Raw genomic sequence first — 57401 nt, forward strand, 5'->3', positions numbered from 1 at the left:
CCGCCCGGTGAGCCGCTGCTCGAGCTTCTCCCCGGCCGTCATCGCCGCGGCGCCCACCGCGCCGGCCACCAGGCCCTGCCACACCACCCGTCGGATCATGCCCAGCCGTACCCGGGTGGGCGGGGGTCATGCCGGTGGGGGGCGCTCCTCTGTGCGGCCGGTGCCGTGGTCTTCCACGTGCTGCTGCTTGGCATGCTCACCCCGGGCGGCTCGTGCCCGCGGCCGCGCGTGTCTGCTGCTGCACGGAGCGGGGCTCGCGACAGGCGAGCTCAGGCGACCTGAGCGGTACGGCGTCCAACGCCGATACGCGCCTGTGACCCCGCCGTGGTCAGGTCGGCGGGGTGTGGGGCGGGGTCATGGTCGGCCGGGTGAAGCCGGCTCGCTGCCGGCGTTGGTGGAGGTGGTGTCGATGCGGATGGTTCCGATGCGGTCGCGTCGGTAGCGGTGGCCGTGCGGGCTGGTCCACTTGTAGACACCCGGCGCGGTCACCTCGTAGCGCCAGGCGGTGTGGGTCTTGAGGCGGTGGTGCCAGCGACACTCCGGTGCGAGGTTCGAGGACACGGTCGGCCCCGGCTGGGGGCGGCCCTCGGTGTCGGCGTCGTGATCGAAAGGGACGACGTGGTCGATGTCGCAGCCCCGCGCTGGCCGCGTGCACCACGGGAACACACACGTGCGGTCGCGCAGGATCACCTGCTCGCGGATCCGGTCGGGGATGTCGTAGCCGGGTGAGGTGAGCTCGGCGGTGAGGTCGATGACCGGCTTGACGGTCACCTTGGTGCGGGAGTCGCCGCACCAGTGCTTCACCTGATCGAGGAGGACGAGCCGCTGGCCCTCTTCCATGCGCCCGGTGGAACCGAAGACGGTCTCCAGCCCGTCGAGGCTGGCGTCGAAGTGGGCGTGCACCACTACCTCCCGGGCGATGGGCAGGCCGTACTCGCTCCTGGCGGCGGTCGAGCCTTGCGCGTGGAGGTCGAGGGCGGTCTGGGTGCGGGCGAGGTCGCCGAGTGCTGCGGACCGTCGGGCGTCCAAGGGTGCTGCTGAGCCGAGTGCTTTCAGCGTTTCTGCGCCGTGGGCGAGTGCTCGGTCGAGGTCGAGGGCGTCGGCGATGTCGAGCTCGGCCTCGAACCGCATCGTCCCGGCGTAGTGCACATCCTGGTCGTGCAGGGTCGCGTGGCGCGGGTCGACCGACAGGTAGCCGTCCTCCGGATCTGCGGTCGCGTCGGAGGTGTCGAGGTGGTGCCGCTTGATGGTTTCCGCGACGAGCCGGTCGAGCTGGGCGGGTCCGATACGTCCGGCGACGGCGGCGACCTGGGTGTCGACCCACCGCGCTGCCTCGACGGTGAGGGAGGGGGTGGCGTGGATGGTGGCTTCGGCGACTGTCCGGGCGCGCCAGGCCGGGACCTGTCCGGCGTGGACCTGTGCCCAAAGGCGTGGGAGGCGGTGACGGAGCTCGAGGGCGTGACCGATGAGCCGCTTGGCTGTGGTGGAGGAGATGCCGAGGACGGTGCCGAGCTCGGCGATGCAGAACTCCGCCACCGCCGGACAGCCCTCGCCGGCGATCGGCTCCTCGTGCTCGAGGCCGTAACGGCCGCTGCCACTGAACGATGCAGCGGTGTGGATCGACTCCGGCGGGTGCAGGTCCGCCCACCGGGCGGCCACCTCCAGCACATCCGCTGCCGCGCGGTCCTCAGCGGCCTTCCGGTCGCGGGCGAGTGCCAGCAGCGCGGAGGCCGAGAGGTCCTCGACGTCTGCCTTCGGCCCTGCCAGCGTCTCGATCATGTGTTCGATTCTACGGCGGACCACCGACAACGGCGCGAGGTCGGACAACGCTGTGGAAGGGGTCTCGATACGCCTCGTTCCCCGGCCACTCGACCACCGAGGCGGGGGTCTCGACATGCCTTGCTCGTGCCTCGCTCGGCCACTCGACCACCGAGAGCAGTGAGGTCTCGATACGCCTCGCTCGTGCCTCGCTCGGCCACTCGACCACCGAGAGCAGCGAGGTCTCGATACGCCTCGCTCGTGCCTCGCTCGGCCACTCGACCACCGAGAGCAGTGAGGTCTCGATACGCCTCGTTCCTCGGCACTCGACCAGCGACGTGGGGGGTCTCGATACGCCTCGCTCCTCGGCTACTCGACCACCGAGGAGACCGCCGAGCCCCCGGGCACCCACCCCCACCCCTGCGGTCGTGAACGCGTGTGCCGCGCCCGCTGGTGGGTACCGCATCGGTCCGAGACCACGAGGTCGAGACGACGAGAGGGAGGGCCCCGTCATGGCGACGAACCGGCTCAGGAACGACAAGCGCGCCGAGGGAGGCGTCCGGATGACCGACGACAGCCTCCGGGTGCGGCAGCTCAGCCACTACCAGTTCTCCTGGACCGCCGGGGAGGGCGGCCAGAGCGGCACCTGGACGCTCCAGCTGGTGCTGGACGAGGGAGCGTGGGAGGAGGTCCTCACCGTCACGGCGGAGGACGCCGACAACCTGCAGGACACCCTGCGCAACACGAAGAGCGTCTTTTACGACATCGACCGTCGCGTGTTGATGTTCGGGGTGACGAAGAGCGGCGAGTGACCACGAGCGGCGAGTGAGAACGGGGCCGTGTCGTGCAACGGTGGTCGTCCTGGCTGAACGGCACCCTCGCGCTGGGCAGCGTGGGGGTGTGCGCCGCGCTGGTCGAGTGGGGGCCGTCGCGGCTGCTGGCGGTCACGATCCCGGTCACCTGCATCGTGACGCTCGCGCACATCATGGTGCGGGTCGAGCACCGGACCACCGGGGGCGTGCTCGGGGCGTGCGTGTCCGTCGTCCGGTCGTCCGCCTCCGCCACGTCGCTGCTCCTGCTGGCCTACGTCCTCGCGTCGCTTCACCTCGGGCTCGGCCTGCTGCTCGTGGCTGGGCTGGTGGTCACGGCGCCGCCGGTGCGTGACGCCGTACGACGACGCAGCCGGCTGCAGCGGGTCGGGTGGAACCCGGCCGCACCCGACCCGGCGGCGGTCACGCCGAGCGGCGTCGCGCACCTGACCGACTCCGAGCTGACCCACGCCTGGTGCCACACGTCGCGGGCGCTGGACGGTGTCACGCACCCCGGCCGGCGGCTGGCGCTGGTGATCACCCGCCAGCACCTGCTCGACGAGATGTGGGCCCGCGACCGCGAGGCGCTCGAGGCGTGGGTCGCCTGCGGTGCCCGACCCGCCGACCGGCCGCCGCGCTACTTCCGCCAGCCGTGACGACACGGGGTCGTCAGGCCGGTCCCGGCTCGAGGACGACGACCGACCACGACACGGGCGGCAGGGTCAGCGTGATCGCGTCGCCGTCGACGCGGAGGGTGCTGTTGTCGCGCACCCCGACCCGGGTCGGGTCCGCAAGCGTGTTCACCGCGTGGTGGTCGTCGTCGTGCAGGGTCCGGGCGTGGCCCCTTGCGAACGTCCGCCCGCCGGGGACGACGACGTCGAGCTCCACGGACCCGGACTGCGAGCGGTTCACGACGAAGAGGCTGACCGTGCCGTCCTCGTCCCGCGTGGCGGCGGCGTCCACGAGCGGGACCACGCCATGGCGCGCGGTCTCCTGCTCGTCGCACTCGATCCGCACGGGCAGGCTCGACCCGCGGGCGTGGCGGGACGTGAGCGCGAATGGGAAGAACGTGGTCTGCCGCCAGGCCGGACCGCCCGGCTCGGTCATGACGGGGGCGATGGCGTTGACGAGCTGGGCCAGCGAGGCGCTCCTGACCCGGTCCGCGTGGCGCAGCAGCGAGATGAGCAGGCTCCCCACCACGACGGCGTCCGCCACCGTGTAGACGTCCTCGAGCAGGCGCGGCGCCCGCGGCCAGTGGTCGAGCGAGGTCATCCGCTCCTCCGCCTGGAAGCGGGAGAGGTACCAGACGTTCCACTCGTCGAAGGAGATGTCGACGCGGTGCTCGCTGCCCTTCACGGCGCGGACGTGGTCGATCGTCGCGACGACCGAGTCGATGAAGGCGTCCATGTCGACGGCCGAGGCGAGGAAGCTCGCGAGGTCGCCGTCGCGCTCCTCGTAGTAGGCGTGGCAGGAGATGAGGTCGACCTCGTCGTAGGCGTGGGTCAGCACGGTGCGCTCCCACTCGCCGAAGGTCGGCATGTCGCGGCTCGAGGACCCGCACAGCACCAGCTCGAGATCCGGGTCGAGGAGCCGCATGGCGCGCGCGGTCTGCGCGGCGAGCTTGCCGTAGTCGTCGGCGGAGCGGTGCCCCAGCTGCCAGGGCCCGTCCAGCTCGTTGCCCAGGCACCACGTGCGTACGCCGAACGGGTGCGGGCGGCCGTTGCGCGCCCGCTCGTCCGTGCGGGTCGTGCCGCCGGCGACGTTGGCGTACTCGAGCAGGTCGAGTGCCTCGAGCGTGCCGCGGGTGCCGAGGTTGAGCGCCAGCACCAGGTCGCTCCCGACCTCCTCGAGCCACTCGGCGAACTCGTGGAGGCCGACCTCGTTGGTCTCGGTGGAGTGCCAGGCCAGGTCCAGCCGCGTGGGGCGCGTCTCCCGCGGGCCCACCCCGTCCTCCCACCGGTAGCCGGACACGAAGTTGCCACCGGGGTAGCGAACGGCGCTCACGCCCAGCTCGCGCACCAGCTCGACGACGTCGGTGCGGAAGCCGCGCGCGTCGGCGCTCGGGTGGCCGGGCTCGTGGACGCCGGTGTGGATCGCGCGGCCCACGTGCTCGACGAAGGCACCGAACAGGCGCCGGTCGACGGGGACGCCGGGGTGCTCGAGGTCGACGACCAGCCGGGCCTGCCCGCTGCTCACCGGTCCACCACCACCTCGAGGTCCGGCCGGTCGGCCGAGAGCTCGACCGTCGCTGTGCCGTCAGGGGTGGTCACCGAGTAGGTGCCCGCCCAGCCGTGCAGGACGACGCTGCCGCGCTCGTCGGTGCGCGCGTAGGTCGGGGCCAGCCACCACTCCTCCTTCACCAGCCTGCGCAGGGCGTCGTACGCCGGCTTCAGGGTGCCGTCGGCGCGGACGAGGCCCGACGGCGCTCCGAGCCACGCCCCCGCGTCGGTGATGCCCCAGTAGGTCACCGCGGCGACGGAGGGGTGGGACAGCAGCGTGCGGTAGTGCCGGACGATCTCGTGGGCCTGCCGCTCCTCGCCCTCGGCGGTGGAGGGCCAATGCTCCGGCTGGAAGTCGTTGAGGTCCTCGATGTGGGCCGGCATCGTGTCGCCGGACACCAGGGTGGTCTCGCTGAGGTGGAGCGGCAGGCCGTAGCGCGCGAACCGGTCGAGGACGGCGAGCGTGCGGTCCTCGCCCCAGTAGCCCTGGTGCATGTGGCTCTGGAGGCCGATCGCGTCGATCGCGATCCCGGCCTCGAGCACGCCCTCGATCAGGCACTCGTAGGCGGTCGACATGTCGAAGTCGTTGAGGACGAGGGTGGCCCGCTGGTCGGCCCTCCGGGCCTCGTCGAACGCCAGCCGGATCGTCGCCAGGCGGCCTCGGCTGCGGCACAGCCGCGTGACGGCGTTGGTCGTCTCCTCGTTGTCGAAGACCGGCATGATCACGACCTCGTTGATCACGTCCCACGTCGGCACGAGCCCCTCGAAGGCCGACACCTCCCGGCGGACCCGCGCGCGGACCGCCTCCTCGACCTCGGCGTCCGGGAGCTCGTCGAGCCAGGTCGGCGCCAGCGTGTGCCACACCAGCGGGTGGCCCTTCGTCGCGACGCCGCGCTCCTGCAGCCAGCGGGCGGTAGCGAGGAGCCGCTCGGTCTGCGGCTCGCCCCGCACGGGCTCGAACCCCTGCCAGTAGAAGGGCAGCGTGGCGGTGTTGAACACGTCCAGCCACAGGTCCACGAGCCGCGCGGCGGCGTCCGGCTCCGCGCCACCGAAGACGTTGCCCGCCGCCGTCGTCTCGCCATTGGCGAGGCCGACGAAGTCGAAGCCGATGTTGCCGAACGCGAACGCGTGCCGCTGCTGCTCGACGACCACGTCGGTGCCGGCGAGCGGCGTGCCGTCGCTGCGTCGTACGGTCACGTCGGCGCGCAGCACGCGGTGGTCCAGGGGACTGTGCGAGTCGACGTCGCGCGGGCTCTGAACCGGGTCGAGCGAGGGCATGGGACCTCCAGCGAGGGGCGGGACGTGTGAAGGACATCACGGGTGAAGCCCGATGTAAAACGTTATCGATAACGATTGACAAGGGGTAGAACCGTCGTTCAGGGTCATCCAGTGTGGTCCACGTCACTCCGGCGTGGCGCGGATGAAGGAGGATCTCGATGCCTAGGAGCACCCGAGTGGCGGGACTCGCCGCTCTCTGCGCCGTCACGTTGATGACAGCGGCCTGCGGTGGCGACGACAGCGCCTCGGGCGACGGCGACGCCAACACGATCACCTGGTGGCACAACTCCAACAACGAGCCGGGCAAGGGCTACTACGAGCAGGTCGCCAAGGACTTCGAGGCCGAGAACCCCGGCATCGACGTCAAGGTCAGCGCCATGGCGCACGAGGACATGGTCAGCAAGCTCGAGGCGGCGTTCCAGAGCGGCGATGTGCCGGACGTCTACATGGAGCGCGGCGGCGGCGAGCTCGCCGACCACGTCGAGGCGGGGTTGACGAAGGACCTCTCGGAGGCGGCGTCCGAGGAGATCTCCAAGCTCGGCGGCAACGTCGCCGGCTGGCAGGTGGACGGCAAGACCTACGCCCTGCCGTTCTCGGTGGGCGTCGTCGGCTTCTGGTACAACAAGGCGCTCTTCGAGGAGGCCGGCATCGAGGCGCCGCCGACCACCATGGACGAGTTCTACGACGTGGTCGACCAGCTCAAGGCCGCCGACATCACGCCCGTCTCGGTCGGTGCCGGTGACAAGTGGCCCGCTGCCCACTACTGGTACTACACCGCCCTGCGCACCTGCCCCCAGGACGTCCTGGAGGGTGCCGTGACCAGCCTCGACTTCTCGGACCCGTGCTTCGTCGAGGCGGGTGCGGCGCTCGAGGACGTCATCGCGGCGGAGCCGTTCAACCCCGGCTTCCTCACCACGCCCGCGCAGGAGGGAGCGACCTCCGCCTCCGGCCTGCTCGCGACCGACAAGGTCGCCATGGAGCTGGCGGGTCACTGGGAGCCGGGCGTCATGCAGGGACTCACCGACGACGGCAAGGGCCTGGGGGAGGACACGGGCTGGTTCCCGTTCCCCGAGGTCGAGGGCGGCGCGGGTGACCCGACGGCACAGCTCGGCGGTGGTGACGCGTGGGCCGTCGCAGAGGGCGCGCCCGACGAGGCCGTCGACCTGGTGAGGACGCTGCTCTCGGACGAGGTGCAGACCGGCTTCGCCGAGAACGACATGGGCCTGCCGACCAATCCGGCCGCGGGCGGTGCCGTGAGCGACCCGGCGCTCGCCGAGCTGCTCAGCGTGCGCGACGAGTCGCCCTACATCCAGCTCTACTTCGACACCGCCTTCGGCACGTCCGTCGGTGGCGCGATGAACGACGAGATCGCGCTCCTCTTCGCCGGTCAGGCGAGCCCGGAGGACGTCGTCGAGGCCACGCAGCAGGCTGCCGACCAGGAGATGTGATCACGAGCATGACCGATCAGGGCGCCACGATGGTGGCAACTCGACCGGAGGAGGGGGCCGCCCGCCGCGCGACGTCGCGCCGGGCGGCCGCCCGGCCGCCGCGCCTCGGGTGGGGCCAGCGCCTCGAGGTGCTGCTCTTCGTGGCCCCGGCGCTCGTCCTGATGTCGATCTTCATCGTCTGGCCGGTGGTCTCCGCCGTGCGGATGTCGTTGTACCGCTGGAAGGGCTTCGGCCCGATGGACGACTTCGTCGGCTGGCAGAACTACAGCCTGGTGCTCGGCGACGACGTCTTCACCGGTGCCGTCGGGCACAACTTCACGATCGTGGTGGCCTCGATCGCGGTCCAGCTCCCGATCGGCCTGGGCCTGGCCCTCCTGCTCAACCGCAACATCCGGTTCCGCGGCGTGCTGCGGACCGTGGTCTTCGTGCCGTACGTGGTGGCCGAGGTCATCGCCGGCGTCATCTGGTTCCAGCTGCTGCAGCCCGGCTACGGCCTCGTGGACACCCTCGTCGGAGCCGTCGGCCTGACCCCGCCGGAGCAGGGTTTCCTCGGCAGCCCCGACATCACGTTGTGGACGGTGTTCGTGGTGCTGACGTGGAAGTACGTCGGGCTGGCCGTGCTGCTCTTCCTCGCCGGTCTGCAGAACATCCCGCAGGAGCTCTACGAGTCCGCGCAGATCGACGGCGCCTCGTGGTGGCAGACCCAGTGGCAGATCGCCGTCCCGCTGCTGGGGCCCACGATCCGGACCTGGGCGTTCCTCTCGATGATCGGCTCCATCCAGCTCTTCGACATCGTGTGGGTGCTGACCGGTGGCGGCCCCGCCAACGCGACGACCACGATGGCGACGTACCTCATCAACCAGGGCACCTCCCGGGGCAACTACGGCATCGCCGGCGCCGCGTCGGTCGTGTTGTTCGTCATCGCGCTCGTGATGGCCGTGCTCTACCAGGCTCTCGTCCTGCGCCGCGACAGCCAGGAGGCACGATGACGACCGGGACGGGGACGCAGAGGTTCGGCGGCGGGGGACCGCTGGTCTACGGGCTGGCTGCGATCGTGGCCGCGCTCACCCTCGGGCCGGTGGTGTACGGCGCGCTGGGCGGCTTCCGCAGCAACGAGCAGCTGGCGCGGGACCCGGCCGGCCTGCCCGACCCGTGGGTCGTCACCAACTACGAGAACGTCTTCAGCAACAGCGGCTTCTGGACCTATGCCCTCAACTCGACGGCGATCGCGATGATCACCACCGTGGTCACCGTCCTGTGCGGCGTGATGGCGGCCTATCCCCTCGCCCGCTACCGGTTCCGCTTCCGTGAGCCCCTCTTCATGGTCTTCGTGCTCGGGCTGCTCTTCCCGCTCGCGGTGGCGATCATCCCGCTCTTCATCCTCATCACGCGCAACCTCCAGCTCGGCAACACCTGGTGGGGCGTCGCGCTGCCGCAGGCTGCGTTCGCGCTGCCGATGACGGTCGTGATCCTGCGGCCGTTCCTGATGGCGCTGCCCAAGGAGCTCGAGGAGGCGGCGCTCATCGACGGCGCCTCGCGGGTGAGCGTGTTCTGGCGCATCGTGCTGCCACTGTCGGTGCCCGGGATGATCACCGTGGGGGTCCTGGCCTTCGTCGCCTCGTGGAACTCCTACCTGCTTCCCCTGCTGCTGCTGCGCGACGAGATGCGTACCCTGCCCCTCGGGGTCGCCGACTACTCCACCGAGTTCTCGGCCGACACCGCGGGCGTCCTGGCGTTCACCACCATCGCCATGATCCCCGCACTGATCCTGTTCCTCGCGCTGCAGGGCCGGATCGTCAACGGCCTCCAGGGCGCGGTCAAGGGCTGAGGGCACGCTGATGGCGGATGCTGACGGGAGAGGCCGGTCACGGGTGAAGGAGCGCATCGTGGAACCGACGGACACGGCGGTGCCGGTGCACGGCGACGCGCGCCGCGGCATGGGGCGGGTGACCATGCAGCAGGTGGCGGCGGAGGCCGGGGTGTCGGTCTCGACCGTCTCCAAGGTCATCAACGACCGCTACGGCGTGGCGAGCGAGACCTCGCGGGTCGTCACGGAGGTCATCGAGCGGCTCGGCTACGAGGCCAGCCTGGTGGCGCGCAGCCTGCGCAACCGGCGTACGAACGTGATCGGCGTGCTGGTCGCGGACTTCGAGCCGTTCAGCACCGAGGTGCTCAAGGGCGCCGCCGACGCGATCCGCGGCACGGGCTACGAGCTCGTCGCCTACTCCGCGGGCGGCCGGGTCGACGCCCACGTCGGGTGGGAGCGCCGCTACCTGTCCCGCGTCATGGGCACCCTCGTCGACGGGGCCGTCCTGGTCACGCCGACCATCACCGAGGTGCAGTACGAAGGACCGATCGTCGCGGTCGACCCGCACACCGGACCGTCCGACCTGCCCACCGTCACCGCCGACAACCTCGGCGGCGCGCGGCTGGGCGTCGACCACCTGATCGCCCTCGGGCACCGCCGCATCGGGATGGTCACCGGCCGCCCCGACCTGGTCTCGGCGCAGCTGCGCGAGCAGGGCTACCGCGACTCGCACGCCGCCGCGGGGATCCCGGTCGACGAGCAGCTCCTCGCGGCCGGTGCCTTCGAGCCCGAGCCCGCCCGCGCCGCAGCCCGCTCCCTGCTGGAGCTGGCCGATCCGCCCACCGCGATCTTCGCGGCCAACGACCTCTCCGCCCTGGCCACGCTGGAGGCTGCCGCGGAGCTGGACATCGACGTGCCCGGCCGCCTGTCGGTGGTGGGCTTCGACAACATCCCGGAGTCCGCGCTCGCGCACCCGCCTCTCACGACGGTGCAGCAGCCGATCCGGCAGATGGGAAGGGAAGCGATATCGATGCTCGTCACGCTGATCACCGGCGACCACGTGGTGGAGGAGGTGCACGTCAGCCTGGACACCACGCTGGTGGTGCGCCGATCCACGGCAGCTCCGGGGGGCGCCTCATGAGCGAGGTGTGGCAGGACCCGACGGCCGAGGTGGCCGAGCGGGTCTCGGACCTGGTGTCCCGGATGACGCTGGAGGAGAAGGTCGCCCAGCTGTCCGGGGTCTGGGGCGTCGACCCGACCGTGGGCGACATGGCGCCGATGCTCCGCGACGCGATGGGACCCGTGCTCCCGTGGGAGGAGGTCATCGCCGACGGCCTCGGCCAGCTGACCCGCCCCTTCGGCACCGAGCCCGTCGAGCCCGCGGAGGGCGTGCGCGCGCTGGCCGAGCGGCAGCGCCAGGTCGTCGCGGCCAACCGCTTCGGCATCCCGGCCCAGGTCCACGAGGAGTGCCTCACGGGCCTCGCCGCCTGGCGGGCCACCGTCTACCCCTCGCCGCTGTGCTGGGCCTCGTCCTTCGACCCCGCGCTCGTGGAGCGGATGGGTGCGCGGATCGGGGCGACGATGCGCAGCCTCGGCGTGCACCAGGGCCTCGCGCCGGTGCTCGACGTGGTGCGCGACCTGCGCTGGGGACGCGTCGAGGAGACGATGGGTGAGGACCCGTTCTGGGTCGGCACGACCGGCGCGGCCTACGTCCGCGGCCTGGAGAGCGCCGGCGTGGTCTCCACGCTCAAGCACTTCGCCGGCTACTCTGCCTCCCGCGCGGCCCGCAACCACGCCCCCGTCGGGATGGGGCCCCGCGAGCTCGCCGACGTCATCCTGCCGCCGTTCGAGATGGCGCTGCGCGCCGGAGCGCGCTCGGTGATGAACTCCTACACCGACACCGACGGGGTGCCGGCGGCGTCCGACCGGGCCCTGCTCACCACGCTGCTGCGCGACACCCTCGGCTTCGACGGGACGGTCGTGGCCGACTACTTCTCCATCGCGTTCCTGCGCACCCTGCACCACGTCGCCGAGACCGACCAGGACGCCGCCGGCCTCGCGCTGGAGGCGGGCATCGACGTGGAGCTGCCCTCGCCCAACGCGTACGCCGACCCGCTGCTCGCCGCGGTGGTCGCCGGCAAGGTCGACGAGAAGCTCGTCGACCGGGCGCTCTTCCGGGTGCTGCGCCAGAAGTGCGAGCTCGGGCTGCTCGATCCCGGGTGGCGACCCGTCGAGTCGTCGGAGTCGCTCGACCTCGACGACCCCGAGTCGCGGCAGGTGGCGCTCGAGCTCGCGCGTCGCTCGGTCGTCCTGCTCAGCAACGACGGCACGCTCCCGCTGCGGCCCGACGCCAGGCTCGCCGTCGTCGGCCCCCGCGCCGACACGTTCGAGGCGATGCTGGGGTGCTACTCCTTCCCGATGCACGTGCTGGTGCACTACGACGGCATCGAGCGCGGTGTCGACATCGCGACGGTGCGCGAGGCGCTGGCCGCCTCGCACGACGTCACCCACGCGCTCGGCTGCCCCGTGCTGGGCGGCGACGACAGCCAGATCGAGGAGGCGGTCGCGGTGGCCGCGGAGGCCGACGTGTGCGTGGTCGTCCTCGGCGACCAGGCGGGCCTCTTCGGCAACGGCACCTCGGGGGAGGGCTGCGACGTGGCCGACCTCCGCCTGCCCGGACGCCAGGAGGAGCTGCTCGAGGCGTTGCTTGCGACCGGCACCCCCGTCGTGGCCGTGCTGCTCGTCGGGCGGCCCTACGACCTCAGCCGGCAGGCCGACCGGCTTGCTGGCCTGGTCTGCGGGTTCTTCCCGGGCGAGGAGGGCGCCTGCGCCGTCGCGGACGTCCTCACCGGCCGGGTGGACCCGTCGGGACGCCTGCCGGTGAGCTTCCCGGGCGCCGGCTCGACCCAGCCGTCGACCTACCTCGCGCCCACCCTCGGGCAGCGCAGCGAGGTGAGCGTGGTCGACCCGACCCCGCTGTTCCCGTTCGGCCACGGGCTCTCCTACGCGAGCCCGACCTGGGGGCCGGTCACCTCGGCCGGCGGCGCCACCTGGGACGTCGAGGGCACCACCGAGGTCTCCGTGGAGCTGCGCAACGACACCGACCGCCCGGTGAGCGACGTGGTGCAGGTCTACCTCCACGACGTCGCCGCCTCGGTCGTCCGGCCCGTCCAGCAGCTCGTCGCGGCCGCCCGCGTCGACCTGCCCCCGGGCGCCGCCCGGCGCGTCACCATCGGGCTGCACGCCGACCTCACCTCGTTCACCGGGCGCGACCTGGTGCGCATCGTGGAGCCCGGCGCGGTCGAGCTGTGGGTCGGTGCCTCGAGCGCCGACATCCGCGGCACGGTCGCCCTGGACCTCACGGGGTCCGCGCGGCAGGTGGGCGCCGAGCGCGTGCTCGAGCCGACGGTGGCGATCGAGACGCCCTGATGCAGGTCGACTGGCCGCTGGAGCAGGCCCGGGCGCACCACCCCGACCTGCCGGCACCGGACGACCTCGCCCGGTTCTGGGCCGACACCCTCGACGAGGAGCCGGTGGAGGTCCGCACCGAGCCGGTCGACAACGGCCTGGTCGGCGTGGACTCGCACGACGTGACCTTCACCGGCCACGGCGGCGCGCCGGTGCGGGCGTGGCTGCACCTGCCCGCCGCGCCCCTCGTGTCCGGCCGGCTGCCCGGTGTCGTCCAGCTCCAGGGCTACAACGGCGGACGCGGCCTCGCGCACGAGCACGTCTTCTGGGCGACGGCCGGTTTCGCCCACCTCGTCGTCGACACGCGCGGGCAGGGGAGCGGCTGGACGACGGGCGCGACGGCCGACTCCGGCCCCAGCGGGCCGTCCCAGCCGGGGTTCCTCACCCGCGGCATCGAGGCGCCCGAGACCTACTACTACCGACGCGCGTACGCCGACGCGTGCCGGGCCGTGGAGGTGCTTCGCGGGCACCCGGCCGTCGATGCGCGGCGGGTGGTCGCCGCGGGCGCCAGCCAGGGCGGCGCGCTGGCGCTGGCCGTCGCCGCCCTCGTCCCCGACGCGGTGGCCGCCGTCCTGTGCGACGTCCCGTTCCTGTGCGACGTGCGGCGCGCCGCAGCGATCGCGCAGTCCGACCCCTACCTCGAGCTGGTCCGCTACCTCGCCGCGCACCGCGACCGGGTCGAGCAGGCCTTCGCCACGCTGGCCTACTTCGACGGTGCGGTGCTGGCCCGGCTCGCGACCGCCCCGGCCCTGTTCTCCGTGGCGATGATGGACCAGGTCTGCCCGCCCACCACCGTGTTCGCCGCCTACAACGCCTACGCCGGTCCCAAGGACATCGAGGTCTACGAGTTCAACGGGCACGAGGGCGGCGAGGCGTTCCAGCGCTCGCGCCAGCTCGAGTGGCTGGCCACGACCCTGGCCCCAGCCCTCTGAGCGACGACAGGGCGCCGACCGTCTGCGAGCATCGGGCCATGGACGTCGAGCTGCTCAGCGCCGACCGGCTTCGCTTCGACGACGGGACCCCCGTGCGGGCCGCGTCGGCCGTCGCGGCCCTCGGCGACGGCCACCTGGTGGTCTCCGACGACGCCACCCACGCGGCATGGTTCCGCCGCGGGACGGCGACGAGCGTACGGCTCCTGCCGCCCGTCGCCGGGCACGAGCTGTTCGACGAGGCCTCCGGCACCAAGCAGCTGAAGCCCGACCTGGAGACCGCCTGCCGGGTCGAGGTCGACGGCTCGCCGGCGCTCCTCGTGATGGGCTCGGGGTCCTCGCCGGCGCGGATGCGGTGGTGCCTGGTGCGGCTCGAGGACGACCGACCGGCGAGCGTGGTCGCCGACATGGCCGACACCTACGCCTCGGTCGCGGCCGCGCTGGACGTCCACGCCGACGTGCTCAACCTCGAGGGCGCCTGCCTCGTCGACGGCACGCTGCGCTGGTTCCACCGCGGGCTGCCGTCGGCCGGCCTGCCCTCGGGCAGCGTCGACCTCGACCTGGCCGCCGCCCTCTCCGTCCTGCTCGGTCGGTCGGGCGCGGCGGACCTGACGCCCACCCGTCCCGTGCCCTACGACCTCGGCACCGCGGAGGGCGTCGGCCTGGCCGTCACCGACGTCGTCGCCCTGCCCGGCGGCGACCTCCTCGCCAGCGCGGCGGCCGAGGACAGCCCCAACGTGCGGGACGACGGACCGGTGGTCGCCTCGGCCCTGGCGCGGATCCGCGGCGACCGGGTCGTCGACGTCGTGCCGCTGCCCGAGCTCGACGGCAGCGTCATCAAGGTCGAGGGACTGATGGTCCTCGAGGCCGACGAGGAGCAGGCCACCCTGCTCGCGGTGACGGATGTCGACGACCCGGACGCCGCGTCCTGGGAGGCCCGGCTCAGGGTCCGGCTGTGAGCGTCGACGGTGACCGGCCGGCCGTCGACTGGCTCGCGCTGCTCCGCGCCCACACGCATCGCTTCGCCGACGTCGTGGACGGCGCCGACCTCGGGATGCGTCTGAGGTGGTGCCCGGACTGGTCGCTGCGCGACTTCGTCGTCCACCTGGGGGACGTCCACCGGTGGGCAGCCCATGCCGTGGTCGCGGGCGACCCGGACCTCCGGCCGGAGCGCGTCGACCTGCACGGCGCGGACCTGGTTGCGTGGTACCGCGACCGGGCCGCGGCACTGGTCGACGTCCTGACGGCGACGCCGGTGGGTGCGCCGGCGTGGACGCTCGACGAGCGGGACCGCACCGCCGGCTCCTGGCGGCGGCGCCAGGTGCACGAGACCGCCATGCACACCTGGGACGCCGCCGACGCGCTCGGCACCCCGCACGCCATGGACCCGGAGCTGGCGTGGGACGGCGTGCTGGAGGTCGCGCACGTCCTCCACCCGCGGCAGGTGCGCCTCGGGCGGACGGGTCCGCTCGCCCGCCCGCTGCGCCTGGCGGCCACCGACGTACGCGCGGAGGTCCTGCTGGGTGCAGGCGATGGCCGGGGCGAGCCCGTGCTGGTCGAGGACCGGGCCGAGGTGCTGCTGCGCCTGCTGTGGCACCGCGCCGACGTACGGAGCAGGGACCCCCGCGCGGCGGCGGTGCTGGCGGGCGCCCTCACGCCGTGACGGGGCTGCGCTGCGGGCAGGGGTCTCGTCAGCCCTCGATCGAGCCGTCGTGCCGGCCGAGCCGCACGGAGTGACCCCCGCGGATGCTGGTGGCGATCTCGCCGATCGTCGCCTCCGACACCGCCCTGATGCCGCGGCCCTGCAGCTGCTCGCGCAGGGTCTGGTCGACGTCGATGTCGGGGGTGCGGGTGTACCTCGTCGCGGTCGCGTCGACCGCCTCCTGCGCCACGTCCTGCACGGGCGCTCCCAGGTCTCCGTCACGGGCCATCTCGAACTCCATCCGGTAGGAGTACCCCGAGCCGTCGGATCGATGAACCCGGGCACGCGTGTCCGAGTTGCTGCCCCCGCGCGGGGCGTAGGGGGTCCGCGACCGGGACACGTGTCCGAGTTGCTGCCCCCGCGCGGGGCGTACGAGGTCCGCGACCGGGACACGTGTCCGGGATACCGCCGCCTGCCCCCACCGGCAGCGCGCCGGCGCCTGCCGCATGCCCGCACGCCCGACGGGGTAGCGGAAGGCGTACGGCACCTACCGAGACGAGGACGGCGAGCATGGCGGACGACTTCAAGAAGGGCGACCACGTGACGTGGAAGAGCCACGGCGGCACGGCCGAGGGCGAGGTCGTCCGCAAGATCACCGAGGACACCGAGGCGGCCGGGCGGCAGGTGCGAGCCAGCAAGGACGAGCCGCAGTACCTCGTCAAGAGCGAGAAGAGCGGCGGGGAGGCCGTGCACAAGGGCTCGGCCCTCACGAAGAAGTGAGCACCGAGGAGCAGGTCGACGTGGTCCTGCGCGGCGGGGCCGGTGACGGCATGCTGGCCGTGGCCGACGCTGCCGGCGCGGCGGTGTCCTTCGAGGACGTCGGGGGCGGGTCGATCACCTACGTCCCCACCGACCGGTCGGAGGAGCACGACGGCCGGCAGATGGCGGTGTACGAGCCGGCTACTTGATGCCGGTGCGCGCGAGGCCCTGCACGAAGTAGCGCTGGAGCAGGACGAAGAGCAGCACCAGCGGCAGGCAGGTGATGAGGGCGGCCGCCATCAGCCCGCCGTAGTCGGCGTCGTACTGGCCCTGGAGGAAGCGCAGCGAGACCGGGAGCGTGTAGAGCGCCGGGTCCTTGAGCGCGATCAGCGGCCAGAGGAAGTCGTTCCACTGCGCCATGAAGGCCAGCAGGACCAGGACCGCGATGAGCGGCTTGCAGAGGGGCAGCACGATGCGGAGGAAGATCCGCACCTGCCCGGCGCCGTCCATGGTGGCTGCCTCGATGAGCTCGTCGGGGATCGCCAGCAGGAACTGGCGGGCGAGGAAGATCCCGAATGCGGTCGCGGCGGACGGCAGGATCACCGCCCAGAAGGTGCCGAACAGGCCGAGGTCGATCACCGTGCGGAACTGCGGGAACATGATCGCCTGGGCCGGGATCATCATCGTGGAGATGATCAGGACGAACACGGCGTCCCGGCCGAGGAAGCGCAGCTTGGCCAAGGCGTAGCCGGCCAGCAGGTTGACCGTCACCGAGAGCGCGGTGGTGATGCCGGCGACCATCACCGAGTTGAGGAACCAGGTGCCGACCGGGAACCGGTCGAAGAGCCGGGTGAAGTTCTCCGTGGTGAACGCGTCGGGCCACAGCTGCGCGCCCGAGTCGAAGAGGGCGTCGCGCGGGGTGAAGGCGACCACGAGCATGCAGTAGAGCGGGAACAGCATCACCGCGCACACGACGGCGACCACGAGGAAGCGCACCCAGCGGCTCACCGGACACCTCCGCTGCGGGCCTCGCGCCGCTCCCGATGGAGCCGGAGGACCACGACCACGAGGGTGAGCAGGAAGATCACCACGCCGATCGTCGAGCCGTAGCCGAAGTCGCGGGTCGGCCCGAAGCCCTGGTCGTACGCGTACGTCACCAGCATCTCGGTGTCGTTGCCCGGGCCGCCGCCCGTCATCACGTAGACGATGTCGAACACCTGGAAGGACCAGATGATGTTCATGACGACGAGGAAGAAGGTCGGCGCCGACAGCATCGGCACGGTGACCCACCAGAAGCGCTGCACGGCGCCCGCGCCGTCGACCTGGGCCGCCTCGTGGATCTCGCGCGGCACGTCCTGCAGCGCGGCGAGGTAGATGACCATGGCGAACCCGACGCGCGTCCAGACGGTCATCACGACCACCGACACCATGGCGAGGGTGCCGTCGGTCTGCCACCGCGCGTCGTCGATGCCGACCGCGGCGAGCATGCCGTTGAGCATGCCGACCCCCTCGTCGAACATCAGCAGCCCGATCAGCGCGACGACGAGGCCGCTGATGACGATCGGCACGAAGATGATCGTCCGCAGGACGGTGCGGGCCGGCACGGCGGTGTCGAGCAGCACCGCCAGCACCAGGCCGATCGCGATGCTGGTCGGCACGGTGGCGAGCGTGAACACCAGCGTGTTGGTCAGCGTGCGCCAGAAGACGTCCTCCGACAGCAGCCGCCGGTAGTTGTCGATCCCGACCCAGCTGCTCGGTCCGAACGACGAGACGTCCTGGAACGACATCAGGATCGCGGAGACGAGCGGGACGAACAGGAAGAGGACCAGCAGCACGAGGTTGGGCGAGACGAAGGCGTAGCCGACGAGCGACTCACGCCACGAGCGGCCGGCCGGTCCCGTCCGCCCCGGACTGCTGGGGAGAGGCGCCCCAGCGGTCGGGGGCGTGGCGGCCGGGGCCGCCTGCGTGGACGTGCTCATGCCCGGTGCGTCCTCAGCCCGCCGCGGACTCGAGCGCGTCCGCGATGTTGGTCAGGGTGTCGTCCACCGACTGGCCGTCGACGAAGCACAGCTCGAGCTCGTTCTGCAGGACGGTGTTGATCTCGGCGAAGAACGGCACCGTCACCTGCGCGACGTCGTCGGGCGTGAGCGTGGTGGCCTGCTCGACGAAGGTCGGCATCAGGTCGGGGCGTACGGCGAAGTCGAGCTCGGTGTCCACCAGCGACTGGCGGGTGGGCAGCTCGGTCGTCTCCTCGCAGAACGTGCGCATGTTGTCGGGGTCGACCATGAAGCGCAGGAACGTCGCGGCCAGGTCGGCGTTCTCCGTGGCGGCCGCGGCGACCAGCGCGTTGCCACCGAGGTCGGTGCTGGCCCGGACGTCGCGCGGCTGGTAGGTCACCTGCCACTCGAACCCGTCGCCGATGGTGGTCTCCATCGACGGGAGCAGGAAGTCGCCGACGAAGGCCATCGCCACCTTCTGGGACGCGAAGGCGGTGTCAGGGTAGGTGGCGCCCTTGACGGAGGTGTTGGGCGGCACCCAGCCCTTCTCCAGGAACTGGCGGGTGAACTCCAGGGCCTTGCGACCCTCGGCGCTGACGATCTCGGGGGTGCGCAGGTCCTCGCCGAGGAGCCGGCCGTCGGCCTCGAACAGCCAGGTGAGCCAGCGGTAGGCGCCGAGCTGCTGCCAGTCGTACGCGAACGGGAAGACGCCGTCCGGCAGCGAGGCCCGCAGCTGGTCGGACACGGTGGCGAACTCCTCCCACGTCCAGGCCGAGTCGAGGGAGTCCGGGACGCCGGTGATGCCGGCCTCACGCAGCAGGCGGGGCTGGTAGACGACAGCGGTCGTGTCGGTCTGGTGCGGGACGCCGAACGGCGTGCCGTCGTACTGGACCGCCTGGTAGAGCGCCGGGATGAGGTCGTCGGTCAGGTCACCCTCGAGCTGGTCGCTCAGGTCGAGCAGCTGGTCGGTGCTGCTGTAGGTGCCGAGGGTGGGGTAGTCGACGCGGAAGACGTCGGGCGGGCTGCCGGCCTGCAGCTCGGTGTCGATGCCGGTGAACATCTCGGCGTAGGGCACCACCTCGAGCTCGACCGTGACCCCCTCCGCCTCGTTGAAGGCCTTGACGAGGCGGGTGAACGCGGACTTCTCCGCGTCGCTCGCCCAGGTCTTGAACCGCAGCGTGTCGCCGCCGCCGCCGCCGCTGCTCTCCGGCCTCGAGAAGCCGCCGCAGGAGCTGAGCGCCGACGAGGCGGCCACCCCGCCGAGGCCGCCGAGCAGCGCGCGGCGGGAGAGGGTGAACGACGTGGGCATGCCCGAGGGACTCGCACTCATGGAACACACCTTCCCTCATCCGTGGACGGCTTCGCACCTACCTGTCGGGGTGAGGTTTGCCTGCGCACGTTGCCTACATTTTGACCCCGCGCCGCGAGTGGGCTTCGCTGGCTCGATGACGACGGTGGATGCGGCGGACAGGGACGCAGGGCTTCGCGAGGTCACGGACCGGTTCGTGGACGCGCTCGGCGCCGACCGGCTCATCGAGTTCCCCGTCACGGAGCTCGACCACGTCGGCGTCCCGGTCTGGGCGACCTGGTGGACGGACGCCGACGGTCGCGGCGAGTCCTCCACGTCGGGCATCGGCTACGGCGCCAGCGAGCTGCGGGCCCGCGTCGGCGCGCTGGGGGAGTGCGTCGAGCACGTCGCCTCGCGCCGCGCCCTGACCGGGCGCCCCGTGCGCCACGGGTCGCTGCGGGAGATGCGGGACCGCCACGGCCCCACGGGGGTCGTCGACCCGCGCCTCCTCGGGCTGCCGGCCGGCGCGGACTTCGACGACGACCGGGCGCTGGCGTGGTGGCCGGTGCGCCGCGTGCGCGCGGGCGTGCTCACCGACGAGCAGGTGTGGGCGCCCGTGGAGCACGTCGCGAGCGCCGGCGGCGAGCTGCCCGCCGAGGCCCCGCCGGGCGGCTGGCTGATCATGCCGGTCACCAACGGGCTCGGCGCTGGCGGCACGCTCGAGCAGGCGATCTCGCACGGCGTCCTCGAGGTGCTGCAGCGCGATGGCAACGGGCTGACCTTCCGGGCCCTCGACACCGGCGTCGTGCTGGACCTCGACGGCGTCCGCGACCCCGAGACCCTGGCCGTCCTCGAGCGGCTGCGGTCGGCCGGGGTGGACGTCCTGGCCAAGGTGGCCGCGACCGACTTCGCGATGGCCGACATCGACGTGGTCGGCATGGCGCCCGGCGACGACGTGCTGTCCGCCACCGCCTGCGGCGAGGCCGTGCACCCGGACCGGGAGGTGGCCCTGCGCAAGGCGGTGCTGGAGTTCGCCAGCGCCCGCGCGCGCAAGCAGCTCATGCACGGCCCGCTCGACGCCGTGCGCGCCGTGGCACCGCCGGACCTCGTCGCCCAGCTGGCCCGCGTGGACCCCGCGGCGGAGGAGCAGCGGGTGCTGGACGCGATGGTGGCGTGGCTGCGCGCACCCCGGGAGGTCTGGGAGCCGCCGCTGCGCCGCACCGTGCTGTCCCGCGTGCGCACCGTGCCGTTCACCGACCTGCCGACCGCGGAGGTCGCGCCCGGCGACCTGCTGCCCGAGCTGTGCGCCCGCCTCGAGGCCGAGGGGCACGAGGTGCTGGTGGCCGACCTGTCGCCGGCCGGCGCGGACCGCGTCCACGCCGCCAAGGTGCTCGTGCCGGGCCTCGAGGTGGAGACCGTCGCCTACGCACGGATCGGCGAGCGCAACGTACGCCGCCTGCGCGAGGCCGGTCGCGACGACCTGGTCCGGGTCGGCGACGCGCCGCCGGGCTGGGCGCGGGTCCACCTGACCGGCGAGGCGGAGGAGCGGCTGGGCGGGCCGGCGTGGCTCGACCGCGCCGCGCTCGACGCCGTGGCCGGCGACCTGCTGCCGCTCTATCGCGAGCCGGGCTGGCAGGCCGCTCAGTCGGCGATGCGGACGTAGGCCGTGTTGGTGATCGCCCACCTCACGCCGGACGACAGGACCGCGTCGCCAGCCGTGGTGCCGGCGACCGGGACCGTGCCGTGGAGGAAGGCGAAGGCCGGGGGGACCGTCCCGGTGACCTCGGTGAGCCGCCGGACCGGTTCGTGGATCTCCCGCTCGGCGTCCTCGTCGGTGCGGATGTCGACCGCTGCGCTGTGGTGCGCGGTGTGCGCCGCCACGACGTGGCGTTCGGAGATGCGGGCGAGGTCGTCCCACGTCATCAGCCACGGCGCCTCCGGCTCGTCGGGGAGCAGCCCGATGTCGTGGGCGTCGGCATAGGCCCGCTGCTGCTCGGCCGGCACGTCGAGCGCGCCGGTGGGCGGCAGGAACCAGCCGGTCAGGCCCAGCTCTTCGAGGACGGGTGCGGCCACGGTGACGTGGTTGAGGTAGGCGTCGTAGAAGCACAGGGCGACGCCCGGGCGGTCCAGCCCCCAGTCGCCGGTCTCGACGAAGCGGTCGAGGTGCTCGGGTCGCACCGGGTCGAAGCGCGCGGCGTACCAGGCGAGCTCGGCGCGCAGCCGGGCCCGGTCGGTCGCCGGGGTGTTGTGCCAGTTGACCACCCGCAGGAAGCGGCCCGCGGCGAAGGCGGCCCGCTGGCTCGCGGGAACGAGGAGCTCGCTCACGACTGCCGCCCCTCGTGCGACGGCTGCTCGGGGCGGGCGTGAAGGTGCCGGTCGCTCAGCACCACGAGCACGTCGATCAGCTCGCGGCCACCGCCGGTGAGGTCCGGGGCGTCGGGCGGCTCGTGCGCCGACCGCGGGAAGCCGGCGGCGGCCAGGGCGTCGTGGTAGTGGTCGAAGAGCTCGGCCAGCCGGGTCGCAGCCGGGTCCGGAGCGGAGTCAGTGGCGGGCGCCGGACGGCCCGGGCGCGCGTCGGCCACGGCGACGTACATCGCGATGCCCTCGCGCTCGAGCTCGGCGCTGCGGCACTCCTCCAGCGCCGCGAGGACGTCGGGTGCGGGTGCTGTGGTGAGGTCGTCGGACAGCATGCACCGGAGCCTGTCACAGGACGCCGCAGCGGCCCGGTGGATGGTCGCGGGCGATCGGGGTACGACGCGCCATGGACACCGAGATCAGCCTGGTCGTCGACGGCACGCCGCACGCGGTGGTCGTCGACACGCGGACCACCCTCCTCGACGCACTGCGCGAGCGACTGGGCGTCACGTCGCCCAAGAAGGGGTGCGACCACGGCCAGTGCGGGACCTGCACGGTCCTCCTCGACGGGCGCCGGCACCTCACCTGCCTCTCGCTCGCCGTGGCACAGGACGGGGCCGAGGTCGTCACCGCGGCCGGGCTCGCGGACGGCGGCCTGCACCCCGTGCAGCAGTCCATGCTCGAGCACGACGGCTACCAGTGCGGCTACTGCACCCCCGGACAGGTGTGCTCGATGGTCGGCATGCTCGACGAGGCGGCCCAGGGCCACCCCAGCCACGTCACGGACGACCTCACCGCCGACGTGGAGCTCGACGACGCGGAGGTCCGGGAGCGGATGAGCGGCAACCTGTGCCGCTGCGGCGCCTATCCGGGCATCCTGGCGGCGGCCCGTCAGGCGGCACGCGGATGAGGGCCCTCGACTACCGGCGGGCCGGCTCGGCCGAGGAGGCTGTGGAGCTGGTCGCGACGCACCCCGGGGCCAGGTTCCTGGCCGGCGGCAGCAACCTCGTCGACCACCTCAAGCTCGGCATCACCGCACCCGGGCTTCTGGTCGACGTCAGCCGCCTGCCGCTCGACACCGTCGAGCACCTCGACGGCGACCACGGCAGCGTCCTCCGCATCGGCGCCAACGTCCGCAACAGCGACCTCGCCGCCCACCCGGTCGTCCGCTCCCGCTTCCCCGTCGTCGCCCGCGCCACGCTCGCCGGCGCGTCCGGCCAGATCCGCAACCAGGCGACGACCGCCGGCAACCTCCTGCAGCGCACCCGCTGCGTCTACTTCCAGGACGTCACCACGCCGTGCAACAAGCGGGACCCGGGGAGCGGCTGCTCGGCCATCGGCGGCTACGGGCGCTACAACGCCATCCTCGGCGCCAGCGACCAGTGCGTGACCACGCACCCCTCCGACCTCGCCGTCGGACTTGCCGCCGTGGACGCCACCGTCGTGGTGCTCGGCGCCGAGGGGGAGCGGCGGATCCCCTTCGAGGACCTGCACCGCCTGCCCGGGGACCGCCCGGAGGCCGACACCACCCTCGCGCCGAGCGACCTCGTCACGGCCGTCGAGCTGCCGATGGGTCCCGAGGTCGAGCGCTCCACCTACACCAAGGTCCGTGACCGTGCGTCATACGCCTTCGCCCTCGTCTCCGTCGCGGCGACGCTGCGGCTGAAGGACGACCGCGTCGACCGCGTCCGCATCGCCTGGGGAGGCGTCGCGCACAAGCCGTGGCGCGCCCGTCGGGCCGAGGAGGCGCTGACCGGGGGGCCTCTTGACGAGCAGGCGGTCCGCGCCGCCGTCGACGAGGAGCTCGCCGCGGCCACGACCGACGACGAGACGGCCTTCAAGGTCGCGATGGTCCGCAACACGACGACCATGACGCTGCTGGGCCTGGCGGGGGAGGCGGCACGATGACCGAGCAGCAGACGCGGACCGTCCGGCCCCGCTCCATCGGCACCTCGCTGGACCGGGTCGACGGGGTCGAGAAGGTCACCGGACTCGCGTCGTACGCCGTCGAGCACGGCGCCGACGACGGGGTCAGCGCCCCGCTCAGCCTGTGGCTCGTCACCTCGACCGTGGCCAGGGGACGGGTCGCCCGGGTCGACGCGTCGCGCGCCCTGGACCACCCGGGCGTGACGGCGGTCCTCGACCACACGAACGCACCCCGTCTCGAGCAGACCGACAACGGCGAGCTGGCGATCCTGCAGGACGACCGCGTCGGCTTCCGCGGCCAGGTCGTCGCCCTCGTCCTCGCCGAGACGTCGGAGGCGGCGCGCGAGGGCGCGGCGCTGGTCGACGTCGCCTACGAGCAGGAGCCGCACGAGGCGGAGCTGCGCGAGGACAACGCCACCTACCGGCCCGAGCAGGTCAACCCCGCGATGGAGACCGACACCGACGAGGGCGACGTGGACGCCGCCTTCGCCTCGGCGCAGGTGCTCGTCGAGCAGACCTACCGCACGCCCTACGAGCACAACAACCCGCTCGAGCCGCACGCGACCGTCGCGTGGTGGGAGCAGCACGACGGTCGCGACCTGCTCTCGATGTACGACTCGACGCAGGGCGTGCACGGCGTCGTCCAGGCCCTCGCGCCGATGCTCGGGCTCGAGCCCGACCAGGTGCGGGTGCGGGCGCCGTACGTCGGGGGCGGGTTCGGCAGCAAGGGCGAGGCGCACGCCCACGTCATGGCGACCGCGCTCGCCGCACGCACGACAGGGGGCCGCCCGGTCCGCCTGGCGGTCACCCGCCAGCAGATGTTCGCCCTCACCGGCTACCGCACGGCGACGATCTCGCACCTGCGCCTCGGCGCCGACGCCGACGGCCGGCTGACCGCCATCGAGCACGCCGTGCAGGAGCAGACCTCCGTCGTGCGCGAGTTCGCCGAGCAGACCGCCTCGCCCACGCGGATGCTCTACGCCGCCCCGAACCGCCGCACCAGCCACCGGCTCGCGCGGCTCGACGTGGCCGTCCCGTCGTGGATGCGTGCTCCCGGCGAGATGCCGGGCATGTACGCCCACGAGGTCGCCATGGACGAGCTCGCCGTCGCGTGCGACCTCGACCCGATCGTGCTGCGCGAGCGCAACGAGCCCGACCTGGACCCCGAGACCGGCAAGCCGTTCAACGACCGCCGTCTGCTCGACTGCCTGCACCGCGGCGCCGAGCGGTTCGGGTGGGACGCCCGTCCGCGCGAGCCGCGGGCGGTGCTGGACGGCGACTGGTGGGTCGGCACCGGTGTCGCGTCGGCGACCTACCCGGCCATGAGGCAGCCGGGCAACAGCGCGCGCGTCACGTCGCTGGGCGACGGCCGCTACGCCGTCGCGATCGGCTCGGTCGACATCGGCACGGGTGCCCGCACCGTGCTCACCCAGATCGCCGCCGACGCGCTCGAGGTGGACCCCTCGGACGTCGACCTGGAGATCGCCGACAGCCTGCTGCCGTCGGCATCGGTCGCCGGCGGGTCGTCCGGCACCAGCTCGTGGGGGAGCGCGATCGTCGCGGCCGCGCAGCTGTTCCGCCACGACCACGGCGCCCGACCCGACCCGGGCCTGCACACCACTGCGTCCGCGGCCGACGACCCGGCCGCCGAGGAGCTCGCCTTCCACTCCTTCGGCGCCGTGTTCGCCGAGGCGCGCGTCAACCGCTGGACCGGGGAGGTCCGCGTGCCGCGCCTCCACGGCGTCTACTCCGTCGGTCGCGTCATCAACCCGAGGACCGCGCGCTCGCAGCTCGTGGGCGGGCTCGTCATGGGCCTCTCGGCCGGCCTCTTCGAGGAGTCCCACCGGGACCCGCGCTTCGGTCACGTCGTCACGCAGGACCTCGCGACCTACCACGTGGCCTCGCACGCCGACGTGCTCGACGTGGACGCCGAGTGGCTCGAGGAGTCCGACGAGGCCTTCACGCCCATGGGCTCGCGCGGCATCGGCGAGATCGGCATCGTCGGCACGGCGGCCGCGGTCGCCAACGCGACGTTCCACGCGACCGGCGTACGCGTGCGCTCGCTGCCGCTCACGCCCGACCACTTCCTGGAGTGACCTCCCGGTCCGGCGGCGGCGGTCGGGACCCGCGAGCCCCTACGGTGTCCCCATGAGCCCTCGCCGGTGGGTGGTCGCCCTCGAACGCGCCTGGGACTCCACCCGCCTGCGGCGTGACCGCTCGAGCCCGCCGACGCACTTCCGGATCGAGCCCTACATCGGCCACGGCGGCCCCGACGGCGTGGTCGTGCGGGGCCGCGTCCTGGACAACCCGCCCGGCGCCGACGCGGTGGACGGCGAGGGCGTGGGTGCCGCCGTGCGCCGCACGCTCCAGCACTTCGCGACCCGCGAGCTGCCGGGCGTGCCGCTGCGGGTCACGGTGGCGGGCGCCGTGGCGGAGACCGTCACCGACGAGGAGGGCTACTTCCGGGTGCGGCTGGAGCCACCGCCGGGCGCCCTGACGAGCCCGTGGACGCCGGGCACGGTCGAGCTCGTCGGCGACTACCGGGGGACCACCGCGCCCGCGGCCGTCGTGCAGGTGAGGGTCCCGTCCGCCGAGGCACGCTTCGGCATCCTCTCCGACGTCGACGACACGATCCTGGAGACCGGCGTGCAGCGGGCGCTGCGCATGGTGCTGCGGACGCTGACCGGCTCGTCGCTGACCCGGACGCCGTTCCCCGGGGCGGTGGAGCTCTACCGGGACCTGGAGGCGGGCGTGAACCCGGTCTTCTACGTCTCGTCGAGCCCGTGGAACCTGCACGCCTTCCTGCTCGCCTTCCTCCGGCACCGCGGCTTCCCGCTGGGACCGGTGCTCCTGCGCGACCTCCTCGGGACCTGGGCGGGCCGCGAGCACAAGGACGACCGGATCCGGGAGGTGCTCGACCTCCACCCGCAGCTGTCCTTCGTCCTGCTCGGCGACTCGGGCGAGCACGACCCGCAGATCTACGCCGAGACCGTGCGGGCCTACCCGGGCCGCATCCTCGCCGTCTACATCCGCGAGGTGCGCCTCGACCCCGGCGACGGCCGTGTCGAGATGGTCTCGGGCAGCTGGGGCTCGGAGGTGCCGTTCGTGCTCGCCGCCGACACCGACGCCGTACGCCGGCACGCGACGGGGCTCGGCCTGCTCTGACCGGCTGCGGGCGAGGGGCCGAGGACCGCTCAGCGGCCGTCGTCGGGCACGACGAACCCGGACTCGTAGGCCCGGATGACCGCCTGCGTGCGGTCACGGACGCCCAGCTTGGCCAGCACGGCGGCGACGTGGGTCTTCACCGTCTCCAGGCCGAGGTGCAGCTCGACGGCGATCTCCGGGTTCGACAGGCCACGCGCCACCGCGCGGAGCACCTCGCCCTCCCTCGTCGAGAGCCTGGCCATGTCGGGGGCGCTCGGGACCGGTTGCCGCGACCGCTGGCGCACCAGGTCGCGCAACCTCGCCGGGAAGAGGAGGGTGTCCGGCTGCGCGGCCAGCCGCACCGCGGTAACGACGTCGTCGGCCGGGGCCCGCTTGAGCAGGTAGCCCCGGGCGCCGGCCAGCAGCGCGTCGTAGACGTGGTCGTCGTTCTCGAACGTCGTCAGCACGACGACCGCGGGCGGCCGGTCGGCCGCCATGATGGTGCGCGTCGCGCTGATGCCGTCGACCCGGGGCATCCGGATGTCCATGAGGACGACCTCGGGCCGCAGGCGGCGCACCTGCGAGACCGCCTCCGCGCCGTCCTCCGCCTCGCCGACGACCTCGATGTCGGACTCCGTGGACAGCGTGACGGAGATGCCGCGGCGGACCAGGGGCTCGTCGTCCACGAGCAGGACCCGCGTCACCGCGCGGCTCCGAGGGGCAGCACGACGTGCAGCCGCCAGCCGTCGTCGACCGGACCGGCGGTCGCGGTGCCGCCGATGGCCGCGGCCCGCTCCCGGATGCCGCGCAGTCCGTGCCCGCGCCGGCCGCCGGCGCGCGACGCGGCCGGCCCGGCGCCGTTGGTCACCTCGAGCGTGACGGCGCGGTCGCCCCGGTCGAGTCGCACGTGGCACGGCCCGGACCCGTGGCGCAGCACGTTGGACAGCGCCTCCTGCGTCACGCGGTAGAGCTCGCGCGAGACCACCTGCGGCAGCTCGACGGCCGGGGACGGCACCTCGAGGGTCACGTCGAGGCCCGCGCGCCGGGCGGCGGCGACGAGGTCGGGGAGGGCGGTGAGGTCCGGGCTCGGGCGCCGCGGCACGTCCTCGACCCGCAGCAGGCCGAGGACGTGGTCGAGCTCGCCGGCCGCCCGACGGGCCGCGCCCTCGATCGCGGCGAGCGCCTCCGCGACGAAGTCCGGGTCGGAGTGCTGGACGCGGGCGGCCGCGGCGGCCTGCACGGTGACCAGGCTCAGGGCGTGCCCGACGCTGTCGTGGATCTCGCGGGCGATCCGGTGGCGCTCACCCAGGTCCACGGCCTCGCGCTCCAGGCGGTCCACGCGCTCGCGCAGCGACGACCCGAGCAGCACCGGAGCCAGGCGTCGCAGGCCGGCCACCAGCAGCGCCGCGACCACCGGGACGCCGAGGATGGCCGGCGCCAGCAGCCACGGGCTCCGCTCGAAGGCCACGACCGGCACCGCCGCCGCCCAGACGGCGAGCGCCGCCCCGGCCAGCGCGTGCGCGCACAGCCAGCCGACACTGCGCCAGCGGTCGTGCCAGTGCGCGGCGGCCTGCGGAGGCCCTCCGTCGAAGGTCACCAGGAGCATCGACTCGGTCGCGACGCCCTCGATGCGGCGTACTGCGGGCACGGCGCCGACGACGACGAGGAGGAGCGCGCCCAGCAGGACCGCCGTGGTGACGATCGCCCATCGCGGCACCCCCTCGGCGTCGACCAGGGGCGAGACGACGAAGCCGGCCAGCAGGGCGAACGCGAGCGCCAGCGCGGCGCCGAGCATCACGAACGCCAGCCCGAGGAACGCGGTGGGCCCCAGCGTGGCGGCAACGGCTCGGCGCGTCAGGCTCACGGTCCCATCGTGTCAGGTCCGCGCGGCCCGCGGTCTCCCTCGCACGGGGGAGCGGGACCCCTCACGAGCGGGGGGCGCCGGCCGCCGCTGCGGCGCGACGGTGGAGGCATGGACACCACCACACCCCTCGCCCACCCAGACCTTCCAGCCCACCCAGCCCACCCGGCCCACTCCACCCACCCACCCGGCCCGTCGGACCCCCGCTCGCTCGGCCGGGCGCGGACCGCGGCCGCCGTCACCTCGGTCCTCGTCGCCGCGATCGGCGCGGCGTGGTTCGCCGGCGACACGCTCTGGTACTTCGCCGCGGACAGCGACCGCGGCAGCACCTCGCTGCTGGCGCTCGTGCCGAAACGGGTGGACGCGACGCTCGCCGTGCTCCTCGGGGCAGTCGGCCTCGTCGCCGCCCTCGCTGCCGGTGGGCGCTGGCTCGTCGGGGTGGCGGTCGTGCAGGTGGTGGCCTTCGTGCTGCTCGCCGGGGACGCGGGCGTGCTGCTGCTGCTCGCCTACCTGACGGCCCTGCTCTTCCCCTTCGCGCTCGTCGCGTGCCTGCTGTGGGGCGCGGCCCGGCACCGGTCGGCGCGGATCGGCCTCGGCATCCTGCTGGCCGTCGGCGGCGCCGCGGTCGTGGGCAGCGGCATCTTCGACGGCGAGAGCCTGCGCTCCCTCGGGGACGGGCTCGGCACCGGCGTCCGCCGCCACCTCGCTCCGCACCTCGTGGTGACCCTCTTCGTCGGCCACGGCCTCCTCTGGGCCGCCATCGGGATCCGCGCGGCGAGGTCGGTGCGTCACGCCTGCGAGGCGTGCGGACGGCCCGGGAGCGGCCGGCTCCTGCTGCGCTGGCGCGTGCCGGTGACCCTCCTCGCCGCGGCGTGCGGCCTGCCGTACTTCCTGGTCCGGCTCACCTGGCTCACCGGTGACCCCTTCGGCGTCGACGGCCACGCAGTGGACGCGCAACCCGGACTGCAGCTGATGGGCTTCCTCCTCGGCCTCACCGGTCTCGTCGCGGCCGTCCTCACGATCGGGCTGCTCCGGCCGTGGGGACGCGTGTTCCCAGGGTGGATCCCCGTCGTCGGGCGCCGTGAGGTCCCGGTGCTGTTCCCCACGCTGGCGGCGGGCCTCGTCGGCGTCCTGATGACCGTGGCGGGTCGCTCGATGGTGCAGTCGCACCTCCACGAGGCCGCGACCGGCGGGGAGTCGCGCGCGCTCTACCTGTTCCTGCTGCCGCTGCCCGTCTGGGGGCCGGCCCTGCTGCTGGCTGCGGCGGCCTACCACCTCCAGCACCGCGGGCCGTGTGCTGGTTGCGGTCAGGGCGACGCGACGCTGAGCCCTCGCCGGAACTCGGGCGCAGCGCCCCTGTAGCGAACGCGCCCGGTGACGCCGTCACGCTGGTCTACGCTGTGCCGGTGACTGAAGAGGATCGACTCATCGAGGCGTCGCGCCAGCTGGCCGCCGCCCTGCGCCCGGGCGACCTCGACACCACCCTGGCCAACATCACGGCCGCGGCGGTCGACGTGCTCCCGGACGTCCAGTGGAGCAGCCTGACGATCCGGCACGCCGACGGCCGCCTCGAGACCGTGGCCCCGACCCACAACGTCCTCCTGGACGTCGACGCCGCGCAGTACGAGCTGCGGGAGGGGCCCTGCTACGAGGCGGCCACCGACACGGTCCACGTGACGTCCCCGGACCTGGCGGCCGACGAGCGGTTCCCCCGCTACGCGCCGGTGGCCCTGGAGGCCGGCATCCGGGCCCAGGCGGGCATCCGGCTCTTCGACGCGCCGGACTCCAACGGCGCGCTCAACCTCTACTCCGCGACGGTCGGTGCCTTCGCCGACCTGGAGATCCTCTCCCAGCTCTTCGCGCACCAGTCCGCCGTCGCGCTCGACTACGCCCGGCAGATCGACCAGCTGCAGGAGGCCGTCTCGACCCGGCAGCTCATCGGGCAGGCGGTCGGCATGGTGCGGGAGCGCTACACCCTGGACGAGGCGCGGGCGTTCGGCTTCCTGACGCGCCTCTCGAGCCACGAGAACGTCAAGCTGCGCACCGTCGCCGAGCGGATGCTGCAGGCGCACGACGCCACCCGCTCCTAGGTCTGCCGATGCACCCTCGCGCTCCCTCGCTGGGCGCCGGACCTCGCATCCGCCGGTCGCCGGCGCGGCGTGACGGGATGCCCGGCCCTAGGGTGAGTCCTGTTGTCAACCACGATCAAGGGAGAACAGATGAACAAGCGTGAGCTCGCCGATGCCGTCGCCGAGAGCACCGGGCTGTCCAGGTCGCAGGCGGAGGGCGCCGTCGAGGCGGTCGCCGAGGCGATCTCCAAGGCCCTCGCCGCCGGTGACAAGGTGACGGTTCCCGGCTTCGGCACGTTCGACGTGCGCGAGCGCGCCGCCCGCACGGGCCGCAACCCGCAGACCGGCGAGTCGATGGACATCGCGGCCTCGAGGAGCGCCGGGTTCAAGCCGGCCACGGCCCTCAAGCAGGCGCTCAACGGCTGACCTGAACGGTCGGGTCGGGGGCCGCCTCACGGCGGCCCCCGACCTTTGTCCATCCACGGGCGTGCGCCAGCGATCGGCCCCCTCCGGCCCCGGCTTCGCTGCCGTTCGGCGCGTCTGACCCCTCGGTCCCAGCCCTTCGGGTGACCCCCGGGGCGAGCGACTTGTCACCTGATCTGGACCTGTGGCAACTTCTCTCCACCTGGCTCGCTGGAGACCACGGCGAGCACCCCTTGCTGCACGAGAGGAGTGACCGCCGTGGTCTCCGTGTCCGTCGTCCCCGAGCACCCTGTGCACGCCATGGCCCCCACCGGGCGCAGTGAGCGCCAGCACCGCACCGAGTCCATCGTGTCCCACCTGCGGCTGGTCGAGCCGAGCTCGTCCGACTCGCTCGACCTGACCCGCCAGCTCATCGAGAGCAACACCCGAGTGGCCCGCTCGATCGCCTCCCGCTACAAGAACCGCGGCATCGACCTGGACGACCTCGAGCAGGTCGCACTGCTCGGGCTCACCAAGGCCGCGCACCGATTCGACCCCACTGCCGGCCACGACTTCATGGCCTTCGCCGTCCCCACCATCCGCGGGGAGATTCGCCGCTGGTTCCGTGACCACGGCTGGACGATCCGCCCGCCCCGCCGTGTCCAGGAGCTCCAGGCCCGCATCATGAAGGCGCAGGGCGAGCTCGAGCAGGCGCTCGGTCGCTCGCCCCGGCCCAGCGAGATCGCCGCGCACCTCGGTGAGGACCTCGACGCCGTGGTGGAGGCGCTTTCGGCGGACGGCTTCTTCACGCCCACGTCGCTGGACGCGGCGGTCGGCGACGGCTCGTCCGGCCTCGCCGACCTGCTCGGCGAGGAGGACCCGGCGATGCGCTCCGCCGAGGCGCGGGCGGTGCTCGAGCCGCTGCTCGCCGCCCTGTCCGACCGCGACCGGTCGGTCCTGCGCCTGCGGTTCTACGAGCAGCGGACCCAGCAGGAGATCGCCGAGGCGTTCGGCATCACGCAGGCCCAGGTGTCGCGCATCCTGGCGCGGATCCTGGCCGAGCTCCGCGCCCGGCTGGCTGACCCCGGGGCCGACCCGGCGGCAGGCCCGCCGGCAGGCCAGGCTCCAGGCGGGTGCTCCACCCGCTGCGTGACCTACGCGTCGCCGGTCACCCGAGCAGGCTAGACACCACGCGAGCCGCCACCGGGCCCGGCAAGGCCCCGGTGGCGGCTCGTGCTGTCCTGGCGCCGTCGCGCGTGCCTTCTGGTGCGCCGCCGAAGGGGTTTTGCACGGATGTCGTGAAAAGTGCCGGTGCTTATGTGTTGACGTCGACGAATCGGCGTCCCTAGTGTGACGTACATCACGGTGACCGCCCGTCGCCGTCTCGGGGCAAGAAGGGCGTCGTCGCCATGGCACGAGAAGTCAGGCCGTCAGGTCGAGACCGCCGAGGACCGGCCGGCGCCCGCAGGAGCCGGCGCCGGCCCGCAGGTGCCCTTACGTCCGCCTGCCCCACCGTCATCCCACCGTGCCCGACCGCGACACGGACCCCCGCTCGGTCACCAGAAGGCAGGACAGCATGAGCATCCTCCGCACCTCGGCAGCACGCGTCCGGACGTCACTCGCAGGGCTGGTGGCGGTGGCGGTGGCGAGCGGTGGCGTGGCCGTCGCCCCTGCCGCCGCCGAACCGGAGGCGCCCGACGTCGCGGCGGCGGGAACCGCGGCCGGCGCTGGAGCCGCCCGGTCCGCCGCCCTGGCGGTGCCGACCTACGACGTCCTCGTCTTCAGCAAGACCACCGGCTTCCGCCACGGATCGATCGGTGCCGGCATCCGCTCGATCAAGAGGCTCGGCGCCCAGTACGGCTTCACCGTCGACGCCACCGAGGACGCCGGGCAGTTCACCGCCGCCAACCTCGCGCAGTACGAGGCGGTCGTCTGGCTCTCGACGACCAGCGACGTGCTCGACGCCGCCCAGCAGGCGGCGTTCGAGGACTACATCCAGGCCGGTGGCGGCTACGTCGGCGTCCACGCGGCCTCCGACACCGAGTACACCTGGCCCTGGTACGGCGACCTCGTCGGCGCCTACTTCCAGAGCCACCCGGCCGGCACCCCCACCGCCACGATCGACGTGGAGGACACCACCACGGCCTCCTCCTGCGCGTTGCCGGCGCGCTGGGAGCGCACCGACGAGTGGTACAACTTCCAGGGCCCGGACAACCCGGTGGTCAACGGCGGTGGCACCGACTACAGCCCCCGGACCAACGGCAACATCAACGTGATCGCGACGCTCGACGAGTCCACCTACGTCGAGAACGACGGCAACGGCACCGACGACGACCACCCGATCGCGTGGTACCAGGAGTTCGACGGCGGCCGCAGCTTCTACACCGGCGGCGGCCACACGGACGCGTCCTTCTCCGAGCCGCTGTTCCGCCTGCACCTCCTCGGCGGCATCCAGTACGCCGCCGGCCAGGAGCCCGACGCGTGCACGGCCGTGCCTCCCACGGACGCGTCGTTCGAGCAGGTCACCCTCGCCAAGGGCGTCGACAAGGTCGGCGAGCCGATGAGCATCTCGGTGCTGCCCGACGGGCGGGTCCTGCACAACGCCCGCGACGGCCGGATCTTCCTGACCGACCTCGAGGGCAACACGACCCTCCTGCACGACGTCCCGATCTACTCCCACGACGAGGACGGGCTGCAGAGCCTCACGGTGAGCCCGACCTTCGAGGACGACGGCTGGGTCTACCTCTACTACGCCCCGCCGCTGGCGACGCCGACCGGTGACGCCCCCAACGACGGCACCGCCGCGCAGTTCGCCACCTGGCAGGGCTACAACGTCCTGACCCGGATGAAGATGGTCGACGACGACCTCGTGCCCTCGACCGAGCAGGAGCTGCTGCGGGTCGAGGCCGACCGGGGGATCTGCTGCCACGCCGGTGGGGCCATCGACTTCGACGCCGACGGCAACCTCTACCTGTCCACCGGCGACGACTCGAACCCGTTCGCCTCGGACGGCTACGCGCCGCTCGACGAGCGAGCCACCCGCAACCCGGCGTACGACGCACAGCGCAGCGCAGCCAACACCAACGACCTGCGCGGCAAGCTGCTGCGCATCACCCCCGACCCGACCGCGGCGTCGTACTCGATCCCGGAGGGCAACCTCTTCGACGAGTCGGCCGGCACCGGGGACCGGACGCGCCCGGAGATCTACGCGATGGGCTTCCGCAACCCGTTCCGGATGACCGTCGACAAGCGGACCGGCTACGTCTACCTCGGCGAGTACGGCCCGGACGCCGGTGGCGCCAACCCCAACCGCGGCCCCGGCGGCATCGTGGAGTTCAACCAGGTCCGCGAGGCGGGCAACTTCGGCTGGCCCTACTGCACGGGCAGCAACACCCCGGCCGAGACCTACAACGACTGGGACTTCGCGACCAACACCACCGGCCCCAAGTTCGACTGCACGGCGCCGGTCAACAACAGCCCGCGCAACACCGGCCTGACCAACCTGCCGCCGGCCCAGCCCGCGTGGATCAAGTACGACGGCGGCAACGTCACCTACGGCGGCGTCACCACCAACGAGTTCGGCGGCGGCGGCGAGGGCCCGATGGCCGGCCCGGTCTACAACTACGACCCCGACCTCGAGTCCGACGTGAAGTTCCCCGTGTACTTCGACAACCACTTCTTCGCCGGTGAGTGGACGCGCGGCTGGATCCGCGACGTCGCGATGGACGCCGAGGGCGACGTGGTGGGCATCGACCCCTTCTTCGAGTCCTCGACGCTCTACGCCGCCATGGACATGGAGTTCGGCCCCGACGGCTCGCTCTACGTCCTCGACTACGGCAACGGCGGCTACTTCACCGGCAACGAGAACTCGGCCGTCTACAAGATCAACGCCATCAACGAGGGCGCCCGCTCGCCGTCGGCGTCCGCCACCGCCACGCCCAGCTCGGGAGTGGCCCCGCTGACGGTGCAGTTCTCGAGCGCCGGGTCGCGCGACCCCGACGAGGGCGACTCGATCGTCGGCTACGCCTGGGACTTCCAGAACGACGGCACGGTCGACTCCACGCAGCCCGACCCGACGTTCACCTACACCGCCAACGGCGTCTACGACGCCCGCCTCACGGTGACCGACGAGACCGGCCGGACCGGCGTGGCCACGGCGGTCGTCACCGTCGGCAACACGCGGCCGACGGTCGAGATCGACCTGCCGCCCGACGGCGGGTTCTTCGAGTTCGGCGACTCCGTGCGGGTCAAGGTCACGGTGACCGACCCCGAGGACGGGACCGTCGACTGCTCCAAGGTCGAGATCGACTACATCCTCGGCCACGACTCGCACGGGCACCCGCTCAGCTCGCGCACCGGGTGCGACGTCGTCCTGCCGACCGTGCAGGACCAGGGCCACGACGCCTCGGCCGACATCTTCGGGGTGATCAACGCCAGCTACACCGACGGCGGCGCCGGGAGCATCCCCGCGCTCATCGGTGAGGACGAGGTCGTCCTGCAGCCCAAGCGCAAGCAGGCCGAGCACTACGACTCGCAGCAGGGGGTCGCCACCGAGGCCACCACCGACCCGCTCGGGGGGTCCAGCAACCTGTCCAACATCGACGCCGGCGACCACGTGTCCTACCGGCCGATCAGCCTCTCGCAGGTGCCGAGGCTGCGGTTCCGGGTCGCGTCCGCCGGCGCCGGGGGCACCATCGAGGCCCGCCTCGACAGCCCGACAGGGCCGCTCGCCGGATCGGTCACCGTGCCGGTGACCGGCGGCTGGCAGCAGTGGCAGTTCGTCGACATGGACATCGCACCGTCGGCGCAGGAGGGCTCGCACGAGCTGTTCCTCGTCTTCACCAACCCCGACCCGACGGCCACCGGCCTGTTCAACCTCAACTTCTTCGACGCGGCCGGCAAGGGTGTCTCGGTCAACTCCAAGCCCCAGGTCGGCGCCCAGGGCACGCCCACGCAGGGCACCGCTCCGCTCACCGTCGACTTCACCGGCTCCGCGTCCGACTTCGACGGTGACCAGCTCACCTACCAGTGGGACTTCGGTGCCCCGGGCGCCGGCGACACGGCCACCACCCTCGACGCCGAGTACACCTACACGGAGCCCGGCACCTACACCGCCCGCCTGAGCGCGACCGACCCCTCTGGGGCCACCGGCTACGCGACGGTCCCCGTCCGGGTGCTGAGCTCGTGCGGTGTCCAGCAGTCCGACGAGTTCGACGGCACGACGCTCGACGGCAAGTGGGACGTCATCCGCGACAGCGGCGACTGGAGCGTCGCCGACGGCGGGCTCCGGGTGCCGATCAGCAGCGGCAGCCTCTACGGGCCCGGCGGCAACGCGGAGGACATCATCGTGCAGCGGGCGCCCGACGGTGCGTTCCAGGTGACCGCCAAGGTCACCGCCGACGTGAGCGAGAACTACCACCAGGCCGGTCTGCGCCTCTACTCCGACGACGAGAACTGGGCCTCGGTCCACCTCATCTCGGCCGGGGGCAACCGCGACGTCGAGTTCATCTACGAGGCGCAGGGCTCGCCCCGCAACAACGCGGAGGACAAGCTCGGTGGCGTCCCCGTCGGCTTCCCGACCACCTACTACGTGCGGCTGACGTCCGACGGGACCGACCTGCGGGCGTCGTACTCCGCGGACGGCCAGACGTTCTCGCCCGTCGGACGGCCGGCGCCGATGAGCACCCTGGCCGACCCGAAGATCGGTCCGGCCGCCGTCTCCGGTGGCGCGACGTCCAGCCCGACGGCGACGTTCGACTGGATCCGCTTCGACCCCGACGGCACGAGCGGCTCGACCGACCCGACCGACGAGTTCGACGGGGCCGAGCTCGACGGCTGCCGGTGGAACGCCTCCGTGCGCGAGGACCCCTCGCGCCACGAGGTGGCCGGCGGTGCGCTGACGATCACCACGACAGGAGGAGACCTCTACCAGACCTCGGACCCCTCCGGCACGACGAACCTGCTCCTGCAGTCGGACGCCGGCACGACCGAGGACTACACCCTCGAGACGCGGGTCTCCACGACCTTCACCGACGGCTACGCCCAGGCGGGCCTGCTCGTCTACGGCGACGACGACAACTACGTCAAGCTCGACCCCATCTCCGACACCAACGCCGGACGCATTAACCGGGTGGAGCTGCGCTCGGAGTCGAACGCCGCGATCCTCAACCCGCAGCCCGAGCTGGCCGCCCCGGCCAACGTGACGTCGTACCGGCTCCGGCTCACGAAGGTGGGCACCAGCTACACCGGTGAGGTCGCGTTCGACGGCGGTGACTGGCAGCCCATCGGCACCGTGACCAACCCGACGGCCGACATGGACTTCGGTCTCTTCGCCATCGGGGTGCAGCAGCCCGGCCGGACCGCGACGTTCGACTACTTCCGGGTCACCCCGGCGGCAGCCGCGAACCGCACGCCGGTCGCCGACGACGACGCGGCGATCACCACGGCGGGGAGCGCGGTGAGGATCTCGGTCCTGGCCGGCGACACCGACCCGGACGGCGACCCCCTCACCGTCGAGTCGGTCACCGATCCCGCCGGCGGCAGCGCCACGCTCGCCCCCGGAGGCACGGTCCGCTACGCACCCGACGATGGCTTCGCCGGCAGCGACACGTTCGACTACACCGTCGCCGACGGCCAGGGCGGCACCGACACGGGCACCGTCACCGTGACGGTGACCGAGGCCTGCGACCTGGAGACGCCGGACGACACCTTCGAGGGCGACGCCCTCGACACGTGCCGCTGGAACGCCGTGGTGGCGGGTGACCCGACCAAGCGCCGGGTCGCCGACGGCCGCCTGTTCGTGACCACGACGCCGGGCGAGATCTACCAGTCCGGGACCGGCAAGTCGAACCTCGTCATGCAGTCCGCCGACCACGCCGGCGAGGACTGGACGCTCGAGACCCACGCCGACGTCTCGTCCCTCGACGGCGGCTACAGCCAGGCGGGTCTGATGGCCTACGGCGACGACGCCAACTACGTCAAGGTCGTGGTCATCGCCGACGACGGCAGGACGGCCCCCAACCGGGTCGAGCTGCGGTCGGAGGTCGACAACGCCATCGTCGGGACGAACCCGCAGCCGGAGCTGGCGATCCCCGCCGGCACCGACCTGACCGACATGCGGCTCCGCCTGACCAAGGCCGGCACGGCCTACTCGGGTGCGGCGTCGTTCGACGGTGGTGCGACGTGGGTCGACCTGCCGCGGGCGGTCGACAACGCGATGGTCGACCCGCGCTTCGGCATCTTCGCCGCGGGAGTGGTGCAGGAGGGCGACGAGGTCTCCTTCGACGCCTTCCTCGTCGACGGCGTGGACCCGGTCGACCCGGTCAACACGGCGCCGGTCGCTGTCGACGACGCGGCGACCACGCCGCAGGGCACCGCCGTCGCCGTCCCGGTGCTGGCCAACGACACCGACGCCGACTCCGACGACGAGCTCTCCGTGACGTCGGTGACGTCGCCTGCACACGGCACCGCTGTCGTGGCCGCCGACGGGACGGTGACCTACACCCCGACCAGCGGCTACGCGGGCGGTGACTCGTTCGACTACGTCGTCAGCGACGGTGAGGACACCGACACCGGAACCGTCACCGTGACCGTCACCCGGGTCGCGCAGCCCACTCCGGACACCCGGATCACCTCGGCGCCGCGCGGCACCACCCGGGCCACCACGGCGGTCATCCGGTTCACGGCCACCGGCCCCGGTGCCGGGGCGGCGACCTTCGAGTGCTCACTCGATGGGTCCGCCTTCACAGCGTGCCCCTCGCCCCGGACCTACCGCGACCTGCGCGACGGTGAGCACGTGGTGCGGGTGCGCGCGGTCGGCCCCGACGGTGCCGACCCGACGCCGGCGACGGTGACCTGGACGGTCGACAACACCGGCCCGCGGGTGCGGGCACTCACCCCGACCGGCACGACCCGCGACCGTACGCCCGAGGTCGGTGCGACCGTCACGGACGCGCGGTCGTCGGTGCGCGGCCGGTCGCTGGCGCTGTCGATCGACGGCAAGCGGGTCGACGGCGTGCGCTTCGACGCGCGCCGGGACCGGATGACGTGGCTGCCCGAGCGCGCCCTGGCTCGCGGCCGGCACACTGTGCGCCTCGTCGTCGAGGACGCGCTCGGCAACCGGACCGTCACCACCTGGAGGTTCACCGTCCGGCGCTGAGCCGCGACGGCGGGAGCGTCACACGTGCCGCACCACGACGCTCCCGCCGTCGACCTCCCACCGCTGGTCGAGGCGGACGTTCTCCAGCAGCCGGCGGTCGTGCGAGACGAGCAGCAGCGCTCCGTCGTACGACGCCAGCGCCTGCTCGAGCTGCTGGATCGCCGGCAGGTCGAGGTGGTTGGTGGGCTCGTCGAGGACGAGCAGGTTGACCCCGCGCGCCTGCAGCAGCGCCATCGCCGCGCGGGTGCGCTCGCCGGGGGAGAGGCGGGAGACCCGGCTGGTCACCTGGTCGGCCTTGAGCCCGAACTTCGCGAGCAGCGTGCGCACCTCGGCCTGCGTCATCTGCGGGACCGCGGCCTCGACGGCGTCCCCGAGCGGGAGCTCCTCGTCGAGGACGGCGCGCGCCTGGTCGATGACCCCGACCGCGACGCTGGCACCCAGCGACGCCGACCCGGTGTCGGGCGCGGCCTGGCCGAGGAGGAGCCGCAGCAGCGTGGTCTTGCCGGCGCCGTTGGGCCCGGTGATGCCGATGCGGTCGCCCGCGTCGACCTGCACCGAGACCGGGCCGAGGAGGAAGCTGCCCAGCCGGCACGTCGCCTGGTTGAGAGTGGCCACCACGCCGCTCGATCGCGGTGCGGCGGCGATGTCGAACTGGAGCACCCACTCCTTGCGCGGCTCCTCGACCTCCTCCAACCGGGCGATGCGCGACTCCATCTGGCGGACCTTCTGCGCCTGCTTCTCCGACGACTCGGTGGCCGCCTTGCGCCGGATCTTGTCGTTGTCGGGGTTCTTGCGCATCGCGTTGCGCACGCCCTGGGAGCTCCACTCGCGCTGGGTGCGGGCCCGCTGCACCAGGTCGGCACGCGTCCCGGCGTACTGCTCGTACGCCTCCCGCGCGTGCCGTCGGGCGATGGCGCGCTCCTCGAGGAAGGCGTCGTAGCCGCCGTCGTAGACGGTGACCTGCCCCTGGGCCAGGTCGAGCTCGACGATCCTCGTGACGCACCGCGCGAGGAACTCCCGGTCGTGCGACACGAGCACCACGCCGCCGCGCAGCCCCTGCACGAACCGCTCGAGCCGCTCGAGGCCGTCGAGGTCGAGGTCGTTGGTGGGCTCGTCGAGCAGGACCACGTCGAACCGGCTCAGCAGCAGCGCGGCCAGTGCCACCCGTGCCGCCTGGCCACCCGACAGGCCGGTCATCAGGCTGTCGGGGCCGACGTCGAGACCGAGGTCCGCGAGCGCCGGTGCCAGGCGCTCGTCGAGGTCCGCCGCGCCACTGGCCATCCAGCGGTCGAACGCGACGGCGTAGGCGTCGTCGGCGCCGGGGTCACCCGACCCCAGGGCCGCCGCCGTCGCCTCCATCGCCGCGGTCGCCTCGCTCGCGCCGGTGCGGCGGGCGACGTACTGCGCGACGGTCTCGCCGGGCACCCGCTCGTGCTCCTGGGGGACCAGCCCGACGAACGCGTCCCTCGGCGAGCACGCCACGGAGCCGGCCAGGGGTGATGCCGCTCCGGCGAGCAACGAGAGCAGCGTCGACTTCCCCGCACCGTTGGCTCCGACGACGCCGATCACGTCGCCCGGCGCGACGGTGAGGTCGAGTCCCTCGAACAGGACGCGGTGACCGTGCCCACCGGACAGGTCCTTCGCGACGAGCGTGGCGGTCACGCGGACGAGCCTATCGCCGAGCCCGGGTCCGGCAGCCCCGCGGGTCGCAGGGGTGCACACACCGCTCGGGATCGGGTACGAAGGAGCATGGCGACCCTCACCGACGACCAGGTCCGGCAGCTCGACTCCTGGTTCCGCGCGGCCAACTACCTCTCCGTCGGCCAGATCTACCTGATGGACAACCCGCTGCTGCAGCGAGGCCTGGTGCCCGAGGACATCAAGCCGCGCCTGCTCGGCCACTGGGGAACGACCCCGGGACTCAACCTTCTGTGGACCCACCTCAACCGGTTGATCCGTGAGCGCGACGTCGACGCGATCTTCCTGGCGGGCCCCGGCCACGGCGGCCCGGCGGCCGTCGCGAACGCCTGGCTGGAGGGGACCTACAGCGAGGTCTATCCGCACGTTGGCGACGACGCCCGGGGGATGCAGGAGCTGTTCCGTCAGTTCTCCTTCCCCGGCGGGGTGCCGAGCCACGTCGCCCCGGAGACCCCGGGCTCGATCCACGAGGGCGGCGAGCTGGGCTACGTCCTCTCGCACGCGTATGGCGCCGCGATGGACAACCCCGACCTCGTGGTCGCCGCGGTGGTGGGGGACGGCGAGTTCGAGACCGGACCCCTGGCCACGTCCTGGCACGCCAACAAGTTCGTCGACCCCGTCAACGACGGGGCGGTGCTGCCGATCCTGCACCTCAACGGCTACAAGATCGCCAATCCCACCATCCCGGCGCGCATCCCGCGCGAGGAGCTGCACGACCTGCTCCGCGGCTACGGGCACGAGGTGCTCACGGTCGAGGGCGACGACCCCGACGACGTCCACCGCCAGATGGCCGCAGCGCTCGACGAGGCGCACGACCGGATCCGCGAGATCCAGCGCGCCGCCCGCGAGGACGGGGACGTCGAGCGGCGCCCGTGGCCGATGGTCCTGCTCGTCACGCCGAAGGGCTGGACCGGGCCGGGCGTCGTCGACGGCGTGCAGGTGGAGGGCACCTGGCGCGCTCACCAGGTCCCGCTCGCGGGCACCCGCGACAACGACGAGCACCGGGCGCTCCTCGAGTCGTGGCTGCGGTCCTACCGTCCCGACGAGCTCTTCGACGATGACGGGCGGCTGGTGCCGGAGCTCCGGGAGCTGGCGCCGGCGGGGGAGCGGCGGATGAGCGCCAACCCCCACGCCAACGGCGGCCTGCTGCGGCGTCCGCTGCGGCTGCCGGACTTCCGCACGGCGGCGGTCGAGGTGGAGTCGCCGGGTGCCTCGGTGCACGAGGCGACCCGGGTCCTGGGCACCTACCTGGTCGACGTGGTGCGCGACAACCCCGACAACTTCCGCATCTTCGGTCCCGACGAGACCGCCTCCAACCGGCTCGACGCGGTCTACGAGGTGACCGACAAGGTGTTCGCGGGAGAGATCCTCGACGTCGACGAGCACCTCGGACGCTCGGGCCGCGTCGTCGAGATGCTGTCGGAGCACACGTGCCAAGGGTGGCTGGAGGGCTACCTCCTCACCGGTCGGCACGGCCTCTTCAGCTGTTACGAGGCCTTCATCCACCTCGTGGACTCGATGCTCAACCAGCACGCGAAGTGGCTCAAGACCACGCGCACGATCGACTGGCGCCCGCCGATCGCGTCGCTCAACTACCTGCTCACCTCGCACGTGTGGCGCCAGGACCACAACGGCTTCTCCCACCAGGACCCGGGCTTCATCGACCACGTCCTCAACAAGCGGGCCGAGGTGGTCCGCGTCTACCTGCCGCCGGACACCAACACCCTCCTGTCGACGATGCGTCACTGCCTCGACAGCACGCACTACGTCAACGTCGTCGTGGCCGGCAAGCAGCCGACCTTCGACTGGCTGGACGCCGAGGCCGCCGACCTGCACTGCGCCCGCGGGCTCGGCATCTGGGACTGGGCCTCCACCACCGACGGCGACCCCGACGTGGTGATCGCCTGCGCGGGCGACGTGCCGACGATCGAGGCCCTCGCCGCGACGGCCGTCCTGCGCGAGCACCTGCCCGACCTCGCGGTGCGGTTCGTCAACGTAGTCGACCTGATGCGCCTGCAGGACGAGACCGAGCACCCCCACGGCCTCTCGGCGCGCGACTTCGACACGGTCTTCACGGCGGACAAGCCCGTGATCTTCGCCTACCACGGCTATCCGTGGCTGATCCACCGGCTCACCTACCGCCGCACCAACCACACCAACATCCACGTGCGCGGCTACAAGGAGGAGGGCACCACCACCACGCCCTTCGACATGGTGATGATGAACGACCTCGACCGCTACCACCTCGTCATGGACGTGATCGACCGCGTCCCGGGCCTGGGCCAGCGCGCCGCGGGCCTGCGGCAGCAGATGGTCGACACCCGCCGCCGGGCGCGCGCCTGGACGCGCGAGCACGGCGAGGACCTGCCGGAGGTCCGCGACTGGGCGTGGGCGTCGGAGGCCAGCCCCGGGCGCAGCGCCTCGCCGTCGACCACCGCGCAGCCCGACACGTCGGCCGACGACAACTGAGCCCGCCGACCGGGCCTCGCCGACGAGCGAGACGGCCGACCACCGCTGGCCGCCCCGTCCCGGTAGCCTGCCGTCGACCGACTGGTGACCGTCCCACCACGTGCACCCTGTCCAGGAGGAGGCCCCGATGCCGGTGACCCGAGGATTCTCGCGACGTCGCGCCGAGCCACCGCGGCGCCTGCCTCCCGGGCAGTACGACGTCGGTGCCGGCTGGCCGGTGCTGACCGCCGAGGCGACGCCGCGGATCGCCCGTGAGTCGTGGAGCGTGGGCGTCGACGGCCTCGTGGAGCGACCCACCACCTGGACGTGGGAGGAGGTGCAGCAGCTGCCGCGGTCGTCCTACCAGGGCGACATCCACTGCGTGACGACCTGGTCGAAGTTCGACACGCTGTTCACCGGCGTGTCCGTCGACACCCTGCTCGAGGCCGCCGGACCGCTGCCGGAGGCCGGGTTCGTCATGGCCCACTCCTCCACGGGCTACACGACCAACCTGCCCCTGGCCGACATCACCGACGGCCGGGCGTGGATCGTCTGGGAGCACGACGGACGGCCGCTGACGGCCGAGCACGGCGGCCCGGTCCGGTTGCTGGTCCCGCACCTCTACTTCTGGAAGTCCGCCAAGTGGATCAGCCGGCTCGAGCTGACGGCGGAGGACCGCCCCGGCTTCTGGGAGCGCAACGGCTACCACGACCGGGGCGACCCGTGGCTCGAGCAGCGCTACCAGGGCGACCCGTGACCGGCGGCGACGCGGTGGCGCTCGAGGACGAGTTCGCGCCGGGCGGCACGGGTGCGACGGCGTGGACGACCGGGCGCATCATCACCAAGGAGCTCCCCGCGCCGCACCTGGTCCGGCTGCGCCTGCACGTGGAGGATCGGCAGCGCCACTGGCCCGGACAGCACTACCTGCTCCGGCTGCGTGCGCCCGACGACTACACCGCGCAGCGGTCCTACTCCGTCGCGTCCGACGACAGCGACCCGCTGGTCGAGCTGCTCGTCGAGAGGCTCCCGGACGGCGAGGTCTCGGAGTTCCTCGCCGACGTGGCCGAGGTCGGCGACGTCCTCGAGATGCGCGGTCCCATCGGACGCTGGTTCCGCTGGGACACGCGCACCCCCGCGCTGTGCCTGGTCGGTGGCACCGGCGTCGTGCCGGCGATCTCGATGATCCGCGCGGCCCGCCACCTCGGCCGCTCCGACCTGCTCCGGGTGCTGGCCGTCGCGCGCACCCCCGAGGAGCTCCCCTACGCCGAGGAGCTCGCGCGGGCGGGCGCCACCATCGCCTTCACCCGCCACGCCACCAGCACGCGGCCCGCCGGCCCGCCGACCGCGGCCGAGGTCGCCCCGCTCCTGGCCGGCGCCGAGGTCGCGTACGTCTGCGGGTCGTCCCGGTTCGCCGGCTTCGGCGAGGAGCTGCTGGTCGGGTCCGGGTTCAGGCCGGAGGCGATCCGCGTCGAGCGGTTCGGCGTGACGGGTAGCTAGGCTCGGACCCATGGCGCGCAGCGTGTACGTGGCCGGTGTCGAGGGGTTCACCGGCAAGTCCGCGGTGGCGCTCGGTGTGCTGGAGCAGCTCTCGCGCCGGGTGGCGCGCGTCGCGGTGTTCCGGCCCGTGGTCCGTGCCGAGGCGTCGACGGGCGGCGTCCACGACTACGTCCTCGACCTGCTCGTGTCGCACGACTCGGTCTCGCTGTCCTACGACGAGTGCGCCGGCGTGAGCTACGACGACGTGCACGCCGACCCCGACGGCGCGATGGACCGGATCGTCGCGCGCTACCACCAGGTCGCGGAGAAGAGCGACGCCGTCGTGGTCGTCGGCAGCGACTACACCGACGTCGGCGCACCGGCCGAGTTCGCCTTCAACGCGCGCGTCGCGGCCAACCTCGGTGCGCCGGTCCTGCTGGTCCTCAACGGCCACGGCCGCAGCGTCGACCAGCTCCGCACGGCGGCCGCGATGGCCGAGGCCGAGCTGGCCGCCGGCCACGCGACGCTCTTCGCCGTCATCGCCAACCGCGTCGACCCCGACGCCACCGACCGCACGGCGGCGGCGCTGCGACGCGACGGCACACCGGCCTTCGCGCTGCCCGAGCAGCCGCTGCTCAGCGCTCCCTCGGTCGCCGAGCTGATGGCGGCGTGCGACGGCCGTCTGGTCCGCGGCGACGAGACCCAGCTGGCGCGGGAGGTGCCGGGCCTCGTGGTGGCGGCGATGACGATGCCCAACGTGCTGGACCGGCTCTTCGACGGTGCCCTCGTTGTCACCCCCGGGGACCGTCCCGAGGTGGTCCTCGGGGTGCTCACCGCCCACCAGTCCGCCAGCTTCCCGCAGATCTCCGGCATCGTCCTCAACGGCGGGCTCGAGCTGCCCGAGCAGGTCGGGCGGCTGCTCGATGGGCTCGACGTCGCCCTGCCGATGATCGCCACCGACCTCGGCACCCACGCCACCTCGACGGCGTTGACCAACCGCCGAGGGAGGCTCGACAAGGACTCGCCGCGCAAGATCGCGACGGCGCTGACCCTCTTCGCCGAGAACGTCGACGGCGAGGAGCTGATGAGCGGGCTCGAGGTGGCGCGCACCTCGGTGGTGACGCCGCTGATGTTCGAGCACCAGCTCCTCGACGACGCGATCGACGACCGCCGCCACATCGTGCTGCCGGAGGGGGAGGAGGAGCGGATCCTGCGGGCCGCCGACATCCTCCTGCGCCGCAACGTGGCCGACCTGACCCTGCTCGGTGACCCGATGGTGGTCCGCGCGAAGGCAGCCCACCTCGGCATCGACGTGTCCGGGGCCCAGCTGCTCAGCCCCTACGACGAGGAGCTGCGCGAGCGGTTCGCGCAGGAGTACCACCAGCGGCGCGCGCACAAGGGCGTCGACCTCGAGGCCGCCCGCGACATCGTGGTCGACGTGTCCTACTTCGGCACGATGATGGTGGAGCTCGGTCTCGCCGACGGGATGGTGTCGGGGTCGGTGCACACCACCGCGCACACCATCCGCCCCGCGCTCGAGGTCATCCGCACCGTCCCCGAGGTGTCGGTGGTGTCCTCGGTCTTCTTCATGTGCCTGCGCGACCAGGTGCTGGTCTACGGCGACTGCGCCGTGAACCCCGACCCCAGCGCGACCCAGCTCGCCGACATCGCCATCGCCTCGGCCCGCACCGCGGCGGCGTTCGGGGTCGAGCCGCGGGTCGCGATGCTGTCCTACTCCACCGGCACCTCCGGCAGCGGCACCGACGTCGACAAGGTCACCGAGGCGACGGCGCGGGTCCGCGAGCGCGCACCCGACCTGCTCGTCGAGGGCCCGATCCAGTACGACGCCGCGATCGACGCCGCGGTCGCGCGCACCAAGCTGCCCGACTCCGCGGTCGCCGGCCGGGCCACCGTCTTCGTCTTCCCGGACCTCAACACGGGCAACAACACCTACAAGGCCGTGCAGCGCTCGGCCGGCGCGCTGGCCGTCGGCCCCGTGCTGCAGGGGCTGCGCAAGCCGGTCAACGACCTCTCGCGCGGGGCGCTGGTGCGCGACATCGTCAACACCGTCGCGATCACCGCGATCCAGGCCCAGAAGCAGGCCCAGGGACAGGCCCGGGAGGAGCGGTCGTGACGCGGCGGGTGCTGGTCCTCAACGCCGGGTCGTCGTCGCTGAAGTACCGTCTCCTCGACGGCGTCTCCGGCGTCGCCGAGGCGTCCGGCTCGGTGGAGCGGATCGGCGAGGACAGCGGGACGCTCACGCACTCCGTCGGCGGGCAGGACCACACGGAGGAGCGTCGGGTCGCGGACTTCGAGGACGCGCTGCGCTCGGCCCTGGGCGCCTTCGACCGCCACGGCCCGCCCATCGACCAGGACAGCCTGGCCGCGGTGGGTCACCGGGTCGTGCACGGCGGGGACCTCTTCGCCGAGCCGGTCCTGGTCGACGACCGCCTGCTCGACACCGTCGAGGACCTCGTCCCGCTGGCGCCGCTGCACAACCCGGCCAACCTGGAGGGCCTGCGGGTCGCGCAGCGGCTGTTCCCCGACGTGCCGCAGGTCGCGGTCTTCGACACCGCCTTCCACCAGACGATGCCCGAGCGCGCCTACACCTACGCGGTGCCGGCGAGCTGGCGCGAGGAGCACCGCATCCGGCGCTACGGCTTCCACGGCACGTCGTACGCCTTCGTCTCGCGCCGCGCCGCGGAGCTGCTCGGACGGGCGGTCGAGGACACGAACCTCGTGGTGCTGCACCTGGGCAACGGCGCGTCGGCCGCGGCCGTCCGCGGCGGCCGGTCGGTGGACACGTCCATGGGGTTCACCCCGCTCGAGGGGCTGGTGATGGGCACCCGCTCCGGTGACGTCGACCCGGCGATCCACGGCCACCTGCACCGCGAGCTCGGCTGGTCGCTGGACGAGATCGACCGGGCGCTCTACCGCGAGTCGGGCCTGCTCGGGCTGTCCGGCGCCAACGACTTCCGCGAGGTGACCCGGCGTCGGGCGGCCGGCGACGAGGCCGCCACGCTGGCCTTCGACGTCTACGCCTATCGCGTGCGCAAGTACGTCGGGGCCTACTACGCCGCGCTCGGCGAGCTGGACGCCGTCGTCCTCACCGGCGGCGTCGGGCAGCACAGTGCCGAGCTGCGCGCCGCCGCCCTCGGCGGGCTGGAGCGGCTCGGGATCGTGCTCGACCCCGCACGCAACGAGGCCCGGGCGACGGACGCCCGCGCAGTCACGGCCGACGGGTCGGCCGTCGCCGTGCTCGTCGTGCCCACCGACGAGGAGTGGGAGATCGCCCGGCAGGCCCTGGAGGTCGTGGAGGCCTAGGACCCCGCGGGCGGCGGCGGGCTCCCGGCAGCCTCCCGCCCCACCACGCCGAGGCTGCGAGCGACCGCCGCCACGGTCGGGGTCCGGGCGCGCCGGGTGAGGAGGAAGACCTCGCGGCCGAGATGGCCGGACCTGAGCGGTCGCACGGCCACCCCCGGCGCGACGGACCCCACGGCGAGGTCCGGGAGGAGGGCCCCCGCACCGGTCGTGCGCACCAGCTCGAGGAGGATGGCGAAGTCGTCGGAGGTGTAGCGGAGGTCCGGCTCGAACCGGCCGATCTCCCGGCAGGCACGCAGGTGCATCTCGTGGTGGCCCGTGCCCGGCTGGCAGGCGGCCCACCGCAGGTCGGCCAGGTCGGCGAGGTCGACGTGCGCCGCGGACGCGCGCGGGTGCCCGGCGGGCAGGACCACGTTGATGGCCTCGCGCAGGACCGGCTGCCGCTCGAGCTCGGGGTGCACGACCCGTGGCTGGCCGTCGTACTCGTCACCCACGAGGACGTCGAGCTGCTGCAGGCGCAGGGCAGGCACGGCCAGCTCCACCTCGGTCTCGGTCGCCTCGACCCGGATGCCCGGGTGCGAGTCGGCCAGCACCCCGACGGCCGGGGCCACGATCCTGAGGAAGGCGGACTGGAACGCCGAGATCCGCACGGTCCCCGTGAGCCTGCCCGCGGCCACGGCGGCGACCTCCGCCTCGGCCGCCTCCACGCCCTCGAGCAGCAGGTCGGCGTGCCGCACGAGGACGTGGCCGGCGTCGGTGAGCCGGACCCGACGGCCCACGCGCTCGAGGAGCGGCGCCCCGGCCTCGCGCTCGAGGACCGCGAGGTGCTGCGAGATCGCGCTGGGGGAGTAGCCGAGCGCGCCGGCTGCCGCGTGCAGCGTGCCGCGGACGTGGACCTCGCGCAGCAGGCGGAGGCGGTGGAGGTCGAGCATCCGTTCAGTATGACTGAACAAAATGCTTCGCGAAGTCGCGGTGGACCTGAACAGTGCTCGGACCGAGACTGGACGACATGGGACCTCTGGCGTGCCTCCTCTCCGCCGTCGCGTTCGGCGTGATGGCCGTCTTCGCCAAACTGGCCTACGACGACGGCGTGACGCTCGAGGCCCTGCTGCTCGTCCGGTTCGGGGTCGCCGGGGCCTTGTTGCTGACCGTCGCCGGTCTCCGGAGGAGGTTCCGCGGCACCAGCCGGCGAGCCGTCGTCGCGGGCCTGCTGATGGGGGCGGTGGGGTACGCCGCCCAGGCCGGCCTCTACTTCGGTGCGCTGACCCGCGTCGACGCCTCCCAGGTCGCGCTGGTGTTCTGCGTCTACCCGCTCCTGGTCATGGTGGCCGCGGTGCTGACGGGGCGCGAGCGGGCGTCGCGCACGCGAGGAGCCGCGCTGGCCGTCGCGCTGCTCGGGGTCGCGCTGGTGCTCGGCGGTGCGTCGGCGGACGGCTTCGACGCCGGCGGGGCGGCCCTCGCCCTCGGGTCGGCCGTCGTCTACTCGGTCTACATCCTCGTCGGCGACCGGGTGGCGGCCGCCGACCCGCTCGCCTTCGCCGCACTGGTGTGCTGTGGCGCCTTCGGCACCTTCGCCGTGTGGTCGGCGGCGCGCGGCGTCCCCGACCTGGCCTTCCCGGCCACGGGGTGGCTGTGGCTCCTCCTGATCGCCCTGGTCAGCACCGTCGCCGCGATCGTGCTGTTCTTCTTCGGCCTCGCCCGCGTCGGGCCGACGGTCGCCTCGATCCTCTCGATCGTCGAGCCCGTGGTCACGGTGACCGGCGCGGCGCTCGTCTTCGGCGAGTCCCTGTCCGTGCGGCAGGCGTGCGGTGGGCTGCTGGTCCTCGGGGCCGTCGCCATCGTGCAGTGGCCGCGTCCGCGCGCGGCGTCGCCGGCCGGCGGGGGACCGGGCCGGACGGCCGACCCGGTCCCGCGAGGCAGCGATGCAGTCAGCCCGCGGTGACCGCGCTGCGTGCGGCTTCGTCGATCGTGCCGGCGACGACGTCCGGCTGGGTGATGAAGACGGCGTGGCTGGCCGCGACCTCGGTGACCTCGGCCCCGATGCGTGCCGCCATGTGCTGGAGCATGGCCTGGTCGAACGCCCGGTCCTCGGTGGCGATGACCGCCCAGCTCGGCTTGGTGCGCCAGGCCGCGTGGGCGACGGGCGCGCCGAACGCGGACATGTTGACCGGCACCTGCGAGTCGCGCAGGAAGGCGGCCTGCGCGTCGTCGACGTCGTGGGCGAAGCCGGCCTGGAACGTGTCCGGACGGAGGAAGCCGTAGCCGTCGTCGCCGACGTCGATGACGAACTCCGGCGTGGGGGCGAAGCCCTCGTACTGCTGGCCGGTCGTCTCGCCCGTGTCGGGGGCCAGTGCGGAGACGTAGACCAGGCCGACCACGTCGGGGTGGCCGCCCGCCTCGGTGATCACCGTGCCGCCCCAGGAGTGGCCGACGAGGATGGTCGGCCCGCCCTGCCGGTCGAGGACCCGCCGGGTCGCCGCCACGTCCTCGGCGAGCGAGGTGAGCGGGTTCTGGACGATGCTCACCCGGTAGCCGCGGGCGGTGAGGCGCTCGTGCACGCCGCGCCAGCCCGCGCCGTCGGCGAAGGCGCCGTGCACGAGCACGACGTTGCGCACGGACTGGTCGTCGGGGATGGCTTCGGCGGGCGCGCGGTCGAAGGTGTCGGTGGTCATGGGGGAGTCCTCTCGGTGGATCTGGTCCTGCCTGGTCTCGTCGAACCTAGGAGCCGGCGATGCCCGGTCGCTTCAGTCAGATGACCCAATCCGCAGGGCGGGCGAGCGCGGATCGGGGAGGAACCGGCGGGATACCATCGCGCATGCCACCGGCCCTCGTCGGACGGGACGACGAGGTCGCCGTGCTCCGCGCGCTCCTGGGCCGGTCGGAAGACCACGGGGCGGTGCTGCTCGTCCGGGGCGAGCCGGGAGTGGGCAAGTCGTCGCTCCTCGACGTCGTCGCGCGGGAGGCCGTCCAGGCGGGCCGGCAGGTTCTGCGCGTGACCGGCGTCGAGTCCGAGGCGCAGGTGCCGTGGTCCGGTCTGCACCGCCTGCTCGGGTCGGTCCTGCCGCTCGCCGACCGCCTGCCCGAGCCGCAGCGTGCGGCGCTGCTCTCCGCGTTCGGCCTGGCCGCGCCGGCCGCTCCCCCCTACCTCGTGGGCTACGCGGCGCTCGAGCTGGTCGCCGACCGCGCTGCCGACGCGCCGGTCGTGCTGCTGGTCGACGACGTCCAGTGGATCGATCCGGCCAGTGCGTGCGCCCTGGCCTTCCTCGCCCGGCGGATCCAGGACGAACCGGTGGCCGTGGTCGCCGCCCAGCGCGACGGCGTCGACTCCGCGCTCTCGGACGGCACCTTCCCCGAGCTGGTCGTCGGCCCGCTTGACGACACGCACGCCGCCGAGGTGCTGGAGCGCGCCGGAGCCCTGTCGACGGGCGCCCGGCGCGAGGTCCTCCGGCTGGCCGAGGGCAACCCGCTCGCCCTGGTCGAGCTGTCGAGGTCGTGGACGCCGACCGACGCGGGCCTCGTCGCCCCGGGTGCCATGACGTCCCGTCTCGAGCGGGCCTTCGCGCGACGCCTCGAGGACCTGTGCGACGACGTACGCCTGGCAGCGCTCGTCGTGGCGGCCGACGACACCGACTCCCTGGTCGAGGTCGTCCGCGCCACGGAGCTCGTGGCCGGGGACTCCCACGCCGAGGACCTGCTGGCCGAGGCGGTCGACGCCGGGGTCCTGGTCGTGGAGGGCAGCGCGGTGCGCTTCCGGCACCCCCTCGTCAGGTCGGCGTGCTACCAGGGAGCCACGCCGTCCGAGCGCCGCGCGGCCCACGCGGCGCTGGCGGAGGTCCTCGTCGCGTCCACAGGACGGCGCACGTGGCACCTGGCCGCCTCGACGGTCGGCCCGGCAGACGACGTCGCCGACGACCTCGAGGCCGCGGCCGACCGGGCCATCGAGCAGGGCGCCACCCGCGCCGCCGTCGCAGCACTGGCCCGGGCCGCCGAGCTGAGCGGGACCGCACTCGAGCGGGGGCGCCGCCTGGTCGGCGCCGCCGAGCTCGCCTTCGACTCCGGCCTCTACCAGGAGGGCACGGCGCTCCTCGTCCGGGTCGACGCCGCCGACCTGTCGGAGGAGCACCGGCTGCGGCTCTCGTGGCTCCACGAGGTGTTCGGCGACCGGGCCTGGTCGGGGGCGGCCAAGGTGCCGGCGCTGTGCGACGTCGCGAGCAGGCTGGCCGCGGAGGGGGAGCGCGAGCACGCACTCAAGATGATGGTGAGCCTGGCGCTGCGGTGCTGGTGGTCCAACGCGGACGCGACCACCCGGCTCGGGCTGGTGGAGGCGGCCGAGGGCGTCGGTGCCGCGCCGGACGACCCCACGCTCCTGGCGATCGTCGGCTATGCGGCTCCGGTCGAGCGGGGCCGCGCCGTCGGGCAGCGGATCGCCGCGCTCACCCCCGGTGTCCTCGGTGATGCCATCGACGACCTCGACCTGGGCGCCGCGGCCACCGGCATCGGCGCCTTCCCCCTGGCGGCTCCGTTGCTCGACAGCGCCGTCTCACGCTTCCGCTCCCGCGGCGAGATGCCGCTGCTCCTGCAGGCGCTGGTGTCCCGCATGCTCACCGACCACCACCTCGGGCGCTGGCAGGCGGCGCGGGCCGCGGGGGACGAGGTGCAGCGGCTGGCCGTCGACACGGGCGAGCGCCTGTGGGGCATGGCGGGCGCGGCCACCGAGGCGCTCGTGGCCGCGGCCCAGGGCGACGACGAGGGTGCGGACTACCTGGGCAGGACCGCGGAGGCGTTCTTCCTGCCGCTGGGCGCCCACACCTTCCTTGCCCCGGTCGAGCTCGCCCGGACGCTCTCGGCGGTGGCCCACGGGCGTCACGAGCAGGCCCTCCACCACGTGCGCCGCGTGTTCGACCCCGCCAGCCCGGTCCACCACGCCAACGCCCGCCACTGGGGGTCCGTGGACCACGTCGTGTCGGCCCTGGCGCTCGACCAGCGCGCCGAGGCCGGGCAGGTCGTCGAGGAGCTGGAGTCGGTGTGGGAGGCCTCGCGATCGCCCCTCGTCGGCGCCTCCCTGCTGGTCGCCAGGCCGCTGGTCGCGACCGGGTCCCGGGCCGAGGCGCTCTTCGTGGACGGGCTCCGGGGCGGCCTCGTGCCGTGGCCGTTCCTCCACGCCCGGCACCTCCTCGCGTACGGCACGTGGCTGAGGCGGCGCCGGCGCTCGCGCGACTCCCGGCCCCACCTGCGGTCCGCGCGCGACATGTTCGATGCGCTGGGGGCCGCGCCGTGGGTCGACCAGGCGAACCGCGAGCTGCGCGCGTCGGGGGAGACGGTGCGCGAGCCCGACCGCGGAGCCGGCGACCTGCTCTCCCCGCAGGAGCGCCAGATCGCCCAGCTGGCCGCGTCGGGCCTGACCAACCGCGAGATCGGTCAGCACCTCTACCTCTCGCACCGCACGGTCGGGTCGCACCTCTACCGCATCTTCCCCAAGCTCGGCATCACCTCGCGCGCGCAGCTCGTCTCGGCGCTCGGTGGGTCCCGGCCCGGGACGGGTGCTACGTGACCTCCGAGCGGCGCAGGGTGAGCAGCCCGACGACGAGGGGGACCACGATCCAGATCGTGGTGGTCGAGGCGAGCATCGCCCACTCCTCACCGGTGTTCGTGGCGCCCTCGAAGAGCCCCAGCTGCGTGTAGTTCCAGTCGATCCACGGCTGCAGGTCGAGGAACCACTCCCGCACGAGGGCGAGCAGCTCGAGGACGCCGGGCAGCACGAGCGAGACCACGAAGTAGGCGACGATCGCTGCGGCAGAGGCCCGCAGCACCACGCCGAGCGTGAAGCCGATCGCCATGCCCACCAGGTTGGCGAGCACGATCTGCGGCGCGGCGGCGAGCGACACGTCCCAGACGGTGTCCACGCCGGCGAGCGCGGAGCCGACGACGTTGCCGACGGCCCCCACCGCGAAGGCGACGACCATCGAGCCCAGGCCCACCACGACGGTCGCGATCGCCTTGGCGCCGACCACCCGTCCTCGGCTCGGGACCAGCGTGAACGTGGTGAGCCCGCTGCGCTGGCTCCACTCGCTCGTGACGGCGAGGATCGCGATCATCGGCAGGATCACCGACATCGGGAGGCCGATCGCCGCCGCGAAGCTCTCGTAGGTGACGGAGCTGTCGGGGGCGAAGACGATGACCGCCCCCGTGGCGACGACCGACAGGACGCCGATGCTGACGAGCATCCAGAACCCCGAGCGGGTGTCGAACATCTTGCGCAGCTCGACCGTGACCAGCCGGGTGGTGGGGACGGGAGGGGAGGTCCGGCGCGCCGGCGCGGCCTCCGTAGTGGCGGCTGTCGGGACGGTCGTGGCGGTCATGCCGCAGCTCCTTCGCGTTGGGTGGCGGCAGTGAGTGACAGGAACATGTCCTCGAGCCCGGCGCCCTCGGCCGAGCGGAGCTCGGTGAGGGCGACGCCGGCGGTCAGGGCGACGGCTCCGACCTGGGCTGGGTCGGCATCCGTGCGGACCGAGCCGTCGCCGGCGACGGTGCTGGGGATCCCGGCCTGCTCGAGCGCGTGGGCGAGGTCGCGCGGTGACGTCGCACGGGCGAGCGTCCCGGCGGCGGCGAGCAGCTCGTCCTTGGTGCCGGCCGCGACGATCCTGCCGTCGCCGATCACCACCAGGTCGTCGGCGATGACCTCGATCTCGTGGAGCAGGTGCGAGGACAACAGCACCGTGCCGCCCCGGCTGGCGAACCCCGTGAGCAGGTCGCGCATCCACCGGATCCCCGCGGGGTCGAGCCCGTTGGCGGGCTCGTCGAGGATCAGCACCCTCGGGTCGCCGAGCAGCGCGGTGGCGATGCCGAGGCGCTGACGCATCCCGAGCGAGTAGTCGCGCACGCGGCGCCCGGCCTCGGTGGGGGTGAGACCCACCAGCCGCACCATCTCCTCGACCCGGGCGCGTGGCAGGCCCATGGTGTCGGCGGCGATGGTGAGGATCTCGCGTCCGGTGCGGCCGGCGTGCTGGGCCGAGGCGTCGAGGAGGACGCCGACCTCGCGACCGGGGTTGGGGAGGTCGGCGAACCGGACGCCGTCGATGGTGGCCGAGCCGGACGTCGGGGCGGTGAGACCGACCATGACGCGCATCGTGGTGGACTTGCCGGCGCCGTTGGGACCGAGGAAACCGGTCACGCGGCCGGGCCGGGCGGTGAAGGAGACGTCGTCGACGGCGGTGAAGCCGGCGTACCTCCGGGTCAGTGACTCGACTGTGATCATGGCCCAACCCTCGCGGCGTCGCGCGCTGGGCGTATCGGTTCGACGGCTCGTCCTGCCCTGACCGAAAGTACGGGGCCGCGAGGTCGGGTCGGACTTTCGGCCGGTACGGCGACGGCCCTCCATCCCTACGCTGAGGGGGTGAGCACTCCACTGCGGTCCCTGCTGCAGGAACCGCGGCCCCCGTCCGCACCGGTCCGGGTGTGGCGGGACTGGGCGCTGCTGGCGGTCGTGACGGTCGGCGGGGTGCTGGAGGGTGTCCTGCGAGAGGACCTGCCGCTGCCGGGCCTGTCGGTGCTGCTGACGGTCGGACTGGCGCCGCTGCTGCTGTGGCGACGTACGCACCCGCTGGCAGCGGTCGCGACCAGCTTCGGCGTGGTCGCCGTCGTGGACGTCGGCCTGATCGCGTCCGACGCACCGGCGCTCGACGTCTACACGATGCTCTACTTCCTGATGCTGCCCTACGCGCTGTTCCGGTGGGGGTCCGGGCGAGAGGCGGTGGCGGGCCTGGCGATCATCCTGGTCGCGGCCACACTGGGGTTCTTCGTCAGCTGGACCGGGATCGCCGACGCGATCGGCGGGCTCGCCGTCCTGATGTCCGCCTTCGCCTTGGGCTGGGCCGCGCGCTCCCAGCACGGCGCCCGCGAGCGACGGCTGGAGCAGGCGAAGTCGGAGGAGCGGGTCCTGCTGGCGCGCGAGCTGCACGACACGGTGGCCCACCACGTCTCCGCCATCGCCGTCCAGGCACAGGCGGGGCGGGCCCTGGCGGCGACCCACCCGTCGTCGCCGCTGGAGGCCCTGGAGGTGATCGAGGTGGAGGCGTCGCGCACGCTCGCGGAGATGCGGGCGATGGTCCGGGTGCTGCGCAACGAGGCACCCGTCGACTACGCCCCGCAGCCCGGTGTGGCCGACCTCGAGCGCTTGTCCGGGGCGTCGCCCGCCGGTCCACGGGTGCAGGTCAGCGTCGACGGTGACGTGACCTCCCTCCCGGCGGCGATCGACGCGGCTGTGTTCCGGATCGCCCAGGAGGCGGTCACCAACGCCCGGCGGCACGCCCGCAACGCCACGGTGATCGACGTGTGCGTCGACGTCGACGAGTCCACGGTCACGCTCGTCGTCCGCGACGACGGCGACCCGGCGGCCGCCGACCCCGCGCACGAGGCGGGGTTCGGGCTCACCGGGATGGTGGAGCGTGCGCTGCTCCTCGGCGGCGCGTGCCGGGCAGGTCCCGGTGCCGGTCGCGGCTGGGCCGTCAGCGCCACCCTGCCGCTGGAGGTGCCGGCGTGAGCATCCGGGTGCTGGTCGCCGACGACCAGGACCTCGTGCGGACCGGACTGAGGCTGATCCTCGGCACCCTGGACGGCATCGAGGTCGTGGGGGAGGCGCGCGACGGTCAAGAGGCGGTGCGGCTGGCCCGCGAGCTCCGTCCCGACGTGTGCCTGATGGACATCCGGATGCCCGTCCTCGACGGGGTCGAGGCGACCCGCCTGCTGGCCGGGCCGGGCGTCTCGGACCCGATCGCGGTCGTCGTCATCACCACCTTCGACCTCGACGAGTACGTCCACGGCGCCCTGGCGGCCGGCGCCTCCGGCTTCCTGCTGAAGGACGCCGGACCGGAGCTCCTCGGCGAGGCGGTCCGGGCGGCCACCCGGGGCGACTCGCTCATCTCGCCCAGCATCACCCGCCGGCTGCTGTCGACGTTCGCTGGCACGGGCCGGGCGGCACGTCCCGCCCAGCCCCTCGACCCGCTCACCGAGCGCGAGGAGCAGGTGCTGCTCACCATCGCGCGGGGTCGCACCAACGCCGAGATCGCCACCGAGCTGCACATCAGCCTCAGCACGGTGAAGACCCACATCGGCGCGCTCATGGCCAAGCTCGGCGCCCGCAAC

General features: G+C 73.1%; 48 protein-coding genes (2 of these 48 cut by a window edge). 31 read left to right on the plus strand and 17 right to left on the minus strand.

The features are described from left to right. Positions 1–99, minus strand: the 5' portion of a protein-coding gene (locus tag SHK17_RS08145; protein ID WP_322921703.1) for a hypothetical protein. 417 nt of this gene lie to the left of the window's left edge; the window shows 99 of its 516 coding nt (coding positions 1–99); the start codon lies at positions 97–99; its stop codon lies beyond the left edge, outside the window. A gap of 255 nt (positions 100–354) precedes the next feature. Continuing rightward, positions 355–1779, minus strand: coding sequence for an HNH endonuclease signature motif containing protein (locus tag SHK17_RS08150; RefSeq protein ID WP_322921704.1), 1425 nt, complete (start codon positions 1777–1779; stop codon positions 355–357). Positions 1780–2270: 491 nt separating this feature from the next. Between SHK17_RS08150 and SHK17_RS08155 the strand changes: the two genes are divergently transcribed. Both SHK17_RS08155 and SHK17_RS08160 read left to right on the plus strand, forming a co-directional pair. Further along, on the plus strand, positions 2271–2570 hold the full coding sequence (locus SHK17_RS08155) for a hypothetical protein (protein ID WP_216652533.1): 300 nt from the start codon (positions 2271–2273) through the stop codon (positions 2568–2570). A gap of 32 nt (positions 2571–2602) precedes the next feature. Further along, positions 2603–3223 carry a hypothetical protein gene (locus SHK17_RS08160; protein WP_322921705.1) on the plus strand — a complete coding sequence of 207 codons (621 nt, stop codon included), beginning with the start codon at positions 2603–2605 and terminating at the stop codon, positions 3221–3223. A 13-nt stretch (positions 3224–3236) separates the two neighbouring features. On the opposite strand, the gene arfA is transcribed toward SHK17_RS08160, so the two are convergent. Further along, positions 3237–4763, minus strand: a complete 1527-nt coding sequence (gene arfA, locus SHK17_RS08165; protein WP_322921706.1) for an arabinosylfuranosidase ArfA — start codon at positions 4761–4763, stop codon at positions 3237–3239. Further along, a complete protein-coding gene (locus SHK17_RS08170; RefSeq protein ID WP_322921707.1) occupies positions 4760–6064 on the minus strand; it encodes an endo-1,4-beta-xylanase in 1305 nt (434 codons plus the stop codon). Before SHK17_RS08170 ends, arfA begins: the two co-directional genes overlap by 4 nt. Before the next feature lie 158 nt (positions 6065–6222). On the opposite strand from SHK17_RS08170, the gene SHK17_RS08175 reads away from it, so the two are divergent. Genes SHK17_RS08175 through SHK17_RS08210 form a run of 8 tightly spaced genes read left to right on the plus strand, consistent with a single transcriptional unit; the run spans position 6223 to position 15379 of the window. Further along, complete coding sequence (locus SHK17_RS08175) at positions 6223–7512, plus strand: ABC transporter substrate-binding protein (RefSeq protein WP_172273396.1); 1290 nt, start codon at positions 6223–6225, stop codon at positions 7510–7512. Between the two features lie 8 nt (positions 7513–7520). Further along, positions 7521–8501 (plus strand): carbohydrate ABC transporter permease, encoded by a 981-nt coding sequence (locus tag SHK17_RS08180; RefSeq protein ID WP_172273393.1) that lies wholly within the window; start codon positions 7521–7523, stop codon positions 8499–8501. After that, positions 8498–9340, plus strand: coding sequence for a carbohydrate ABC transporter permease (locus SHK17_RS08185; protein WP_322921708.1), 843 nt, complete (start codon positions 8498–8500; stop codon positions 9338–9340). Before SHK17_RS08180 ends, SHK17_RS08185 begins: the two co-directional genes overlap by 4 nt. A gap of 58 nt (positions 9341–9398) precedes the next feature. After that, positions 9399–10460 (plus strand): LacI family DNA-binding transcriptional regulator, encoded by a 1062-nt coding sequence (locus tag SHK17_RS08190; RefSeq protein WP_322423949.1) that lies wholly within the window; start codon positions 9399–9401, stop codon positions 10458–10460. Continuing rightward, positions 10457–12748 (plus strand): beta-xylosidase/alpha-l-arabinosidase, encoded by a 2292-nt coding sequence (locus SHK17_RS08195; protein WP_322921709.1) that lies wholly within the window; start codon positions 10457–10459, stop codon positions 12746–12748. The genes SHK17_RS08190 and SHK17_RS08195 overlap by 4 nt, the downstream gene beginning before the upstream one ends. Beyond that, the gene (locus SHK17_RS08200; protein WP_322921710.1) at positions 12748–13719 is read left to right on the plus strand and encodes an acetylxylan esterase; all 972 of its coding nucleotides are present in this window, start codon (positions 12748–12750) and stop codon (positions 13717–13719) included. The genes SHK17_RS08195 and SHK17_RS08200 overlap by 1 nt, the downstream gene beginning before the upstream one ends. Positions 13720–13757: 38 nt before the next feature. After that, positions 13758–14675, plus strand: coding sequence for a DUF6910 family protein (locus SHK17_RS08205; RefSeq protein ID WP_322921711.1), 918 nt, complete (start codon positions 13758–13760; stop codon positions 14673–14675). Continuing rightward, a complete protein-coding gene (locus SHK17_RS08210) occupies positions 14672–15379 on the plus strand; it encodes a maleylpyruvate isomerase family mycothiol-dependent enzyme (protein WP_322921712.1) in 708 nt (235 codons plus the stop codon). Before SHK17_RS08205 ends, SHK17_RS08210 begins: the two co-directional genes overlap by 4 nt. Before the next feature lie 28 nt (positions 15380–15407). Here the strand turns inward: SHK17_RS08210 and SHK17_RS08215 are convergent, their stop codons facing one another. Then, a complete protein-coding gene (locus SHK17_RS08215; RefSeq protein ID WP_322921713.1) occupies positions 15408–15659 on the minus strand; it encodes a hypothetical protein in 252 nt (83 codons plus the stop codon). 269 nt (positions 15660–15928) lie between these two features. Here SHK17_RS08215 and SHK17_RS08220 point away from each other — a divergent pair, with 269 nt between their 5' ends. Together SHK17_RS08220 and SHK17_RS08225 are read left to right on the plus strand one after the other, a co-directional pair. Continuing rightward, positions 15929–16138 (plus strand): hypervirulence associated TUDOR domain-containing protein, encoded by a 210-nt coding sequence (locus SHK17_RS08220; RefSeq protein ID WP_172273375.1) that lies wholly within the window; start codon positions 15929–15931, stop codon positions 16136–16138. Beyond that, on the plus strand, positions 16135–16326 hold the full coding sequence (locus tag SHK17_RS08225) for a hypothetical protein (protein WP_172273372.1): 192 nt from the start codon (positions 16135–16137) through the stop codon (positions 16324–16326). Before SHK17_RS08220 ends, SHK17_RS08225 begins: the two co-directional genes overlap by 4 nt. Here SHK17_RS08225 and SHK17_RS08230 read toward each other — a convergent pair. From SHK17_RS08230 to SHK17_RS08240, 3 genes are read right to left on the minus strand one after another with little or no spacing between them, the layout of a single operon-like run. Next, complete coding sequence (locus SHK17_RS08230) at positions 16319–17125, minus strand: carbohydrate ABC transporter permease (RefSeq protein ID WP_216652532.1); 807 nt, start codon at positions 17123–17125, stop codon at positions 16319–16321. The genes SHK17_RS08225 and SHK17_RS08230 overlap by 8 nt on opposite strands. Next, positions 17122–18096: a carbohydrate ABC transporter permease gene (locus SHK17_RS08235; RefSeq protein ID WP_322921714.1), complete on the minus strand. Its 975-nt coding sequence runs from the start codon at positions 18094–18096 to the stop codon at positions 17122–17124. Before SHK17_RS08235 ends, SHK17_RS08230 begins: the two co-directional genes overlap by 4 nt. 13 nt (positions 18097–18109) lie before the next feature. Then, the gene (locus SHK17_RS08240) at positions 18110–19444 is read right to left on the minus strand and encodes an ABC transporter substrate-binding protein (RefSeq protein ID WP_172273366.1); all 1335 of its coding nucleotides are present in this window, start codon (positions 19442–19444) and stop codon (positions 18110–18112) included. Positions 19445–19559: 115 nt separating this feature from the next. Here SHK17_RS08240 and SHK17_RS08245 point away from each other — a divergent pair, with 115 nt between their 5' ends. Further along, positions 19560–21065 carry a YcaO-like family protein gene (locus SHK17_RS08245; protein ID WP_322921715.1) on the plus strand — a complete coding sequence of 502 codons (1506 nt, stop codon included), beginning with the start codon at positions 19560–19562 and terminating at the stop codon, positions 21063–21065. Here SHK17_RS08245 and SHK17_RS08250 read toward each other — a convergent pair. Both SHK17_RS08250 and SHK17_RS08255 read right to left on the minus strand, forming a co-directional pair. Next, positions 21044–21727: a polysaccharide deacetylase family protein gene (locus SHK17_RS08250; RefSeq protein ID WP_322921716.1), complete on the minus strand. Its 684-nt coding sequence runs from the start codon at positions 21725–21727 to the stop codon at positions 21044–21046. The genes SHK17_RS08245 and SHK17_RS08250 overlap by 22 nt on opposite strands. Continuing rightward, complete coding sequence (locus SHK17_RS08255) at positions 21724–22092, minus strand: hypothetical protein (protein ID WP_172273357.1); 369 nt, start codon at positions 22090–22092, stop codon at positions 21724–21726. Before SHK17_RS08255 ends, SHK17_RS08250 begins: the two co-directional genes overlap by 4 nt. Positions 22093–22163: 71 nt before the next feature. Here SHK17_RS08255 and SHK17_RS08260 point away from each other — a divergent pair, with 71 nt between their 5' ends. Genes SHK17_RS08260 through SHK17_RS08275 form a run of 4 tightly spaced genes read left to right on the plus strand, consistent with a single transcriptional unit; the run spans position 22164 to position 26848 of the window. Then, complete coding sequence (locus SHK17_RS08260) at positions 22164–22667, plus strand: 2Fe-2S iron-sulfur cluster-binding protein (protein ID WP_172273354.1); 504 nt, start codon at positions 22164–22166, stop codon at positions 22665–22667. After that, a complete protein-coding gene (locus SHK17_RS08265; protein WP_322921717.1) occupies positions 22664–23665 on the plus strand; it encodes an FAD binding domain-containing protein in 1002 nt (333 codons plus the stop codon). The genes SHK17_RS08260 and SHK17_RS08265 overlap by 4 nt, the downstream gene beginning before the upstream one ends. Next, positions 23662–25779, plus strand: a complete 2118-nt coding sequence (locus tag SHK17_RS08270; protein WP_322921718.1) for a xanthine dehydrogenase family protein molybdopterin-binding subunit — start codon at positions 23662–23664, stop codon at positions 25777–25779. The genes SHK17_RS08265 and SHK17_RS08270 overlap by 4 nt, the downstream gene beginning before the upstream one ends. Before the next feature lie 52 nt (positions 25780–25831). Then, positions 25832–26848: an App1 family protein gene (locus SHK17_RS08275; RefSeq protein WP_322921719.1), complete on the plus strand. Its 1017-nt coding sequence runs from the start codon at positions 25832–25834 to the stop codon at positions 26846–26848. Positions 26849–26877: 29 nt separating this feature from the next. On the opposite strand, the gene SHK17_RS08280 is transcribed toward SHK17_RS08275, so the two are convergent. Then, complete coding sequence (locus SHK17_RS08280; protein ID WP_322921720.1) at positions 26878–27531, minus strand: response regulator transcription factor; 654 nt, start codon at positions 27529–27531, stop codon at positions 26878–26880. Beyond that, positions 27528–28691 carry a sensor histidine kinase gene (locus SHK17_RS08285; protein WP_322921721.1) on the minus strand — a complete coding sequence of 388 codons (1164 nt, stop codon included), beginning with the start codon at positions 28689–28691 and terminating at the stop codon, positions 27528–27530. Before SHK17_RS08285 ends, SHK17_RS08280 begins: the two co-directional genes overlap by 4 nt. Positions 28692–28799: 108 nt before the next feature. Between SHK17_RS08285 and SHK17_RS08290 the strand changes: the two genes are divergently transcribed. The 5 genes from SHK17_RS08290 (at position 28800) to SHK17_RS08310 (ending at position 39317) form a co-directional block, all read left to right on the plus strand. Then, entirely contained in the window at positions 28800–30050 is a 1251-nt protein-coding gene (locus SHK17_RS08290; protein WP_322921722.1) for a hypothetical protein, read from the plus strand. A 44-nt stretch (positions 30051–30094) separates the two neighbouring features. After that, positions 30095–30778, plus strand: coding sequence for a GAF and ANTAR domain-containing protein (locus SHK17_RS08295; protein WP_322921723.1), 684 nt, complete (start codon positions 30095–30097; stop codon positions 30776–30778). Positions 30779–30880: 102 nt separating this feature from the next. After that, positions 30881–31183 (plus strand): HU family DNA-binding protein, encoded by a 303-nt coding sequence (locus tag SHK17_RS08300; RefSeq protein ID WP_301539533.1) that lies wholly within the window; start codon positions 30881–30883, stop codon positions 31181–31183. Positions 31184–31438: 255 nt separating this feature from the next. Beyond that, on the plus strand, positions 31439–32344 hold the full coding sequence (locus SHK17_RS08305) for a SigB/SigF/SigG family RNA polymerase sigma factor (RefSeq protein ID WP_322921724.1): 906 nt from the start codon (positions 31439–31441) through the stop codon (positions 32342–32344). A gap of 391 nt (positions 32345–32735) precedes the next feature. After that, positions 32736–39317: a ThuA domain-containing protein gene (locus SHK17_RS08310; protein WP_322921725.1), complete on the plus strand. Its 6582-nt coding sequence runs from the start codon at positions 32736–32738 to the stop codon at positions 39315–39317. Between the two features lie 18 nt (positions 39318–39335). Here the strand turns inward: SHK17_RS08310 and SHK17_RS08315 are convergent, their stop codons facing one another. Then, positions 39336–40979, minus strand: coding sequence for an ABC-F family ATP-binding cassette domain-containing protein (locus tag SHK17_RS08315; RefSeq protein ID WP_322921726.1), 1644 nt, complete (start codon positions 40977–40979; stop codon positions 39336–39338). A gap of 12 nt (positions 40980–40991) precedes the next feature. Between SHK17_RS08315 and SHK17_RS08320 the strand changes: the two genes are divergently transcribed. The 5 genes from SHK17_RS08320 (at position 40992) to SHK17_RS08340 (ending at position 48263) form a co-directional block, all read left to right on the plus strand. Beyond that, the gene (locus tag SHK17_RS08320) at positions 40992–43484 is read left to right on the plus strand and encodes a phosphoketolase family protein (RefSeq protein ID WP_405030408.1); all 2493 of its coding nucleotides are present in this window, start codon (positions 40992–40994) and stop codon (positions 43482–43484) included. A gap of 127 nt (positions 43485–43611) precedes the next feature. Beyond that, entirely contained in the window at positions 43612–44220 is a 609-nt protein-coding gene (locus SHK17_RS08325; protein ID WP_322921727.1) for a sulfite oxidase-like oxidoreductase, read from the plus strand. Then, positions 44217–44960, plus strand: coding sequence for an FAD-binding oxidoreductase (locus SHK17_RS08330; RefSeq protein ID WP_322921728.1), 744 nt, complete (start codon positions 44217–44219; stop codon positions 44958–44960). Before SHK17_RS08325 ends, SHK17_RS08330 begins: the two co-directional genes overlap by 4 nt. A gap of 10 nt (positions 44961–44970) precedes the next feature. Then, on the plus strand, positions 44971–47073 hold the full coding sequence (gene pta, locus SHK17_RS08335; RefSeq protein WP_322921729.1) for a phosphate acetyltransferase: 2103 nt from the start codon (positions 44971–44973) through the stop codon (positions 47071–47073). Beyond that, entirely contained in the window at positions 47070–48263 is a 1194-nt protein-coding gene (locus SHK17_RS08340; RefSeq protein ID WP_322921730.1) for an acetate/propionate family kinase, read from the plus strand. The genes pta and SHK17_RS08340 overlap by 4 nt, the downstream gene beginning before the upstream one ends. On the opposite strand, the gene SHK17_RS08345 is transcribed toward SHK17_RS08340, so the two are convergent. Next, positions 48260–49192, minus strand: a complete 933-nt coding sequence (locus SHK17_RS08345; protein WP_322921731.1) for a LysR family transcriptional regulator — start codon at positions 49190–49192, stop codon at positions 48260–48262. The genes SHK17_RS08340 and SHK17_RS08345 overlap by 4 nt on opposite strands. Before the next feature lie 77 nt (positions 49193–49269). Between SHK17_RS08345 and SHK17_RS08350 the strand changes: the two genes are divergently transcribed. Next, a complete protein-coding gene (locus tag SHK17_RS08350) occupies positions 49270–50202 on the plus strand; it encodes a DMT family transporter (protein WP_172273307.1) in 933 nt (310 codons plus the stop codon). On the opposite strand, the gene SHK17_RS08355 is transcribed toward SHK17_RS08350, so the two are convergent. Next, a complete protein-coding gene (locus SHK17_RS08355; protein ID WP_172273304.1) occupies positions 50189–50932 on the minus strand; it encodes an alpha/beta fold hydrolase in 744 nt (247 codons plus the stop codon). The genes SHK17_RS08350 and SHK17_RS08355 overlap by 14 nt on opposite strands. Positions 50933–51075: 143 nt before the next feature. On the opposite strand from SHK17_RS08355, the gene SHK17_RS08360 reads away from it, so the two are divergent. After that, positions 51076–53811: a helix-turn-helix transcriptional regulator gene (locus SHK17_RS08360; protein WP_322921732.1), complete on the plus strand. Its 2736-nt coding sequence runs from the start codon at positions 51076–51078 to the stop codon at positions 53809–53811. Here SHK17_RS08360 and SHK17_RS08365 read toward each other — a convergent pair. Both SHK17_RS08365 and SHK17_RS08370 read right to left on the minus strand, forming a co-directional pair. Continuing rightward, positions 53804–54619: an ABC transporter permease subunit gene (locus SHK17_RS08365; protein ID WP_322921733.1), complete on the minus strand. Its 816-nt coding sequence runs from the start codon at positions 54617–54619 to the stop codon at positions 53804–53806. The two genes, SHK17_RS08360 and SHK17_RS08365, sit on opposite strands and share 8 nt — an antisense overlap. Next, a complete protein-coding gene (locus tag SHK17_RS08370) occupies positions 54616–55515 on the minus strand; it encodes an ABC transporter ATP-binding protein (protein WP_322921734.1) in 900 nt (299 codons plus the stop codon). The genes SHK17_RS08365 and SHK17_RS08370 overlap by 4 nt, the downstream gene beginning before the upstream one ends. Before the next feature lie 138 nt (positions 55516–55653). On the opposite strand from SHK17_RS08370, the gene SHK17_RS08375 reads away from it, so the two are divergent. Beyond that, positions 55654–56799: a sensor histidine kinase gene (locus SHK17_RS08375; protein ID WP_322921735.1), complete on the plus strand. Its 1146-nt coding sequence runs from the start codon at positions 55654–55656 to the stop codon at positions 56797–56799. Next, on the plus strand, positions 56796–57401 hold the 5' portion of the coding sequence (locus SHK17_RS08380; protein ID WP_322921736.1) for a response regulator transcription factor. Its footprint extends 51 nt past the window's final position; the window shows 606 of its 657 coding nt (coding positions 1–606); its start codon is at positions 56796–56798; the stop codon falls past the right edge of the window. The genes SHK17_RS08375 and SHK17_RS08380 overlap by 4 nt, the downstream gene beginning before the upstream one ends.

Origin of the sequence: Nocardioides renjunii (genome assembly GCF_034661175.1) — a bacterium.
In the GTDB taxonomy this organism is placed as follows: Bacteria; Actinomycetota; Actinomycetes; order Propionibacteriales; family Nocardioidaceae; genus Nocardioides; species Nocardioides renjunii.

Bases quoted from the DNA above. Each gene is read 5' to 3' on its own strand.
- SHK17_RS08150 (WP_322921704.1), bottom strand. From the start codon at position 1,779: ATGATCGAGACGCTGGCAGGGCCGAAGGCAGACGTCGAGGACCTCTCG.
- SHK17_RS08155 (WP_216652533.1), top strand. From the start codon at position 2,271: ATGGCGACGAACCGGCTCAGGAACGACAAGCGCGCCGAGGGAGGCGTC.
- SHK17_RS08170 (WP_322921707.1), bottom strand. From the start codon at position 6,064: ATGCCCTCGCTCGACCCGGTTCAGAGCCCGCGCGACGTCGACTCGCAC.
- SHK17_RS08175 (WP_172273396.1), top strand. From the start codon at position 6,223: ATGCCTAGGAGCACCCGAGTGGCGGGACTCGCCGCTCTCTGCGCCGTC.
- SHK17_RS08180 (WP_172273393.1), top strand. From the start codon at position 7,521: ATGACCGATCAGGGCGCCACGATGGTGGCAACTCGACCGGAGGAGGGG.
- SHK17_RS08185 (WP_322921708.1), top strand. From the start codon at position 8,498: ATGACGACCGGGACGGGGACGCAGAGGTTCGGCGGCGGGGGACCGCTG.
- SHK17_RS08195 (WP_322921709.1), top strand. From the start codon at position 10,457: ATGAGCGAGGTGTGGCAGGACCCGACGGCCGAGGTGGCCGAGCGGGTC.
- SHK17_RS08200 (WP_322921710.1), top strand. From the start codon at position 12,748: ATGCAGGTCGACTGGCCGCTGGAGCAGGCCCGGGCGCACCACCCCGAC.
- SHK17_RS08205 (WP_322921711.1), top strand. From the start codon at position 13,758: ATGGACGTCGAGCTGCTCAGCGCCGACCGGCTTCGCTTCGACGACGGG.
- SHK17_RS08215 (WP_322921713.1), bottom strand. From the start codon at position 15,659: ATGGAGTTCGAGATGGCCCGTGACGGAGACCTGGGAGCGCCCGTGCAG.
- SHK17_RS08220 (WP_172273375.1), top strand. From the start codon at position 15,929: ATGGCGGACGACTTCAAGAAGGGCGACCACGTGACGTGGAAGAGCCAC.
- SHK17_RS08235 (WP_322921714.1), bottom strand. From the start codon at position 18,096: ATGAGCACGTCCACGCAGGCGGCCCCGGCCGCCACGCCCCCGACCGCT.
- SHK17_RS08240 (WP_172273366.1), bottom strand. From the start codon at position 19,444: ATGAGTGCGAGTCCCTCGGGCATGCCCACGTCGTTCACCCTCTCCCGC.
- SHK17_RS08245 (WP_322921715.1), top strand. From the start codon at position 19,560: ATGACGACGGTGGATGCGGCGGACAGGGACGCAGGGCTTCGCGAGGTC.
- SHK17_RS08255 (WP_172273357.1), bottom strand. From the start codon at position 22,092: ATGCTGTCCGACGACCTCACCACAGCACCCGCACCCGACGTCCTCGCG.
- SHK17_RS08260 (WP_172273354.1), top strand. From the start codon at position 22,164: ATGGACACCGAGATCAGCCTGGTCGTCGACGGCACGCCGCACGCGGTG.
- SHK17_RS08265 (WP_322921717.1), top strand. From the start codon at position 22,664: ATGAGGGCCCTCGACTACCGGCGGGCCGGCTCGGCCGAGGAGGCTGTG.
- SHK17_RS08270 (WP_322921718.1), top strand. From the start codon at position 23,662: ATGACCGAGCAGCAGACGCGGACCGTCCGGCCCCGCTCCATCGGCACC.
- SHK17_RS08275 (WP_322921719.1), top strand. From the start codon at position 25,832: ATGAGCCCTCGCCGGTGGGTGGTCGCCCTCGAACGCGCCTGGGACTCC.
- SHK17_RS08290 (WP_322921722.1), top strand. From the start codon at position 28,800: ATGGACACCACCACACCCCTCGCCCACCCAGACCTTCCAGCCCACCCA.
- SHK17_RS08310 (WP_322921725.1), top strand. From the start codon at position 32,736: ATGAGCATCCTCCGCACCTCGGCAGCACGCGTCCGGACGTCACTCGCA.
- SHK17_RS08325 (WP_322921727.1), top strand. From the start codon at position 43,612: ATGCCGGTGACCCGAGGATTCTCGCGACGTCGCGCCGAGCCACCGCGG.
- pta (WP_322921729.1), top strand. From the start codon at position 44,971: ATGGCGCGCAGCGTGTACGTGGCCGGTGTCGAGGGGTTCACCGGCAAG.
- SHK17_RS08345 (WP_322921731.1), bottom strand. From the start codon at position 49,192: ATGCTCGACCTCCACCGCCTCCGCCTGCTGCGCGAGGTCCACGTCCGC.
- SHK17_RS08350 (WP_172273307.1), top strand. From the start codon at position 49,270: ATGGGACCTCTGGCGTGCCTCCTCTCCGCCGTCGCGTTCGGCGTGATG.
- SHK17_RS08355 (WP_172273304.1), bottom strand. From the start codon at position 50,932: ATGACCACCGACACCTTCGACCGCGCGCCCGCCGAAGCCATCCCCGAC.
- SHK17_RS08360 (WP_322921732.1), top strand. From the start codon at position 51,076: ATGCCACCGGCCCTCGTCGGACGGGACGACGAGGTCGCCGTGCTCCGC.
- SHK17_RS08365 (WP_322921733.1), bottom strand. From the start codon at position 54,619: ATGACCGCCACGACCGTCCCGACAGCCGCCACTACGGAGGCCGCGCCG.
- SHK17_RS08370 (WP_322921734.1), bottom strand. From the start codon at position 55,515: ATGATCACAGTCGAGTCACTGACCCGGAGGTACGCCGGCTTCACCGCC.